This window comes from Sphingomonas sp., assembly GCF_039594485.1.
Taxonomy (GTDB): Bacteria; Pseudomonadota; Alphaproteobacteria; order Sphingomonadales; family Sphingomonadaceae; genus Sphingomonas.
Map to the genome: position 1 here is coordinate 1 of NZ_JBCNNI010000027.1, position 54585 is coordinate 54585.

Consider the following 54585-nt stretch of genomic DNA (forward strand, 5'->3'; position numbering starts at 1 on the left):
ACCACCGCCGCGGCGAACAGCATCATCAGCATCATCAGCCGCATATGCGTCGTCGCGACCAGCGCATGGCGCTGGCCGGCGGTGCGCTGCGTTCCGGCGGGGCGCGCGACGAGAACGCTCAACGCGCCCGCCGCGATTCGGTCTTGGCCCCCTTGAGGATGTCGCCCAGCGTCGTGTCGGACAGCAACTGGCGGTCGAGCATCGCCACTGCCTGCGGCCGCACCTTGGCGACGGCGGCGGCGGTGCGGACGGTCGCGATGGGGGCGGGCCTGGCCGCCTTAGGCGTGACGACACGCTCGGCCACCGCCTTGACCAGCTGCGGCTTGGGCAGGGCGACCTTGGCGAGCTGGACGACGGGAGCGGGGGCGATGGGCTGGGCGGGCTGGGCGGGCTTGACGGGCTGGGCGGCGGCAACGGCGACCGCGTCCGGCTGGGCGGGCGGAACCGGGGCGGGCGAAGGCTGCGAGGGGACGAGCAGCGCGGCGGTCTGAACGGGCGGGGTCGCGCCGTTCGCGACGTCGAGCGAGGCGAGCTGCGCCTCGTCGCCGACGAACTGGCCCGCGACCGGCGCGGTCAGCGCCAGCGTGTCGCCGTTCCATTTTTCGAGTTGGACCAGGTTGGCACGGGTGTCGAACTCGGTCTCCAGCGCGCGGATTTCCCGCTGGGCATTGGCGATGCGCGCGTTCACGTCGTCGAGCTTCTTGCGCTCCGACGCGACCTGCAGCGAGACGAGATAAAAGCCCAGGACGACCGCGACGCAGCTCCCGAACCAACCTATCCCCTTCAACCGATACGCCGCCGTCATACGCCCAACTCCTGACTCAACTCGCCCCCCGACGCCCTTCCCCGTCCCGCCGACCAGGCGGGTGACTCCGTTCGCGTGGCAAAGCGCAGCGTCGCCGAACGCGCGCGCGGATTGCGGGCCAGTTCCGCCTCGCCCGCGCGCACCGCCTTGCCCACCTTCGTAAAACTCGGCGCCCGCGCAGCGGCCTGTTCGGGCAGGTGGCGCGATCCCCCCGGCATCTGCCCCGCCCGCTCGCGAAAGAAACGCTTGACCATCCGGTCTTCCAGGCTGTGGAACGTCACCACCACCAGCCGCCCGCCGGGCTTCAACGCGCGCTCGGCCGCCGCCAGCCCCTCGGCCAGTTCGTCGAGTTCGCGGTTCACATGGATGCGGATCGCCTGGAAGGTCCGGGTCGCCGGATCCTTCTTGTCGTGCGGACGATAGCCGAGCGCCTTGCGCACCACCGTCGCGAGTTCGCCGGTGCGGGTCAGCGGGCGCGCGGCGACGATCGCCTGCGCGACCCGGCGCGAACGGGGCTCCTCGCCATAATGATAGAGGACATCGGCGATCGCCGCCTCATCGGCGCTATTGAGGAAATCGGCCGCCGACTCGCCCTCCTGCGCCATCCGCATGTCGAGCGGACCGTCGCCCTGGAAGGAGAATCCCCGCCCCGCCTGGTCGAGCTGCATCGACGACACCCCGATATCGAGCACCACGCCGTCGACCAGCGCGTCGAGGTCCTGATCCAGCCCGGAAAATTCGCGGTGGATCAGGGTCAGTCCCGGCTCGGTGGCGACCAGCGCCTGACCACCCGCAATCGCATCTGGATCGCGGTCGAAGGCAATGACCTTCGCGCCCTTCCCCAGCATCGCGCGGGTATAGCCCCCCGCGCCGAAGGTGCCATCGACATGCGTCTCGCCGGGCAGGATGGCGAGCGCGTCGAGCACTTCGTCGAGAAGGACGGGGATATGGGGGGCTTCGGGACGCACGGTCACAGCGCGATCCCCTTTTCGTGGCAGTGGAACCGTGCCGCCGATATCATCTTGGGTGGCAGGCCCGGCGTCTCGACCAGCGTCTTGGGATCCCAGATTTCGATATAGTCGAAGGTGCCCCAGAAAAAGGCATGGCCCGCGATCCCGGCGTGAAAACGGGGAAAGCCCGGCATGATGAAGCGGCCCGACCCGTCAAAGGGCACCGCCTCGCCATTCGCCAGGTCGCGCTTGATATTATAGTCGATCCGGCCGTCCGGCCCGCGCGACATCTCGGTCCGCGCGTCCAGTTCCTTCTTCAACACGGCGACATAACCCGGATCATAGGCGATCAGACAACGTTCGGTTTCGTGGACCGCGATGATGATGGTCCCGCCGTCCTTTCCGTCGGGGCGCGGAGCGTTTTGCGCCAGGGTGGAGCGGAGTGCATTCGGGATGGCAACGCGACCCTTGTCGTCGACAAGGCCAATGCCACTTCCCTGATACAAACCCCTTTCTGACACGCCAACCTCACACATGGCGCGCACGGCCTCACCGACCCGAATCCCGGCCATCGCCGCGATCCGACCATCTCTCGACAACAGTGAGCCTGCCCCTCTGTTAGCGCTTGGTTTACCTATAGCAGGACTGGGAGGCAACGGGATTTTTGGGGATAGCCGGGGAAATCACGGCAGAACCCCGATTTTTGAGACGAGCGACCGGGCGATGATCCTGTGGGACGTCACCACGGCATGCCCGAAAACGGCCGGGAATCCGGGCATATGGGCCCCTTTCCCCGGATTTCCCCGACCGGGCGCGATCGATCGAAGCGCGAAATCAACTTCGACGCTGAAAAAGGCCTGGACCCGGACGTGAGGGCACAGCCGCAGGACGGCAGGATGCGCCGCCGCGATTCGCGCCAGGCGCAGGCCACCGACTCAGTGGCCGGCGGGTGCCTGTGTGTTGACGGGGGCGGGAGCGACGCCGAGTTCGGCCAGCGGCTCGCTGGTCGCGGGGGCGGTCGTGTTGGCCACCGCCATGTCGGCGACCATGTTGGACTGGGCCGCTCCGGCGGCGACCACCGGAGGCTCGTCCCGATTTAGCGACCCCAGGATCGTACTGGCGATCGCGATCAGCAGGACAACGGCGGCAAGGCCGATCATGCCGACCTTCACACGCTGCATGATATGATGTTGATCGGGTGACTTCATGGAATTCGCTATGACTATCCTGCGCGCTTGTCGGTGTCGACCATCCGCGCGGACAAATCCGCGCGCCTAAAGTCCCTTTTCCGCCCGCCACGCCGGGTTGTGCAGCGTGGAGAGGTAGCGAAACCCCGTATCGCACAAAATGGTTGCGATACGCTTATCCGGGCCCAGCGACCGCGCCAGTGCCACCGCGCCCGCCACGTTGATACCAGAAGACAGGCCCAGGCACAGCCCCTCTTCGGCAAGCAGGCGCTGAACCCAATACCAGCCATCGGCGTCCGAAATCCTGAACTGGGTATCGACCGGCGCACCGTCCAGATTGGCGGTGATCCGCCCCTGCCCGATGCCCTCGGCGACCGACGTCCCCTCGGACTTCAACTCGCCATGCGCATAATAGTCGTACAGGGCCGCGCCATGCGGATCGCTGAGCGCGATGACGACATTCTCGTCATGCGCCTTCAGGCCCATGCCGACCCCCGCAAAGGTACCGCCCGTACCGGCGGCGCAGGTGAAGCCGTCGACCAGCCCGCCCATCTGGTTCCATATCTCCTCGGCGGTGCCGACGATATGCGCGCGCCGGTTGGCGATATTGTCGAACTGGTTGGCCCAGATCGCATTCTCCGTCTCCTCGGCGATCCGGCGCGAGGTGTGGACGAAATGACAGGGGCTGGAATAGGGCGCGGCGGGCACGAGGACCAGTTCGGCGCCCAGCGCGCGCAGCGTGTCCATCTTCTCGCGACTCTGTGTCTCGGGCATCACGATGATCGTGCGATAGCCCTTGGCATTGGCGACCAGCGCCAGCCCGATGCCGGTATTGCCCGCCGTCCCCTCGACGATCGTGCCGCCGGGGCGCAGCAGCCCCCGCGCCTCGGCATCCTCGACGATGAACAGCGCGGCGCGGTCCTTCACGCTGGCGCCGGGATTGGCGAATTCGCATTTGCCGAAAATGTCGCATCCTGTCGCCTCGCTCGGCCCCTTCAGGCGGACGAGCGGGGTGTTGCCGATCAGGGCGAGCGTGTCTGGGATCGCATCCATGTGCGCTAGATGGCCCCTGCCCCGCCGCGCGGCAAGCAAAGCCTTGCTTGGGTCAGGCCAAGCAGGACCACATGGATCATGCGAATCGCGACCGATCGAGGCGTTTTCTGACGCCCGGCGACATCTCCGGCTTGACGTGCGGTTGCTGCATTTGCGAACACCATGTCGCTATGAAGAGCATCCTCCCCCTCATCGTCGCCGCACCGCTGCTCGTCCTGGCCGCGTGCAATTCCAAGCCCAGCCAGCCCGAGGTGGTCGACACCAACCCCGATCCGATGGCCAATGTGCTCGCCAATCGCGCGCCGGTCGAGCTGCCCCCCTCGATCAAGTCCGAGAAGACGTTCCGCTGCAAGGACCAGAGCCTGGCCTTCGTCACCTTCTTCCAGGGTGACAAGCAGGTCAATGTCCGCCTGAAGGAAGGCGAGACCCCGGTCGTGCTGAAGGCCCCGGCCGCCGGTGAGCCGCTGACCGCCGAGGGCGGCTGGCGCCTGACGGGTGACGAGAAGACCATCACCCTGACCACCCCCAAGAAGGCCGCCCAGAGCTGCCACGTCTAAGCCCCTTCCCGTCCGGCAGACGGACGATTGGGACTTGATCGGAAACCGGCCGGCGGGGATATCTCCGTCGGCCTTTTTTTGGCGCATGTCGGGAGGTCGAACGAACCGATGGCCGCGATCGCGATCTACAGCCTGAAGGGGGGCGTCGGAAAGACCAGCATGGCGGTCAATCTGGCATGGTGCGCCGCCAGCCAGTGCGCGCGCCGCACCCTGCTATGGGATCTCGATCCGCAGGCCGCCTCGACCTGGCTGCTGGGCGGGGCCATGCCGGGCGACCGGGCCGAGGCGATGTTCTCGCGCGAGATCGCGGTCGAACGGCTGATCCGGCAAACGGCGATCGACCGCCTGTCGCTGATCGGGGCCGACGATTCGCTGCGCGGGCTCGACCTGCTGTTCCACAGGATCGACAAGAAGAAGCGGCTGGACAAGCTGATCGAGGGGCTGGACGGCTATGACCGGGTGTTGCTCGACTGTCCGCCGGGGCTGACCGAGACGACCGAGCAGGTCCTGCGCGCCGTCGATCTGATCGTGGTGCCGGTCGTCCCCTCCGCCCTGTCGGCCCGCGCGCTGGAGATGATCGACGGGCATGTCCGCGGCCGCGTTCCGCTGATGCCCGTCCACGTCATGGTCGACCGCCGCCGTCGCCTTCATGCCGATGCCGTCGCAGCCCATCCCGAATGGCCGGTGATCCCCATGGCCAGCCTGGTCGAGGCGATGGGGGAACACCGCGCACCCCTGGGGGTGTTCGCGCCGCGCAGCGTGGCGGCACAGGCCTATGCCACCCTGTGGCGGGCGATCGAACAGCGGCTGAGCGCCGCATGAGCCGCCGCGACGAACCCGGCACCGCCGAACGGCTGACCCCGCATCTCGTGCTCGGGGCCTATGCCGTCGGCGTCTTTCCCATGGCCGACACGCGGGAAACCGACCATGTCTATTGGGTCGAACCCCGCAAGCGCGCCATCCTGCCGCTGGACGGGTTCCACCTGTCACGCTCGCTGCGCAAGACGGTCGCCGCGGACCGGTTCCGCGTGACCGCCGACACCGCCTTCGAATCGATCATCCGCCTGTGTGCCGAAAGCGTGCCCGATCGCCCGGAGACCTGGATCAACTATGCGATCGAACGGGTCTTCATCGACTTGTTCGACATGGGGTTCGCCCATTCGATCGAGGTCTGGGACGGGGAGGAACTGGTCGGCGGCCTCTATGGCCTCGCGCTCGGGCGTGCCTTTTTCGGCGAATCGATGGTCAGCCGCCGGACCGACGCGTCCAAGGTCGCGCTGGTCTGGCTGGTCGCGCGGCTTCGCGCGGGCGGCTACAGCCTGCTCGACTGCCAGTTCCAGACCCCGCACCTCGCCAGCATGGGCGCGATCGAGATCAGGCGCGACGATTATGTCGTGCTGCTCTCCGACGCATTGGCGGGCGTGGTCGCGCCGGGCGCATCCGCCTCGGGCGTGTCGGCCGCAGGCGACTTCGGCGCGCTCGACCGCTTGGCCCCCGGCGTTGCCGCAGGCACGGTATCCGGGCCGGTTTCCGGCCAGGACATCGTGCAGCTCTTGGCCCAGACGTCATAGACGGGGTGCGGCACGACGTTCAGCGCCGGGCGTTCCTTGAACAACCAGCCTGAAAAGACACGCTGCCACCGCTGGTTCGCGCCACGCACGTCCAGTTGCACGAAGGCGCCCGTCAGTTGTTCGGGTTCCCAGGATGCGGTCTTCTCACAGGCACGCAGGCGGACCACCACATCATCGACGCGGATCGCCTGGCCGGGTTTCAGCGTCAGTTCGCGCGAGACGCCGTTGCGCTTGTTGAGCAGGCCGATCACGGCCACCCGCTCGGCCATCGGGGTACCGCCGCTGGGCAGCGCCGCCTGTCCGGTGTCGACCGATTCGATTCCCGATCCGGCTCCGGGGCGATCGGGCAGGATCTGGCTGACCGCCGATTCGTCCGCCGACGGCGCGCCCTGACGGGTCAGCGCATGATAGCCGAACCAGCCCCCGACCCCCAGCGCGGCGGCCAGCGTCGCGCCGGCCAGCCAGCGAGTCGCCTTCACCCCTCGGGCGTCCAGGCTTCATAGTCGCCGGTCGCGGCCTGACGATGGCCGCCCTTCTCCAGCGCGCCCGCCGGACGATAGGCCATGGCGGTGCCCGTCAGATTGGGCAGGGCGGGCTTCTGCCACGCGCGACGCGGCGGCAGCGAGCGGTCGGGCACGTCCTCGACCTGATGATGCAGCCAGCTGAACCATTCCGCCGGAACGCGGCTGGCATCGTTCGAGCCGTTGTAGATCACCCAGCGGCGGGGGCGACCGGCGGTATCGCTGCCGCCCTCGTAATAGAGGTTGCCATGCGCATCCTCGCCAACCTGCGTCTTGCCGCGCAGACCGAACCAGGTGCCGATGGTGGCGCCGTTCCACCAGGTGAAGGGATTGAGGTTGATGCCCATGATGCGCCGTGTAGCCCGGCTGTCGCCGCCCTTCAACAGGGTTCGGTGGAGAAGCCGTCCCCCGCGCGCCGATCAGTGTGGCCAGGAAACCTTGTCGCCCTCCGAAATGCCCAATTCCGCCGAGCGCCCGCCGACCAGTTCGAGGACGGCCGCCACCGGCTCGCCGGATGCGACAGGCGCCTCGGAAAAGGGCACGGTGTTCTCCGCGATCCGGGCGATCGTGCCGTCGGCGCGGATGAACAGGATGTCGAGCGAGGTGGGCGTGTTCTTCATCCAGAAGCTCGCCTCGCGCGGGCCGGTCCCATCCGGGGGATAGGGTGCGAACAACATGCCGCCATCGGGCTTCAGGTCGGTGCGGTACATCAGCCCCTGCTGCTGCTCGGCGGCGGTGCGCGCGGATTCGACGGCGAATCTGTGCGATCCGTCCGCGGTGGCGATCGTCACCGGGATGGTCGCAGAGCGGCGCCCCCCTTCCCCCTGCCCGTCACCCTTGGCGGTCGGGGCGGTGCCCGAGCATCCGGCGACCGGCAAGGCGACCAGCGCCAGCATCAGCGCCCAGCCCCAGGTCCGGCCCCAGGCCCGGCCGCGCCCCGCGCGCATCGGGCCGGTCATTCCGCCTGTGTCCGGGGCGTCACCACCACCGCCAGCGGCCCCTTCGGCCCGTCGACGATCCGCGCGTCGAGCGGCTGTCCGGGTTCGACCTCCAATATGCCGCCGCGACGCAGCGTCTCCATATGGACGAAGATATCCACCCCGTCGCGTTCGCGCAGCAAGAAGCCATAGCCCTTCAAGCGGTTGAACCATTTGACCGAAACCTGCTCTGGATCGCCCGCCTCGTCGACCAGCGCGATGGGGTCGATCCGGTCGGGCGCGCGCGCCCGCTTGGGCAGTTCGGCCACCGCATGGGTCAGATCGACGGCCAGAACCTCGCGCGCCTGATAACCGCGTGCGCCGCGCACCGCCCATAGCTCGATCCGTGCGCCCTCAGGCAGGCTGCGACGCCCATGCGGCTGCAGCACGGTGAAGTGCACCAGCACGTCACCATAAGTGGGATCATCCGCCACGACGAAGCCGAAACCCCGCGTCACGTCGAACCATTTGACGACCCCCGCCAGCCGCACGGCCATATCCGCCGCTTCGCCGTCGATGCCACCACCCGTATTTGGCGTTTCATCCAGCATCATCGCACCCTTGGGGTGTATTGCTAGCAGCATTGTTCGCGCTCGCAATGCAATGCATGGCAATTTTCCTGGATCGAAGCGGGACGAAGCCGCGGAAACGGCCGCAAGGCACGCCAAACGATTGAATCTGGATCAAGGATCGCCACCACCATCATCATCCCCATCGAGCATGTCGCCCGGCTCGGCCGATAGGATGCGGCGCGACAGGGCGCTGTCATGACCGGCGCGCATCATCGCCGCGAACTGTTTTTCGCGCATGGCCCGGTCCGCCTGCCCGTCCCCGAACGGACCGATTCGCCGCCGCCGGGCAAAGGCCAGCGCGGCATCGCGCGCCGCCTCCGCCACCTGCGGCGCGATCGCGGCGTGATCGTCCTCGCCGACCCGCGCCGCCTGAAGCGCCTGTCGGACGCGCCGCGCGCCCATCCCCCGCCGCGCGAGCGACGCCGCCTTGGCCTCGGCATAGGCGCGATCGTCGATATAGCCCAGCGCGACTATCCGCGCCGCCAGCCCGGCGACATCCGGGGGGCCCTCGCCCGCCCAGCCACGTTCGCGCCGCTTTCGCATCAGATAATCGACCAGCTTGCCTTCGGTGGTGGCGAAACGCTCGACATAGCGCAGGGCGAGTTGCTCCATCGATCGGGGGTCAAGCGGTTTGGGCGGGCGACGATCGGCGGGCACGCCTTGTTTGTGCCACACTGACACCGGATTTAGAACGCGGGAAGCCGCCATTTCTGGCGGAAAAGAATCACTCGCCCCGTCCGGTTGGGATGCGAGGGCGCAAGAGCATAAGGAACGAAGGCAAGGCCATGACGATCGAGCACCATCAGGACGACGCGCGCGCCATCATCGCGACGCCGACCGAAGATGCGCTGCCGCGCCGCTTCGCCGACTTCGACACGCTGGGCGAAGCCTTGGACTATGCCGCCTCGGGGGCGCGGGGGCTGAACTTCCATGATGCGCGTGGGATGTTGAGCCGTCCTTATCCCTTCGCGGAACTGCGCGAGGATGCGCTGGCCTGTGCCCGCCGCCTGATCGCCAGCGGGGTGAAGCCCGAGGACCGGATCGCGCTGGTGGCCGAAACGGGACCGGAATTCGCCGCGCTGTTCTTCGGCGTGATCTATGCGGGTGCCTGGCCGGTGCCGCTGCCGCTGCCGACCTCGTTCGGCGGGCGTGACAGCTATATCGAACAGCTTCGCGTCCAGCTCGCCAGCTGCGATCCCAAGATGCTGATCTTCCCGCCGGAACTGTCCCAGATGGCGGGCGCGGCGGCGGAAGCGGCAGGCGTCGAGGGGATCGACTGGGCCAGCTTCGCCACCCGCGAGGCACCCGAGGCGCCCCTGCCCGAGGCGAAGTCCGATGCGATCGCCTATCTGCAATATTCCAGCGGTTCGACCCGCTTCCCGCATGGCGTGGCGATCACCCACCATGCCCTACTCAACAATCTGGCGGCGCACAGCCATGGCATGGAAATCCAGGCCAGCGACCGCTGCGTCTCCTGGCTGCCCTGGTATCACGACATGGGCCTGGTCGGCTGCTTCCTGTCGCCGATCGCCAATCAGGTTTCGACCGATTATCTGAAGACCGAGGATTTCGCGCGCCGTCCGCTCGCCTGGCTCGACATGATCAGCCGCAATCCGGGCACCTCGGTCAGCTATTCGCCGACCTTCGGCTATGACATTTGCGCGCGCCGCATTTCGTCGCAGACCAAGGCGTCGGACCGGTTCGACCTGTCGCGCTGGCGACTGGCGGGCAATGGCGCGGACATGATCCGTCCCGACGTGATGCAGTCCTTCGTCGATGCCTTCGCCGATGCGGGGTTCCAGGCGACCGCCTTCCTGCCCTCCTATGGCCTGGCCGAGGCGACGCTGGCCGTGTCGATCATGCCGCCGGGCGAAGGCATCCGCGTCGAACTGGTCGAGGAAACCCAGCTCTCGGGCGGCGCGCGGGGTGCCGACCGGCCGCAGCGTTTCCGTGCGATCGTCAATTGCGGCAAGCCCGCGCGCGACATGACGATCGAAATCCGCGAGGAGGATGGTACGCCCCTGCCCGACGGTGCGATCGGCAAGGTGTGGTGCAAGGGCCCCTCGATCATGGTCGGCTATTTCCGCGATCAGGCGGCGACCGACGCCTGTCTGGTCGATGGCTGGCTCGACACCGGCGACATGGGCTATATGTCGAAGGGCTATATCTACATCGTCGGCCGCGCCAAGGACATGATCATCGTCAACGGCCGCAACCACTGGCCACAGGACATCGAATGGGCGGTCGAGCAGTTGCCCGGCTTCAAGGCGGGCGACATCGCCGCCTTCGCGATCACGACGCCGGGCGGCGAGGAAACCCCCGCCGTACTGGTCCAGTGCCGCAGCTCGGATGACGAGGAGCGCCTGCGCCTGCGCGACGAGATCCGCGAGCGGGTGCGCGCGGTGACGGGCATGAACTGTGTGATCGAACTGATCCCGCCGCGCACCTTGCCCCGCACCAGCTCGGGCAAGCTGAGCCGCGCCAAGGCCCGCAACCTGTATCTGGCGGGCGAGATCAAGCCGTACGACGTCGCGGCCTGATCGTTCGGATCAGCCGTTGAAAAAGGGGCTCGGCCGGTTGGCCGGGCCCTTTCTCATGAAAAGGATCGGGGGCGTGGGGGCCGTTCCGCCCGATCAATCCTTCAACGGATCATGCCCCCAGTTCATCAGCGAATAGCGCCAGGGCGAATGCTCGACATCCTTGTCCGGCCCGCCTTGCTTGAGATGACGGTGCACATAGCCGACGACCTTGTTCATATGCGCATAGTCGTCGTCGGTCAGATCGGCCTTTTTCTTGCGCCTGATCGCGATGATCCTGCGGCCGGAGGCGTGGCCGACGCTTTCGCCCGACCCGCCCGTCTTCTGCCCGACCGCCTTCGACTTGTCGCTATCCAGGAATGTTTCCAGCTCGGCGGGGGCCATGTTCACGACCTCCCTGAAATCGGCGTAGATGCGGTCGTGATCCTTGGCCATGCGCGGCTCCTTTCGGCGGGGTCAACGCGGTCGGCCGGATTTCGGGTTCACATCGATTCCGCGCTTACAACATCCCCTCATAGCTTTGCGGCGGCACCGGCATGGTCGCCCGCGCGACACAGCCCGCGACCAGCAGGATCGCCAGGACCGCCATCGTCGCGCGAACGATCCGCGGGTCACCGCGCCACGGCTTGGCCAGGATCAGGCCCAGCGCACAGGCGATCACAGCCCAGAGGTGATAGCGGAAGTCCGACGCCACGCTGATCAGGAGGAAGCTCGCCTCCAGCCCCAGTGCCGATCCGAACAGCGCCCCCGCCAACCCATTGCCCCGCATCACCGCCAGTCCGCCCGCCGCCAGGACCATCCAGATGACCGGCCACATGATCGGCAGGTCGACAAAGGGATGCGCCATATGCTGCCATGCCAGGGCCACCCTGCCCGGCTGCCCCAGGTGATAACCGTTGGGCTCGCTCCCCTCGGGAGGCGCGCCATTGGGCCAGCGGGGCGCGACCCAGAGCCGCCAGGTCGAATTGACATGCGCCAGCCGCTGTTCCGCATAGGCGAGCGGATGATGCAGGATCGCGGGGGCCAGCCGCGCATAGAGTTGGCCCGGCGGCACGGTGTCGAATCGATTCAGCCGATCGCCGCAGCGCGACGGCTCGCCCAGCGAATCCCAGAAAAAGGCGCGCACGCACTGTTTGGCGCGCATTTCCGCGACCTCCTCGGGCGAGAAGCCCAGCCGGGGGTCATAGGCCACCCGCACCGCGATCCCGGCCAGGTCATAAAGCGCCTGCGATCGTGCGACGCCGCTGGGCTCGGCACCGAGCAGCCGGTGGTTGACGAACGGGGACAGACCCAGGGTCGCCAGCGTCAGCCCGATGACGATCGCGATCCGGCCGCGGCACCGACCCGCCGTCAGCAGCGCGACGAGCGGCGCCACCGCGAAAATCGCATTGGCCCGCACCAGCGCGGCATAGACAAGCAGCAGACCGGCCGCCGCCCATCCCCAATACGGCACGGCCCGGTCCCGCAATCGCCACCAGCCGATGAGGCCCACCGCGCCCAGCAAGGCGCCGGTCATCTGCGCATCCTTCAGGATCGCGACCTGCCAGCCCAGCCAGGGGGGCACCAGCCCCACCGCCAGCACGGCGAGCGCCGCGCGCGGCCGCCGGTCGACGATCGCCGCCGCGATGCCCCCCAGCCCCAGCCACCATCCTGCCAGTTGCAGCACCAGCATCGGCGTCGCCCCCCAGCCCAGGAACAATGACCAGAGCCGCGCCATGATCGGGGGATGCCAATCATCATACTCGCCGGTCAGCGCCTGCGTATATTGGCCGACGCTGTCATATTCGACATAGCCCGGAGCGAAGACCAGCACCGACAGCCCGAACAGGATCAGGGCCGCGATGACGATGCGCAGGCGGTGGGAATGGGCTCGGGTCATGGCTCGCGGTCAGGCAGTTTCGATCCCAGCGATGCGACCAAATGCCATCGTTCCGCAAGCGGATTGCGCAGCCGCGCTTGGCCCACGCCCGCCCCTAACGTAATGGGCGCCTCTGGTGGGGGGCGAAGGGATGGGCATGCAGGACGCGCTGGTGATCATCGACATGCAGATGGAGATGCAGGCGCGGATCGATGCCGGGCGGCCCCACGTCAATCCGGGCGCGCCGGATGCGGTCGCGGCGCTCGCCGCCTCGTTCCGCACCGCCGGACACCCGGTGATCCATGTCCGCCATGCCGCAGGTGATCCGACGTCGCCGCTGCATCCCGACGCACCAGGCTATCCGCCGATGCCCTGCGCGCAGGCGATCGAGGGGGAGGCCGTCTTCGTGAAGCGCCAGTCGTCGGCCTTCGCCGCCACCACGCTCGAACAGCATCTGCGCGAGCGCGCGCTGACCCATCTTCATGTCGTCGGCGCAGTGGCGGGCTTCTGCGTCGCCTCGACCGTGCGCGCGGCGGCCGATCTGGGGTTCCGGGTCAGCGTGGTGCGGGATGCCGTGATCGGCTTCGACCTGCCCTCCGCCGGACTGGAGGCGAGGACCATCTTCGATGTCACCATGGCGCTGCTGGAAGCGGATTTTGCCGAGGTGGTGGATAGCGGCACGGTGATCGCCCGTCTCTGAGCGGGGGCGAAGGCCGAGCCCCCTCCACCCGCAACGAAAAAGGGGCCCGCCACCGCGAGCCCCTTCCCGATTCGGAAACCGGAAAAACCGGATCAGATGTGCAGTGCGCGCCCATAAGCGGCCAGCACCGATTCGTGCATCGATTCCGAGATGGTCGGGTGCGCGAACACCGTTTCCATCAGTTCGGCCTCGGTCGTCTCCAACTGGCGGGCGACGACATAGCCCTGGATCATCTCGGTCACTTCCGCGCCGACCATGTGCGCGCCCAGCAGCTCGCCGGTCTTGGCGTCGAACACGGTCTTAACGAAGCCCTCGGCCTCGCCCAGCGCGATCGCCTTGCCGTTGCCGATGAAGGGGAACTTGCCGACCTTCACGCTGTAACCGGCTTCCTTGGCCTTCGCCTCGGTCAGGCCGACGCTGGCCACCTGCGGGCGCGAATAGGTGCAGCCCGGGATGTTGCCCTTGTCCATCGCATGGGGGTGGACATCCTTGTTGCCCAGCGCCTGTGCAATGGCTTCGGCGGCGATCACGCCCTCATGGCTCGCCTTGTGCGCCAGCCACGGAGCCCCCGTCACGTCGCCGATCGCCCAGATGCCGTCGACATTGGTGCGGCCATAGCCGTCGGTCTTGATGTGACCACGGTCGGTCGTGATGCCCAGCTTCTCCAGACCGATATTCTCGGTATTCGGCACGATGCCGATGGCGACGATGGCATGGCTGAACTCGGCGGTCTCGACCTTGCCGTCGGGGCCCTTGATCGTCGCCTTGACGCCCGATGCGGTCGCTTCCAGCTTCTCAAGGCCGGTCCTGGTCTTGATGGTCATGCCGAACTTGGTCAGCTGCTTGGTCATAAAGTCGCTGACTTCGGCGTCCTCGACCGGCATGATCCGGTCGAGCATCTCGACGATGGTCACTTCCGCGCCCATGTCGTTGTAGAAGCTGGCGAACTCGACGCCGATCGCGCCCGAGCCGATGACCAGCAGCTTGGTCGGCATGGCGGGCGGCACCATCGCATGGCGATAGGTCCAGATACGCTCGCCGTCGGCCTTGGCGAAGGGCAGGTCGCGGGCGCGCGCGCCGGTGGCGACGATGATGTGCTTGGCGGTCAGCTCGGTGGTCTTGTCGCCCTGGACGACCGACAGCTTGCCCTTTCCGGTAATCGTGCCGACGCCTTCATGGACGGCGACCTTGTTCTTCTTCATCAGGCCCTTGACGCCCGCATTGAGCTGGCCCGCGACCTTGCGGCTGCGGTCGACCACCTTTTCCAGGCTGAACGAGGGCTTCTCGACCGACAGGCCGTACTGCGCGGCATGGGTCATGTAATGATAGACCTCGGCCGAGCGCAGCAGCGCCTTGGTCGGGATACAGCCCCAGTTGAGGCAGATGCCGCCCAGCCGCTCGCGCTCGACGATCGCGACCTTCAGGCCAAGCTGGCTTGCGCGGATCGCCGCGACATAGCCGCCGGGGCCGGAGCCGAGGACGATAAGGTCGTAAGTGTCAGCCACTTTGCTCTTCCTTTTGAACCCGCGCCTAGGCGGTGCGTGGGGTGCAACCCCGAGTAAATGTCAGTCAGTCTTCTGCGGAAGCCATCGGCGGAACAGGGCGCGGCCTGCGATCCTTGTCGGTCGCGACGAACACGAAGCGCGCCTGGGTCACCTTGGTCGCGTCCTCCACATGGCGGGCGCGACGCCAGGCCTCGACCTCGATCGTCATCGACGTGTTGCCGACCCGGACGAGCGTGGCATAGACCGACACCTCGTCACCGACGAGCACGGGGGCGTGGAACTTCATCCCCTCCGCCGCGATCGTAACCGCGCGGCCGCCCGAATGGCGGGACGCCACCGAACCGGCCGCCAGGTCCATCTGGCCCATCAGCCAGCCGCCGAAGATATCGCCATAAGGATTGGCGTCCGAGGGCATGGCCGTGACGCGGATCGTGGGGTGCAGATCGGGCAGCATGCTCATTGCTCGGAATGTCTCCTCGCCATGCGGTCGGCGATGCGCGCGCGGTGGAGCGGGCCGACGCCCATCGCCACCGTCGCGACCATCGCGCCGATGCCACACCACCAGATTTCGGCCCGCCCCAGCGGATAGGCCCATGCGGCGGCCCAGGTCATGACGAGCGCCGCCGCCAGACCCAGGACGATATAGAATAGTTCGATCAGAACCCGCATGAAGCCCGCCCCCGTGTCGATATGACCGTCCGTCAGGCCAGCATCGCCAGCGGACGCTCGACCAGTTCCTTGAACACCTTCATCAACTCCGCGCCGTCAGCGCCGTCGATGGCACGGTGGTCGAAGCTGCCGGTCGCCGACATGACGGTCGCCACGCCAAGCTGGTCGTCGACGATGTACGGACGCTTCTCGCCCGCGCCGATCGCCAGGATCATACCCTGCGGCGGGTTGATGACCGCCTCGAACTGCTTGATGCCGAACATGCCCATGTTCGAGATCGAGGCCGTGCCGCCCTGGAATTCATGCGGTGCGAGCTTATTGTCGCGCGCACGGGCCGCCAGATCCTTCATCGTGGTCGAGATGGACGACAGCGAGCGGGTATCGGCCTCCGACACGATCGGGGTGATCAGGCCCGCAGGCGTCGACACCGCGACCGATATATCGGCGCGCTTGAAACTGATAAGCTGGTCCGGCGTGAACATGACGTTGCACTTCGGCACCGCCATCAGGGCGACGCCCAGCGCCTTGATCAGCATGTCGTTGACCGACAGCTTCACGCCACGCGATTCGAGACCGGCGTTCAGTTCGCCACGCAGCTTGAGCAGCGCGTCGAGGCGCACGTCCACCGTCAGATAGATGTGCGGCACCTGCTGCTTCGATTCGGTCAGGCGACGCGCGATCGTCTTGCGCATGTTGGACAGCTTCGACGCCTCGTGCGGGATATCCGGCACCTGCGCGGGCTTGGGCGCCGCGGCCGGGGCAGCAGCGGCTTCGGTCGGAGCCGAGGCCGATGCAGCCGGAGCCGCCTTGGCCTGGCCCGGCTGCGCATTCTCGACGTCCGCCTTGACGATGCGACCGTTCGGCCCCGAGCCGGTCAGCGCCGACAGGTCGAGACCCTTTTGCGAGGCGATGCGGCGCGCCAGCGGGCTGGCGATCGCGCGGCCATTCCCGGCGCGGCCCGAATCGGCGGGCTTGCCGTGGTCTTCGGCTTGGGCGAGCGTCCGCTCGGCGGGCTTGGCCTCGCTGCCGGTCTTGTTGGGATCGGTGGGGTCCGTCGGCATGGGCTTGGCCGGGGCCGGCGTTTCCGACTTGGCGGGGGCCTGGACCGACGAGGCGTCCTCGCCCTCTTCGGCCAGAATCGCGATGACGGTGCCGACCTTCACATTGTCGGCGCCTTCGGCGACGAGGATCTTGGCGATGACGCCTTCATCCACCGCCTCGAATTCCATCGTCGCCTTGTCGGTTTCGATCTCGGCCATGATATCGCCGGACTTTACCGTGTCCCCTTCCTTCACCAGCCATTTGGCCAGCGTGCCTTCCTCCATGGTCGGCGACAGCGCGGGCATCTTTATCTCGATCGACATGGAGGTCCTCTCGGGGCAAACCAATTCCGTAGCGGCCCGTCTCTTGCGCCCGAATGGCGCTCGGTCAAGTCATGGCCTTGCACGAAATGCTATGTAACGGCATCGGTTGGAGACAATAAGGGGGCCGCCATGCGCATCTATCTGGTCGTGATCGACGACAGCCCGGAATCCCGGATCGCCCTGCGCTTCGCCGCCAGGCGCGCAGTGAAGACCGGCGGCGGGGTCGAAATCCTCACCGTCCTGCCGCCGCAGGAGTTCATCGCCTTTGGCGGCGTGCAGGCAACGATGGAGGACGAAGCCCGCCAGCAGGCCGAGGCGTTGCTGGCGAGCGCGGCCGGCACGATCCTGGACGAATCGGGCGTCCGCCCGTCGATCACGGTGCGCGAAGGCGACGGGCCGAAGGTGATCCGCGATATGATCGCCGCGAATCCAGACATCGCCGCGCTGGTGCTGGGCGCGGCGGCGAGCGGCGCACCGGGCAAGCTGGTCAGCCATTTCTCGGGCACCGATGCGGGTGCCCTGCCGGTTCCGATCATGATCGTGCCGGGGTCGCTGACCCCCGAGGCGATCGACCGGCTGAGCTGATCCTGCCGGGCGGTCCGCCCCTGTTCCGAAAGGGGACGATCGGCGTCAGCGGGTCTCCCACCGGGTCGGCGCATTGTCCTGCCACCCGACGCGGTGGAGCAAGGGGGTGTCGTCGTCCCATTCGGCATGGCCGAGACAGAGATAGGCGGTGAACACCCAGTCGGGCGGCACCGCGAACAGCCGCTCCATGGCCTGGGGATCGAGGATCGACACCATGCCCATCCCCAGATTGGCCGCCCGCGCCGCGAGCCATAGCGTATGGATCGCCATCGCGGTCGACTGACGCAGCGTCTCGGGCATGGTGCGGCGGCCAAGGCCGTGCCCCTCCGCCGGGTCGACATGGGTGAAGACAGCAAGCTGCACCGGCGCGGCGTCCAGTCCGGCCAGTTTCAACGCGCGATAAGCGGCGGCTTGTTCGTCGGCATAGTCGTCCGCCGCTTCCGCGTCGCATCTTCGGAAGTCAGCGCGAACCGCGGCGCGAAGTGCGGGGTCCTCGACCCGGATCACCCGCCAGGGCCGCGCATTCCCGACCGACGGGGCAAGCGCCATCGCATCGGCCAGTCGCGCCAGGATCGCCTCATCGACCGGATCGCTGCGGAAGTGCCGGACGTCGCGCCGCCAGCGCAGGATCGTCTCCAGTGTCGCGGCCTGGGTCTCGTCAAAGCGCATGCTCGTCCTCTTTCCGGCCCGGAACATCCCGCTTCGCTTGTGCGTCATGGCCCCGCGCTGCAATCGATTTTTCTTTCATGCAAGGAGACCAAGCGACCGTGAGCGAACGGAAATTGATGCTTCTCGGCTGGATCGCCACTGCGACGGCGGTGGCCATGTACCTGTCCTATATCGACCAGATACAGCTTAATCTCGCCGGACAGAAGGGTTCGACCATCCAGCCGCTGGCGACCATGGTGAATTGTTCGCTGTGGGTCGCCTATGGCTTCATGCGCAAGAAGCGGGACTGGCCGATCGTGTTCGCCAATGCGCCGGGGGTTATCCTGGGCGGGATTTCGCTGTTCACCGCGCTATGATGTCGCGCCCCGCGCCACCCGTTCGGGATGGCGCGGGGCACGCGGCCGATCAGGCCGCCTTGTCCTTCCACACCAGCACGGGCTTGCGCGCGGCGAGCGTCTCATCGAGGCGCGCGCGCGGCGCGAAATGCGGCGCGGTCTTGAGCGACGCATCGCCCGCCTTGGCCCGCTCCGCCACCGACGCCAGCGCGCCGATGAACTGGTCAAGCGCGGCCTTCGATTCGGTCTCGGTCGGCTCGACCAGCATCGCGCCGTGGACGACCAGCGGGAAATACATGGTCATCGGGTGGAAGCCTTCATCGATCAGCGCCTTGGCGACGTCGATCGTCGAGAAGCCCTCAGCCAGATTCTCGTCCGAGAAAATGGCTTCGTGCATGCACGGGCCGCTCTTGGCGAAGGGAGCGTCCAGCGTGCTTTCCAGCGAACGCAGGACGTAATTGGCGTTGAGCACCGCATCCTCGGCGACCTGGCGCAGGCCGTCCGCACCATGGCTGAGGATATAGGTCAGCGCGCGGGTGAACATGCCCATCTGGCCGTGGAAGGCGACCATGCGGCCGAAGCTGTCGGCGTGATGGTCCTCGGCATTCTCCTCCTCGACCAGCCGGAAGCCCTCGCCCGTCTTTTCGACGAAGGGCAGCGGGGCGAAGGGCGTCAGCGCTTCGGAGAAGACCACCGGCCCCGAACCCGGCCCGCCGCCGCCATGCGGGGTCGAGAAGGTCTTGTGCAGGTTGATGTGCATCGCATCGACGCCCAGGTCGCCCGGACGCACGCGCCCGACGATGGCGTTGAAGTTCGCGCCGTCGCAATAGACATAGCCGCCCGCCGCATGGACCGCGTCGGAAATGTCCTTCAGGTCACGTTCGAACAGGCCGCAGGTGTTGGGGTTGGTGATCATCACGCCCGCCACGTCCGGCCCCAGCCGCGCCTTCAGCGCCGCCGTGTCGACACGCCCGTCCGCGGTCGCAGGGATATCCTCGACCGAGAAGCCCGCGAACGCCGCCGTTGCCGGGTTGGTGCCGTGCGCCGATTCGGGGACCAGGATCACCTTGCGATGGCCCTCGCCGCGCTTTTCCAGCGCCGCCTTGATCGCCAGGATACCGCACAGCTCGCCATGCGCGCCCGCCTTGGGGCTCATCGCGACCGAGGTCATGCCGGTCAGCGTGACCAGCCAGTGTGCGAGTTGATGGATCACCTCCAGCGCGCCCTGCACCGTGTCGACGGGCTGGAGCGGGTGGACGTCGCTGAACCCGGGCAGACGGGCCATCTTCTCGTTCAGGCGCGGATTGTGCTTCATCGTGCACGAACCCAGCGGGAAAAGGCCCAGGTCGATGGCGTAATTCTGACGCGACAGACGGGTATAGTGACGCACCGTCTCCGGCTCCGACAGGCCGGGCAGGCCGATCGCGCTCTTGCGCGACAGCGCGCCCAGCCGCGAACCGGCGACATCGCCCTCGGCGAAATCGACGCCGGTGGTCTCGCTGTCGCCGATCTCGAAGATCAGCGCCTCTTCCAGCATCAGCGCGCGGTTGCCGGTGAAGGTCGCTGCGACCTCGCCGTCCTTGGCCTCGGGGCTCGTGGGCTTCCAGCCGCTCTGGTTGATCGTCATGCCAGCACCTCCTCAAGCGCTTGGGCAAGCGTCTCGATATCCTCCGCCGTCACCGTTTCGGTGACCGCCACCACCAATCCGTTCGCAAGCGCGTCCTCCCCCGGATAGAGCCGCCCGAGCGACACGCCCGCCAGCACGCCGCGCTCGGCGAGCGTCCGCACGATCGGACGCGCTTCGCGGCCCAGGTCGAGCGTGAACTCGTTGAAGAACACGTCGTTGACCAGCTTCACGCCCGGCACCTTGGCGAGGCGATCCGCCGCGCGGCAGGCATTGGCATGGTTGATCCCCGCCATCCGGCGCAGACCCGCCTCGCCCAGCAGCGTCATGTGGATCGAGAAGGCGAGCGCGCACAGCCCCGAATTGGTGCAGATGTTCGACGTCGCCTTTTCGCGGCGGATATGCTGCTCGCGGGTCGAGAGCGTCAGCACGAAGCCGCGCTTGCCGTCCGCGTCCACCGTCTCGCCACAGAAGCGGCCCGGCATCTGGCGGATATACTTATCCTTGCAGCCCATCAGGCCGACATAGGGCCCACCGAACTGAAGCCCGACGCCCAGCGACTGGCCTTCGCCGACGACGATGTCGGCGTCCATCTCGCCGGGCGAACGGATCGCGCCCAGCGCGACCGGCTCGGTCACGACCGCGATCAGCAGCGCCTTCTTGGCGTGGCACGCCTCGGCCAGCGGGGTCAGGTCGGCGATGCGGCCGAGAATGTCGGGATACTGGACGACGACGCAGGACGTGTCGCCGTCGATCGCCGCGATCATCTGGTCGATATCGGTCTCGGCGGTCAGGACCGGCGCGGCCGTTTCCAGCGTGTCGCCGGTATATTTCGCCATCGTCTTGGCGACCGAGACATAATGCGGGTGCAGTCCCGAGGACAGGATCGCCTTGGACTTCTTGGTGATGCGCCGCGCCATGCCGATCGCTTCCCAGCACGCGGTCGAGCCGTCATACATGGAGGCATTGGCGACATCGGTGCCGAGCAGACGCGCGACCTGCGTCTGGAACTCGAACAGCATCTGCAACGTGCCCTGCGCGATTTCCGGCTGATAGGGCGTATAGGCGGTCAGGAACTCTCCGCGCTGGATGATGTGATCGACGCTGGCGGGCACATGGTGCCGATACGCGCCGCACCCCAGGAAGAATGGCACGTCGCCCGCCACGGTATTCTTGCGGGCGAGCGCGGTCATGTGTCGTTCGACCGCCAGTTCGGAGGCGTGGTCGGGCAGCCCCGCGATGGGGCCGGACAGGCGGGCGGATTCGGGCACATCGACGAACAGGTCGTCGACCGATCCGGCACCGATGACCGAGAGCATCTCGGCCCGATCGGAAGAGGTAAGGGGCAGGTAGCGCATCAGCGATCCTTGACGGTGGCGCGCGGTGCGCCGAAAATGCGAACAATCCGGGTCGGCATCAATTCCGGCCCATGGTCGGTACAAACTTCACGGCGGCACTCTGCGGTGACGCGCCCTTCGATCACGACTTCGTGACCGACGGCATCGGCGAGCGAAGGCGTCAGGTCCGCATTATCGCCGATGCTAATTGAGGCAGACGAACCGCCGCCTTGCATCGGCCTGGAGCGCAAATCGCAACCCCAGGTGCCGCATTCCAACCAACCCCGAATCCGAACCACCCGGCCATCCCAGTCTTCCAGCCCCCGCGACAATTGCGCAGGGGAAAGATCGACCGGTTCGGCGGCAGCCTGTGCCGTCAGCAGGAGGAATGCGGCAAAGCCGTTCACAGCTTGGCGACGAACGCGGCGTAGGCGGTTTCGTCCATCAGGCCTTCCAGCTCCGAGGCGTCGGACAGGGTGATCTTGAAGAACCAGCCCTCGCCTTCCGGGTCGGTGTTGACCAGGCCCGGCTCGTCGGAAAGCTGGGCATTGCCCTCGATCACGGTGCCCGAGACGGGCGCATAGACGTCCGACGCGGCCTTGACCGACTCGACCACGGCGGCCTCGTCGCCCTTGCTCAGTTCGCGGCCGTCCTCGGGCACATCGACGAACACGATGTCGCCCAGCGCACCCTGCGCGTAATCGGAGATGCCGACCGTGCCGACATCACCGTCGACGTCGATCCACTCATGATCTTCGGTGAAATAGCGGCTCATGATCACTTGGCTCCTGAACGAACGTAACGATGGGGGACGAAGGGCATCGCCGTGACGGTGGCGTCATGGGTCTTGCCGCGTTGAAGCAGTTTGACGCTGGTGCCGGGGGCGGCCAGCTCGATCGGCACATAGGCCATGGCGATCGGCGCGCCCATCGAGGGGGCGAAGCCGCCGCTGGTGACGCGGCCGATGACCGAACCGTCCTCGGCGACCACCGACGCGCCCTCGCGCACCGGCTGGCGGCCCGCGACGGTCAGGCCGACGCGCTTGACGGCGGGACCATTCTCCCGCTCGGCGAGGATCCGCTCGGCACCGAGGAAATCGGCCGCCTCGCGACGCTTCTTGGCGAGCGCGAAGCCGAGATCGGCCATCACCGGCGTCGTTTCGGGGTCGAGGTCATGGCCGTAGAGCGGCAGGCCCGCCTCCAGGCGCAGCGAGTCGCGCGCGCCCAGACCGATCGGCTTCACTTCCGCCTGCTCGCAGAGCAGGTCGGCAAAGGCGGCGGCATGTTCGGCGGGGATCGAGATTTCGTAACCGTCCTCGCCGGTATAGCCCGAGCGGCTGATCCACAGCGGCACGTCGTTCCAGGTGAAGTCGGCGGCGGTCATGAACACCAGGTTCTCGACGCCCGGCACGATCCGCGCCAGCGCATCGACCGCCTTCGGCCCCTGGAGCGCCAGCAGCGCCTGCTCGTCGAGCAGGTTCAGCGTCGCATCGTCGGGGATGAAATCGAGCAGATAGGCGATGTCGTCATATTTGGTCGCGCCGTTGACGACCATGTAGAGTTCTTCCGCGCCGTCCAGGGTGCGCTTCGTCACCATCAGGTCGTCGAGGATGCCGCCCTCTTCGTTCAGCAGCAGCGAATAGCGGTTTTTGCGATCACCCAGCCCGATAATGTCACCCGGCAGGACCTTTTCCAGCGCGGAGATGACCGGGGCGAGGCCATTGTCGCCGGTGAAGACCACCTGGCCCATATGGCTGACGTCGAACAGCCCGGCCGCCTCGCGGGTCCAGAGATGCTCGGCCATGATGCCTTCATACTGGACGGGCATGTGATAGCCCGCGAAGGGCACCATCCGGCCACCGCGCGCGCGGTGCCAGGCGTCCAGCGGCAATGTCTGGATAATCTCCTGACCCTCGGGGGCGTCTTCTACATTCAGGTCGGTTGCGTCACTCACGGGGCCGGTCTCCGTCAAAGGGTGTCGGCTAGGGACGTGGCTGTCCTTACCCGATCCGATCCCCCTCTGTCACGGAACCTGAGAGCTTTCGCCGGAATGTCCGGCTTACCCCTTCGGTGGCGCCGCGCGGTGTGTCTCCGCCGGTGCGCTTTCCAGAGTGTCGATGGCGATCGCGCGGTCCCATTTGCCTGAGAGATTCCGGGGTGGTTGCTCCTTCGGCGGCCGGGCTTTGAAGGCCTGAAAGACCCACCCGACGCTCTCCCGCGCGCGCCCATGCTGGATACTGCCAGCACCGACGCCGCGCCCTCTGCCGGGCGGCCGGGCGCAAGTCAATCGGCATCGGTGGCGGATGCGATCAATATTGTGGAAAGCGCGCTGACTGTCGCGTCACAGGCGACTGGCCGACAGGTTCCAAGTCGGAAAGCAGCGCCGAATTTCCCAGGGTTGGGACACACCCTCCATTGCGATTGACTCGCATAATCACCCGCATTAGCGGGCCATTCCAGAGGGGGAATGAAATGATGGTTATTCGATCGACCTTGGCTGTCCTGTTATGTTCGGCGGCGGCGCCACTGGCTGCGCAGGTCGCGCCGCCGGCGGCCGGCACCGACGCAAAGGACACCGGCAACAAGGACACTGGCAACAAGGACACTGGCAACGACATCGTGGTGCTGGGGGAAAAGGCCAACCGCACGCTTCAGGAAACCCCGGCCAGCGTCGCAGTCACCACCGGCCAAACCATCGACGACCAGAATCTGCTGAGCGTCTATGACGTCCTCCAGCGCACGCCCAACGTCTCGATCGGGGCCAACCGGAACACCTTCACCATTCGCGGCATCGACGCCTTCAACGTTTCCGGCGCGGGCGACGGGGCACTGGCCAGCGTCTATGTCGATGGTGCCGTGCTGCCCCGTGCTGCGCTGCAGACCGGACCGCTCGACCTGTTCGACATCGCGCAGGTCGAGGTGTTTCGCGGGCCGCAATCGACCGTGCAGGGCCGCAACGCGCTCGCGGGGGCCGTGATCGTGCGGACCACCGATCCCGACTATGACTGGAGCGGCAAGGCGCGCGTCATGCTGACCGGACCGGACGGACAGCGGCGCGCCGCACTCGCGGTCGGCGGCCCCATCCTGGGCGACCAGATCGCCTTTCGCGTCAGCGGCGAGGTCACGCAGTCGGACGGCCTGATCTACAACACCACGCTCCACCGCGACGCCGATATGCGCCGGTCGGAGACGGTGCGCGGCAAGCTGCTCGTCACGCCCGATGCGCTGCCGGGGCTGCGGGTCATCGCGACCTATGTCCATGACCGCCATGTTCGCGGCGCCACCTCGGTCGAGTTCGACGCCCCCTATTCGCCCACCGATCGCATCGTGACCGAGGATGTCGCGACCGACACCCGCGTCGTCAGCGACATCGCGACGCTGGAGGCGCATTACGCACTGGGCGGCGGGTTCGACCTGACCTCCGTCACCAATTATTCGAATGTCCGTGCGCGCTACATCGCCGATCCCGATCGAAACCCCACGCCGGGCCAGAGCAGCCTGACCCGCGATCCGGCCAAGACCATCCAGCAGGAGGTGCGGCTAGGCATCGATCTGGGCTGGGTCCAGGGCCTGGTCGGCGCCTATTATCTGCGCGAGGACAATCGCGACTATCTGTTCGAGGCGACGCAGAATCTGAACCTGACCCGACTGGGCGTCGACCTTCAGTTGCTGGCGCTCGGCCTGTCGCAGCCGGTGGTGAACACGGTGCTGGGGTTTTATGGCGGCGTGGTTCCGATCAAGAACAGCCTGACCCAGCCGCGCCTGACCCGCAATCTGGCGGGCTTCACCGACCTGACCTTCCCGCTGACCCAGCAGCTCAAGCTGCGCGCGGGCCTGCGTTACGACAATGAGCGCCAGCAGCGCGGGGCCAGCCAATCGGTCACGCTCAACGGCACGCTACCCGATCCGACCCGACTGCCGGTCCCGGCGCTGGCACCGATCGTCACCCGGCTGAACGCGCTGCTGCTCGCGACCGCCGCCGGCGCCACCAGTAACCAGCCGACCCGCACCATCACCTATGGCGCCTGGCTGCCCAAGCTGGGCCTGACCTGGGACGCCGCCACCAATATCGGACTCAGCGCGACCGTGCAGCGCGGCTATCGCGCGGGCGGGGCCGGGATCAACCAGCAGCGGGGACAGGCCTTCACCTACTCGCCCGAATATACCTGGAACTACGAACTGGCGCTGCGCTCGGACTGGTTCGACCGCAAGCTGAGCTTCAACGCCAACGCCTATTATATCGACTGGCGCGACCAGCAGGTCTCGGTGCAGCTGACGCCGGGCATGGTGTTCGATACCCAGGTGGTCAACGCGGGCAAGTCGCGGCTCTATGGGCTCGAGGCGGAGTTGCGTGGACGACCGACGCGGACCCTGGACCTGTACGCCGGGGTGGGCCATTCCCGGTCGAAATTCCTCGACTTCACCTTGCCGGCCGGCGCGGCGCTGGGCGCGGGAACCGGCAACGAGTTCGCCAACGCGCCGCACTGGACCGCCTCCGCCGGGGGAACATGGCACAGCGCGGGCGGACTGTTCGTCAACCTCAATGCGACCTATCGCGACGCCTATTTCCAGGACACGATCGACCAGACGGTGCGCGACATCCGCCCGCTGACGCTGGTCAACGCCAAGCTGGGCTGGCAGGGGCGGCATTTCGGGGCCTATCTGCTCGCCAGCAACATCTTCGACCGGCAACAGCCGAGCGCCTTCTACACCGATTTCGACGGACGCGTGCGCGGCACGATCACCGAGCCGCGTGTCCTGGGCCTGAGTTTCGAGGGGCGGTTCTAGGGTCTGCCTTCCTGACGTGGGGGCGGCATCGAATCCCGCCCCCCGATATCCGGCGTGTCAGCGACGCTCCCACACTTTCTGGCCGCCGATCCAGGTTTCCTCGACCTTCGTCGCGCGCAGTTCGCTGGGGTTGGCATCCAGCGGATTGCGATCGACGATGATGAAGTCCGCCTGCTGACCCGTTCCCAGCCGTCCGAACAGATCCTCGGCGAAGCCCGCATAGGCCCCGTCCATGGTGAAGGCGCGCCAGGCGGTGTCGCGATCGACGATCTCCTGCGGTTGCCACCCGCCATAGGGCTGGCCGTCCGGGCCCTGCCGGGTGATGGCGGCGGCCCAGCCCGCAAAGGGATCGGGGCTTTCGACCGGATAATCCGAGCCGAAGGCGATCCGCGCGCCCGCCTTCAGCATCGAGTTCCACGCATAGGCCCCCGCCAGCCGCGCCGGGCCGAGCCGCGCCTCCGCCATGGTCCGGTCGCTCGTCTCGTGCACCGGCTGCATCGAGGCGATGATGCCATGCTTGCCGAAGCGCGGCAGGTCGGACGGATCGACGATCTGGGCATGTTCGATCCGCCAGCGGCGATCGCCCTTATAGGTGTCCGACAATTCCTCGATCGCGCCCAGCACCTGCGCATTGGCCCGGTCGCCGATCGCATGGACCGCGACCTGATACTTGTCCATCGCCGCGCGGCTCATCAGGTTGCGGATCACGTCGTCGGTCATGAAGCCCAGCCCGGACTGGCCCGGCGCATCGGCATAGGGTTGCTTCAACCACGCCCCGCGCGACCCCAGCGCCCCATCGCCATACAGCTTCACGCCGACCAGCCGCAGCTTGCTGTTATAGAGCCACGGGGTCGGCCCGGTGCCGCCGATCCGCACCGCATCCTCGACCCCGCCGCCATAGCTCATGATGCGAACGCGCAGATTGCCCGCATCGCCCATCCGGCGATAGGTCATCCATTCGTCCAGCGTCGTGCCCATGTCCGCGGTCGCGGTGATGCCGTGCGACAGAAGCTCGTTCTGCGCCTTCAGGAAGGCGCTGTTGCGATCCTTGGCCAGCGGCTGCGGCACGACCTTCTGGATCAGCGCCATCGCGGCATCGACGAACACGCCCGAAGGCTGGCCACCGACCTTTTCGATCCGGCCACCGGGGGGCGAGACGGTCTTGGCAGTGATCCCGGCCGCCTTCATCGCCGCGCTGTTGGCCCAGAGCGCATGGCCATCGGCGCGCTCCATGATCACCGGCCGGTCGGCGACCACCGCGTCGAGATCGGCGGCGGTCGGGAAGCGTCCCAGCGCCCAGACCTCCTGGTTCCAGCCGCCGCCGATCAGCCATCTGCGATCGGGGTTGGCGGCGGCATAAGCGGCGATCCGCGACTTGGCCTCATCCAGTGACCTGGTGGTGGCGAGGTCCAGTTCCAGCAGCCGAAAGCCCAGCCCCATCACATGCCCATGCGAATCGACGAAGCCGGGCAGCAGCACCCGGCCCTTCATATCCGCACGCCAGTCGAGCTTTTCGGGACGCTTCTCCTTGGCCGACAACAGCCTGGCGACCTTGCCGTCCGGGGTCAGCAGCAGGCCGGTGAAACGGACGACCTTGCCGTCCTTGTCCAGCGTCAGGCCGGTCACATTGTCGACCAGCCCATCGGCGAACGCGGCGGCGGGGGTCAGCGCGATCGCCAGTGCGGCGGTGGCGGCAGTGACGGCGGTGCGGAACACGCGGGAGGAGAAAACCTGCTTTACCATGGCCATTCCCTATCGGGTGAACCGCCCGGTTGGAAGCGGGGATGCCCGACACACGTCCTCCTCCTGCGGGGAGAAGTCGCGACAGCACCGCGCCCGCATCATGACCGCATCATGACCGCCGCACCACCTCGCGGATCACGAAGTGCGAGGCCAGGCGGGTCACTCCCGGCAGGCGCGCCAGCGTCTCGCGGTGGATGCGCTCGTAGCTGTCGTCGCGGCGCACCTCGACCTGGATCATGTAATCCGCCTCCCCGCTCATCAGGAAGCATTCGACGATCTCGGGGCAGCGCAGGATCTCGCGCTCGAACGCGGCCATGGTGTCCTGCCGCTGGTCCTTCAGCGTGACATTGACCATCACGGTCGACGGCCGCCCCCGCGCTTCATGGCTCAGGATCGCGCGATAGCCGGTGATGACCCCGGCCTCGCGCAGTTGCGCCACCCGGCGATGCGCCGCGCTGGCGGACAGCCCGACCTTCTCGCCCAGCGCCGCGCTGGTCAGGTCGGAATCTCGGGCCAGTTGCGCCAATATGCGGCGATCGATCGCGTCGGACATTCCATCCCGTTACAACGGCCCATGACGCAAGGAAATCCCGATCGTCAGCAATAGGTGGGACAGCTTTGCACACCTCTCCCGCCCGATCGGCGCTAGTATCGGCGCAACCCGTTTCAGGAGTGTCGATCATGCGCGTCGGTGTACCCAAGGAAATCAAGAACCACGAATATCGCGTCGGCCTGACCCCGCCGTCGGTGGCCGAACTGGTCGCCGCCGGTCATGAGGTGATCGTCGAGACCAAGGCCGGCAGCGGCATCGATTTCGAGGATCAGGACTATGTCGACGCGGGCGCGCGGATCGTCGCCACCGCCCCCGAGGTCTTCGACCAGGCCGAGATGATCGTGAAGGTGAAGGAACCGCAGCCGGTCGAGGTCGCAATGCTGCGCCCGCACCATGTGCTGTTCACCTATCTCCACCTCGCCGCCGACAAGCCGCAGGCCGAGGGCCTGATGAAGTCGGGCGCGACCTGCATCGCCTATGAAACTGTCACGTCCCCGCGCGGCGGCGTGCCGCTGCTCAAGCCGATGTCCGAAGTCGCGGGCCGCATGGCGGTGCAGGTCGGCGCGCATTATCTGGAAAAGCAGCAGGGCGGCCGTGGCATCCTGCTCGGCGGCGTGCCCGGCGTGGCGCCCGCCAAGGTCGCGATCCTGGGCGGCGGCGTCTCGGGCGTGAACGCGGCGCAGATGGCGGTCGGCCTGCGCGCCGACGTGACCATCTATGACATCAACAACGACCGTCTGGCGGAGCTGGACATGTTCTTCTCCAGCCAGATCAAGACCGCCTATGCGTCGAAGGCGGCGATCGCGGCGGCGGTGAAGAACGCCCATCTCGTCATCGGCGCGGTGCTGGTTCCCGGTGCGGCGGCGCCCAAGCTCGTCACCCGCGACATGCTGAAGACGATGAAGCGCGGATCGGTGATGGTCGACATCGCGATCGACCAGGGCGGTTGCTTCGAGACCAGCCATGCCACCACCCATCAGGATCCGGTGTTCGAGGTCGACGGCGTGATCCACTACTGCGTCGCCAACATGCCGGGCGCGGTCGCCCGCACCTCGACCTTCGCGCTGAACAACGCGACCCTGCCCTTCGCGGTCAAGCTGGCCAATATGGGCGCCGAGGCCGCGATGAAGGCCGATCCGCATCTGGCGGGCGGGCTGAACGTCTCGGGCGGCAAGATCCGCCACGCCGCGGTCGCCGAAGCGCTGGACCTGCCGTTCGAGGCCTGGGCAGGCTAAGCGCCCCGGCCGCCTGGAGCGAAGTCGAAGCACATGGCCGGACCTCCGCCGCAAAGGCTGGTCCGTCGCCTTCGACTTCGCTCGGGCTGAACCGTGACAAAGGCAATACCGAACGGAACACAAAGAGAACACAACAGTTGGTCCCGCGAAAGGAATCCGCGATGACCGACAATCCGAAGACCGAGCCCTTCTCCAATGCCGAGAAGGACCCCGACGACTGGACGACCGGCGAGGAGCCGATGACCGGGGCGCAGGCGAGTTACCTGAAAACCCTGTCCGAGGAAGCGGGCGAGGCGTTCGACGATAGGCTGACCAAGGCCGATGCCTCCAAGCGGATCGATGCGCTTCAGGCCAAGACCGGCCGGGGCCAATAGGCCCTATTCCCCCATCATCCGAATCGCCTGGTCGAGGAGCAGCACCCGCTGCTCGATCGCCGGGCGATAGGGAGCGTTCGCGGGGGAGAGTTGCAAGGCCCGGTTCCAGAACAGCCGGGCCTTGCGGAAATCGCCCGTCCGCATCCATGCCAGGCCCTCGAAGAAGAAGGGTGCCGGATCATTGGGCCCCAGGACCCGCGCGCGGCGAAAGGCGAACTGCGCGGCGGGCGACATCTGATAGCCGTCATGCGCGAACAGGACATTGCCCAGCTCGGTCCAATAGGGGACGCTGCGCGGATTGCCGCCGACCGCGCCGAGCATGATCTGAACCGCTGTCCGGCTGTTCCCCGATTGCGCGAGCGCATCGGCGGCCATGAACATCGCCCCCTCGCCCCCATAGCGGCCGAGCAACTGTCCGCGCAGTTCGATCAACTCGTCATTGTCCGCCCGCGGCTCGGGACGCGGCGCAGCGGCTCCGGCGGACAGCATCGGTCGGCCCTGCCAGGCATAGCCGACCCCGCCCAGCGCCAGCGCAGCCCCCAGCATCGTCCAGAGCGGTCGCGGAAGGCCCAGTTTCACTGCCAGCCCCAACGCACCCGCCGCCAGCCCCAGAAGCACCAGCCACCCCATCAGCGGCCCCTTCGGAAACTGCCGCGCGCGATCCACGCGCCGATCGCCAGCAACAGCAGCGGCGTCGCCCACAACAGCAACGTCGCGCGCGACAAGGGCGGATCATAGCTGACATAATCGCCATAACGCTCGATCAGCCAGTCGCGGATCGCCGCCGGTCTTTCGCCGCGCGCGATACGCTGGCGGACCAGCGCGCGCATGTCGGCGGCCATGTCGGCATCGCTGTCGGAGATCGACTGGCCCTGACAGACGACGCAGCGCAACTCCATCATCAACGCCCGCGCCTGCGCCTCGGCACGCGGATCGGGCAGTTGCGTGTTGCCATAATCCGGCGCGGCGGCTCCGGCGGCCAGGGCGAGCGCGAGCAGCAGCGTCATCGTGCCGCCTCGAGGTCGCGGACGATCTGGTCGACCTGATCGGCGCGGATGTCGCCGATATATTGCCGCACGATCCGCCCGCGGCCATCGATCAGGAAGGTTTCCGGCACGCCCGACGAGCCCAGTGCCATCTGTACCCGGCTGCGGGCATCGTCGCCGATCGCGGCATAGGGGTCGCCGTTGCGACGCAGGAAGCCCGCGATCGCCGGTCCCTGGTCGTGGATCGCGATCGCATCGATCGGCACGCCCTTCGCCTTCAACGCCATCAGTTGCGGCGCCTCTGCGATGCAGGGGATGCACCAGCTTGCGAAGACGTTGAGCAGCCTGGGGTGCCCCCCACCGAAATCGTGACTGGCCAGCCCCGGCTTGCCCGGCACCATCGGATCGAGCCGGAATTCGGGCAAGGGCTTGTCCACCAGCGTCGAGCGGACTGTGGTGTCGGCGGGGCGCATCAACCCGGCCGCGACCACCAGAAACAGCAGCGCGAACAATGCCAGCGGCACCCAGATCAGCCAGCGCTTCATCCCTCCAGGCCTCATCCCCAGAGCGCCTCCCGCCGCCGCTGTTGCCAGCCCTTGAACCAGCGTCCGACCAGCGCCAGCGCGCCGCCCAGCGCGATCAGCGCGCCGCCCAGCCAGATCAGCGTCACGAACGGCTTCCACCATAGCCGCAACTGCCACCGGCCGGTCGCGGCATCACGCTGGCCCAGCACCGTATAGAGTTGCCCGTCCCAGCGGGTGGCGATGGCGCTCTCGCTGGTGGTGGTCGGGGGATCGGTGAAGAAGCGCTGCTGCGGACGCAAGGTCGCCCCGTCGCCGTCCCGGGTGGCGGTCAGCCTGGCCTCCAGCGCCGACCAGTTGGGACCGATATTCGGATAGATGCGGTCCAGTTGCACCCGCCACGGCCCCACGATCGTCGCCTGCCCAGGATAAAGGGCAATCAACCGCTCGGCGGTGAAGGCGCTGTCGCAGGCCATGCCGATCATGCTGACCCCCAGCCCGACATGCGCCACGACCATGCCCCAGATAGGGAGCGGCGTGCGCCGCCAGTTGCGCCGGGCAATCGGGAGCACGCTTGCGACGATCAGCCCGACGCCGAAGGACAGGCCTAGCAGCGACAACACGCCCATGCCCCCGGTCAGGGTCAGGAGCAGCGCGAACGTCCCCGCCGCCGCGACCAGCGGCCATAGCATGCGGATCAGCACCGCCTCCGCCTGATCCTGTCGCCAGCGCAAGGAGGGGCCGACCGCCATGACCGCAACCAGGGCGAGCGCGATCGGGCCGGCGGCGGCGTGGAAGAAGGGCGGCCCCACCGACAGCCGCACCCCGAACCCCGCCGCGACCAGCGGATAGAGCGTGCCGATCAGCACGATGCCCAGGATCACCGACAATAGCAGGTTGTTGACGATCAGCCCGCCCTCGCGGCTGACGAAAGCGAAATTCCGGCCCGCGCGCACCTGCCCGATCCGCGCCCCGAACAGCGCAAGCGCGCCTCCGATATAGAGGCCCAGCAGTGCGAGGATGAACGCCCCGCGCCGGGGATCGACGGCAAAGGCATGGACGCTGGTCAAGATACCCGACCGGACCAGGAAGGTGCCGATCATCGACATGGAGAAGGCCACGACCGCCAGCATCACCGTCCAGGCCCGAAGACCATCGCGCGCCGCCAGCACATTGACCGAGTGAAGAAGCGCGGTCGCCGCCAGCCACGGCATCAGCGAGGCATTCTCCACCGGATCCCAGAACCACCAGCCGCCCCAGCCCAGCTCGTAATAGGCCCAGTAGGAGCCCGCCGTGATGCCGATGGTCAGCAACACCCAGGCCCCCAGCACCCAGGGCCGCATCGCGCGGGCAAAGGCCGGGCCGACCTGTCCCGTCACCAATGCGCCGACCGCAAAGGAAAAGGCGACCGACAGCCCGACATAGCCCGCATAGAGCGTCGGTGGGTGGAAGGCCAAGCCGGGGTCCTGCAACAGCGGGTTGAGCCCCTGTCCCTCGACGGGGGCAGGGTTCAGCCGCGCGAACGGGTTGGAGGCGAACAGCAGGAACGCATAGAAGCCCAGCGCGATCGCCCCCTGCGCCGCCAGCGTCGCGACATGGGTCGCCCGGTCGAGCGCGCGCTCCTTCCACGCGACCAGCGCACCGCCCGCCCCCAGGATCGTCACCCAGAGCAGCATCGAGCCTTCGTGATTGCCCCAGGCTCCGGCGAATTTGTAGATCCAGGGCTTGGCCGAATGGCTGTTCTCGGCGACCAGCCGGACCGACAGATCGGTGTTCACGAAAACCGCCAGCAACGCCGCCATGGCGATGGCGACCAGCGCACCCTGCACGATCGCGACCGGGCCGATTGCGGCCATCGCCTGCGCCCCCGCCGCGTCCCTGCGCCGCAAGCCCAGCACGCCGAGCAGCAGTTGCAACCCCGCCACCATCGCGGCGAACCAGAGCGCGGCGAGACCGGCCTCCGCGATCACGGCTTCAGGCTCCGGCTCTCGTGCATATTGCCCGCCATTTCGGGGGGCATGTATTTCTCGTCATGCTTGGCGAGCAGATTGGTCGCGACGAAGCCGCCATCGGGCTGGAACTGCCCCTCCGCCACCACGCCCGATTTCTCGCGGAACAGGTCGGGCGTGATCCCGGCGAAGGTCACGGGCGTCGCCGCCTTGCCGTCGGTCACGACGAAGCGCACCGTCACGCCATCACGCGCGCGCTGGACCGAACCCGCCTCGACCATCCCGCCAAGCCGCACCGCGCGGCCCAGCGGCAGCCCCTGCCTCTGCGCGTCGGATGGGGTGTAGAAGAACGCCGCCTGGTCCTTCATCGCCGACATGGCGAGCAGCACCGCCGCGACGATCGCGGCGAGCGCCAGCAGCGCCAGCGTGAGACGTTGGGACTTGGGCGTCATTTCTCGGCGCGCTTCATCGCCAGATAGCTGATGAGGGTCAGCGCGCCTGCGCCCCCCAGCATCACCGCATAGGCCGCCGCCACGAATGCCATCTGGTTCATGCGCGCGCCATCCGCCGCATCCGCGCCTCGGCCCTGGCCAGGGCGAGCAGGGTGCGCATCCGCATCAGCACGATCGCCGCGAACAGGAAGGTGAAACCGCCGAGCGAAATCGGCAGCGGCCATAGCAGCGAGCCATCGATGCTGGAGCCGGTCAGCCCGATCGACTGGCCTTGATGCAGTGTGTTCCACCACACCACCGAATAGCGGATGACCGGCAGCAACGCCGTCCCCGCCAGGCCGTAAAGCGCCGGAATCCGCCCATCCCCGCCGCGCTCCGCATCGGCGCGGGCCAGCGCGATATAACCCAGATAGACGAACAGCAGCAGCAGCATCGACGTCAACCGGCCGTCCCATTGCCACCATGTCCCCCAGGTCGGCCGTCCCCAGATCGACCCCGTCGCCAGACACAGCCCGGTGAACACCGCCCCCGGCCAGGCAATGGCGCGCGCGGCGACCTGTGCCAGCGGATGACGCCAGACGATCAGCGACAGGCTGGACAGCGCGATCCCGCTCCACCCCGCCATGCCCAGCCATGCGGCGGGCACATGGATATAGAGGATACGGACCGTCTCCCCCTGCAGATAGTCGGGCGGCGTCTGGGTCAACCCGGCCCATATCGCGACCGCGATCAGCACAATGCCGGCGCCCAGGAAAATCCCGGTCAACGGACGGGCGATCTTCAGGAAACGCGCAGGGTTCGCAAGGGCATGGATACTGGGCACGATAGGCGGACTGTAAGAGGCTTTTGGCGGCCCGTCATCCGTCTGGGCGCAAGAATTTTCCGCCCGCGCAACCCGGCGCGCGGCGGCTGGTTTACTCCATCGACAACAGCCGCCAAGGCCGCTCCGTCATCCCGGAAAGCCCGGATTTCTCGGGACATATCGACAATGCCGAGAAGGCCCCCGGCTCCGCGCAGGGGACGATGGATGACAATCAGGGGGATTTCCGACAATGACGACCGCCATGTTTCGCTTTACGTGTCTTTCCCTGTGTACGGCGCTGGCGGCCGTTCCATCCGGCCTGATGGCCCAGACGGTTTCGGAAACGGGGCCCACCGTGGTCGTCACCGGCCGCGGCCTGAACGACCAGCCGGGCGACCGGGCGCTGGACGTGGTGACGATCGACCGCGACCGGATCACGCAGAACGCCGCACAACGGCTGGAGAATGTGCTCGCCGATGTCGCGGGGCTGCAACAGTTCCGCCGTTCCGACAGTCGATCGGCGCATCCGACATCGCAGGGCATCACCCTGCGCGGCCTGGGCGGTAATGCGTCCAGTCGCGCGCTGCTGGTGCTGGACGGCGTGCCACAGGCCGATCCGTTCGGCGGATGGGTGGTGTTTCCCGCCTATGCCACCGGGCGGCTGGGACGCATCCGGGTGACGCGCGGGGGCGGATCGGGCTTCTGGGGGCCGGGCGCGCTGGCGGGCACGATCGAGATGGACAGCGCGACACCCGATCAGCTTGCCCCGCTCGATCTGGCGATGTCCTATGGCAGCCGGAATTCGGTCGATGCGCAGGCGGCCGCGTCAGTGGTGCGCGAGGGCGGTTTCCTGACCCTCTCCGGGGCTTATGCGCGCGGCGACGGCTTCACCCCGATCATCGCGGGCCAGCGTGGCCTCGCCGATCGTCCCGCCCCCTATGAGCAATATTCGGGCGCGGCGCGCGGTGTCGTCGGCATCGCGCCGTCGACCGAGTTGCAGATGACGCTGGCCGGTTTTCACGACGCCCGCGACCGGGGGACCGCCTTCACCGACAATCGCTCGGACGGCGCGGATGCGAGCATCCGGCTGGTCGGACGCGGGGCATGGGGCTGGTCGGCGCTGGCCTATGTCCAGACGCGCCAGTTCGCCTCGCGCTATGCCAGCGTGAACGCCGCGCGGACGGCGGCGACGCTGACGCTTGACCAGTATAACGTCCCCGCGACCGGGCTGGGCGCCCGGATCGAGGTGTCGCCGCCGCTGGGGGACGCGATCGCGCTGCGACTGGGCGGGGACATTCGCGACACCAGCGGGCGGACGCAGGAACGCTACAGCTATGCCGCCGGTGCCCCCACCCGGCGGCGCGAGGCGGGCGGTGCGACGCGGACGATGGGGCTGTTCGCCGACGGCAGCGTGGAGGCGGGCATCCTGACCCTCGCCGCCGCCGCACGGGTCGACGATTGGCGCATCCGCAACGGACGGCTGGATGAGTCCTTGCTGGCAACCGGCGCGGCCCTGACCGACAGCGATTTCCTCGATCGCTCGGGACAGGAGTTCACCGGGCGGCTGGGCGTGTCGGTCCACGCCGTCCAACCGCTTGCCCTTCGCGCCGCCGCCTATCGCGGCTGGCGATTGCCGACGCTCAACGAACTCTACCGGCCGTTTCGCGCGGGGGCCGATGCGACCGCCGCCAATGCCGCGCTGAACCCCGAGCATGTCGAGGGCGTCGAGGGTGGTTTCGACCTGACCCCGGTGGCCAGCGTCCGGCTGTCGGGCACCTATTTCCTCAACCGGCTGACCGATGCGATCGCAAATGTGACGATCGCCAACGGACCGGGGACCTTTCCGGGGGTCGGCTTCGTCGCGGCGAACGGCGTCTATCGGATGCGCCGGAATCTCGACGCCATCCGGTCGCAGGGATTCGAGCTGGAGGCGAACTGGACCGCCGGGCCGGTGAGCGCGCGCGGCTCCTGGTCGCACACCATCGCGCGGGTGGAAGCGTCCGGCGCCGCCGCCTCGCTCGACGGCCTGCGCCCCGCACAGACGCCGCGCGACCAGCTATCGGGGACGCTGGCGGTCGCGCATCGCGGCTATACGCTGAGCGGGACGGTGCGCCATATCGGCCGGCAGTTCGAGGACGACCAGAATCTCCGGTCACTCGCGCCCGCCACAACGCTGGACGCCTATGCCGCGCTTCCGATCCTGCGCGGCTGGCTGATCGAAGCGCGGGCCGAGAATCTGGCCGACGCACGGGTCGAGGCGGCCTATAGCGGCGCGGGGGTGATCGAGCGCGCGACGCCCCGGACGCTGTGGATCGGCGTGCGAACCCGGTTATAGTCCCGTCAGGCGTCCCGCTTCTTGAGCAACGCCGTGCGCAGACACCGGCACACCACCTCATCGCGCTGGTTCAGCGCCTCGTGCCGGAAGGTCACCAGCCCGGCGCCCGGCCGCGACTTGCTTTCCCGCAACGCCGTCACCTCGCTCGTCGCGCGCAGCGTATCGCCCAGGAACACCGGCGCGGGCATGACCAGTTCGTCATAGCCCAGATTGGCGACGAGCGTGCCCAGCGTCGTCTCCCCGACCGACAGCCCGACCATCAGCGAGAAGGTGAAGGTGCCGTTGACGAGGATCCGCCCGAACTCGCTCGCCTTCGCCGCCTCGGCATCGATGTGCAGCGGCTGGGGATTATGGGTCATGGTCGAGAACAGGAGATTGTCCGTCTCCGTCACCGTGCGGCGGATCGGATGCTCGATCCGGTCGCCGATGGCCCACTCGTCGAAATAGCGCCCGCTCATGCCGCATCCTCCGCGACGATGCGGACCAGCGCAATGCCCTCGGCCACCTGGCCGCCGGTCCGGGCCTTCAGGTCGGTGACGATGCCGTCGAAGGGCGCGGTCAGGACATGCTCCATCTTCATCGCCTCCAGCGTGACGAGCGGCTGGCCCGCCGACACCGCCTGCCCTTCGGCCACGGCGACCGCGATGATCCGGCCGGGCATGGGCGACAGGATCGCGCCGTCGCCCGCACCGCCCGCGGCCAAGCCATCGGCGCGCCAGCGGGTGAAGGACCAGCTCTGACCACCCTCCGAAATCAGCACTTCGTCCGTTGGCGCCGGAGGCAAGTCGCCCGCCTCGCTGAAATCGACGGTGATCGCGCGCCCGTCGAGCAGGAAGCGTGCACTTCGCCTTGGCGCGGCGTTGAGGCGGAAGCCGGAAAGATCATCCGCGCCGACCAGCGCCGCCGCTGCTTCGGCCAGAGCCTCTTCGGACGGCTCGGTCGGCGGCATCAGCGCCTCGCCCTCGCGCGCGATCAGGCCGGTATCGACATGCCCGCTCGCGAAATCGGGATGGTCGAGCGCCTCCACCAGAAAGCCCGCATTGGTGCGCACCGGCCAGATCACCGCCTCGTCCAGCGCATCGGCCAGCGTCTCCCGCGCGTCCTCGCGGGTCTCGCCATGGGCGATGACCTTGGCGATCATCGGGTCGTACCAGGGGGTGATCTCCGCACCTTCCTCGACGCCGGTGTCGATGCGGATCGCGGGGTCGTCGCCGAGGTCGAACACCTCCAGCGTGCCGATCGCGGGGAGGAAGCCCCTGGCCGGGTCCTCGGCATAAAGCCGTGCCTCGATCGCGTGGCCGTGGATGGCGAGGTCGTCTTGCGCCAGCGGCAGGGGCTCGCCCGCCGCGACGCGGAGCTGCCATTCGACCAGATCGACGCCGGTGATCGCTTCGGTGACGGGATGCTCGACCTGGAGGCGGGTGTTCATCTCCATGAACCACACCCGGTCGGCGCGCAGCCCTTCGGAGGCATCGGCAATGAACTCGATCGTCCCCGCCCCGACATAGTCCACCGCCTGCGCGGCACGGACGGCGGCTCCGCAGACGGCTTGCCGTGTCGCGTCGTCAATGCCGGGCGCGGGGGCTTCCTCGATCACCTTCTGGTGACGGCGTTGCAGCGAGCAGTCGCGCTCGAACAGGTGGACCACCCGGCCATGGCGGTCGCCGAAGACCTGCACCTCGATATGGCGGGGCGAGAGGATATATTTCTCGATCAGCACCCGATCGTCGCCGAACGAGGAGGCAGCCTCGCGACGGCAGGAGGCCAGCGCCTCGGCGAAGGCGGCGGGATCGTCGACGCGGCGCATCCCCTTGCCGCCGCCGCCCGCCACCGCCTTGATGAGCACCGGGTAGCCGACCGCGTCCGCCTCGGCGGCAAGGCGGTCGGGGGATTGATCCTCACCCAGATAACCGGGGGTGACGGGGACGCCCGCCGCGATCATGCGGGCCTTGGCGGCGTCCTTCAAGCCCATGGCGCGGATGCTGTCGGGGTTCGGGCCGACCCAGATCAGGCCCGCCGCGATCACCTGCTCGGCGAACTCCGCATTCTCGGACAGGAAGCCATAGCCGGGATGGATTGCCTCCGCGCCGCTTTCCCTCGCTGCGGCGAGGATGCGCGCGGCGTCGAGATAGCTTTCGCGCGCCGGGGCCGGGCCGATGGCGATGGCCTGGTCGGCGAGCCGGACGTGCAGCGCCCGCGCATCGGCGTCGGAATAGACCGCGATGGTGCGCAGGCCCATGTCGCGCGCGGTGCGGATGATACGGCAGGCGATCTCGCCGCGATTGGCGATGAGGAGGCTGTTCATCATAGGATCAGGACTCCAGCGTCAGCGTGATGGCATCGCCCGGCCGTTCGGCGATGGCGTCCAGGATCACGGTCAGGATACGGTCGAAGCGCTCTCCCACCGCTCGTCGTGCAGCGGAGGCGTTGGTCAGGCGTAGCGCGATCGGCGGCTCGACCACCGCGACCAACAGGTCGAACAACGCATCCAGACTGCCGCCATACCATTCGACGCCGGAGGCTTCCCGAATGCGGGCATGGAAATCGGCTTCGTCCACCACGGTCGCGCCATCGATGGTCAGGTCCATCGGCATTACATGCGGAACACCCCGAAGCGGGGCGCCTCCGCGATCGGTGCGTTGAGGCATGCATCCAGCGCCAGACCCAGCACATCGCGCGTCTGTGCCGGATCGACGATGCCGTCATCCCATAGCCGCGCGGTCGCGTACCAGGGATTGCCCTCATCCTCGTAACGCTGGCGGATCGGGGTCTTGAACGCCTCGGCTTCCTCCGGCGTCCAGCTTTCCGCGTCGCGGTGGACGGTGGCCAGCACGCTCGCCGCCTGTTCGCCGCCCATCACGCTGATGCGCGCATTGGGCCAGGTGAACAGGAAGCGCGGGGAATAGGCCCGCCCGCACATGCCGTAATTGCCAGCACCAAAGCTGCCACCGATCAGCACGGTGATCTTGGGCACCTGCGCCGTCGCCACCGCCGTCACCAGCTTGGCGCCATGCTTGGCGATGCCTTCGGCTTCGTAGCGGCCGCCGACCATGAAGCCGGAGATGTTCTGGAGGAACAGCAAGGGGATACGCCGCTGGCACGCGAGTTCGATGAAATGCGCGCCCTTCTGTGCGCTCTCGGAAAACAGCACGCCGTTATTGGCGAGGATGGCGACCGGCTTGCCATGGATATGCGCGAAGCCGCAGACGAGGCTGGCACCGTACAGCGCCTTGAATTCATGAAGGCGCGATCCGTCGACCAGCCGGGCGATGACCTCATGCACATCGTACGGCGCGCGCACGTCCTGCGGGATCAGGCCGTATAATTCTTCCGCCGGATAGAGCGGTTCGTCCGGCTCGGCGAGGTTGACCTCGGGCAGCGTCTGTAGCGGCAGTGTCTCCACGATATCGCGAACGATCGACAGCGCATGATCGTCATTCTCCGCGACGTGATCGACCACCCCCGACTTGCGGCCATGGGTGTCCGCGCCGCCCAGTTCCTCGGCCGAGATGACCTCACCCGTCGCCGCCTTCACCAGCGGGGGACCGGCGAGGAAGATCGTCCCCTGCCCGCGTACGATCACCGTCTCGTCCGACATGGCGGGCACGTAAGCGCCGCCCGCCGTGCAGCTTCCCATGACGCAGGCGATCTGCGGAATGCCTGCCGCCGACATCTGCGCCTGGTTGAAGAAGATGCGGCCGAAATGGTCGCGGTCGGGAAAGACCTCGGCCTGATGCGGCAGGTTCGCGCCGCCGCTATCGACCAGATAGATGCAGGGCAGCCGGTTCTCCAGCGCGATCTCCTGAGCGCGGAGATGCTTCTTGACGGTCAGGGGGTAGTAGGTGCCGCCCTTCACCGTCGCGTCGTTGGCGACGATCATCACCTGTCGGCCATGCACCCGGCCGATCCCGGCGATCAGCCCAGCGCCGGGGACCGCATCGTCGTACAGGCCGTTCGCCGCCAACTGGCCGATCTCGAGGAAAGGTGAACCCGCGTCGAGCAACTGCTCCACCCGGTCGCGAGGGAGCAGCTTGCCGCGCGCGACATGGCGGTCTCGCGAGGATTCGCTGCCGCCAAGCCCGACCTTCGCCACATCGGCCCGGAGACGCTCGGCCAGCGCGCGGTTATGGTCGGCATTGGCGCGAAACGCCACATCGTCACGCGACAGCCGCGAGGACATCACCACACCCATGACGCGAAACCCAGGCTCATTGTGCGACCTTTTCAAGCTTGCCGATCAGTTCACGGCCGATCAGCATCCGGCGGATTTCGTTGGTCCCCGCCCCGATGTCGAGCAGCTTGGCATCGCGCGCGAAGCGTTCGACCGGCCAGTCCTTGGTATAGCCCGCTCCGCCCAGCGCCTGGATCGCCTCCATCGCCACCTTCACCGCATTCTCGCTGGCGAGCAGGATCGCGCCTGCCGCGTCGAACCGCGTGGTTCGCCCGGCATCGCAACTCCGCGCCACCGCATAGACATAGGCCCGCGCCGAATTGAGCGCGACATACATGTCGGCGATCTTGGCCTGGATTAGCTGGAACTCGCCGATCGCCTGCCCGAACTGCCGCCGCTCGCGGACATAGGGCACCACAACGTCGAGACACGCCTGCATGATGCCTAGCTGAATGCCCGCCAGCACCGCGCGCTCATAGTCCAGCCCGCTCATCAGCACGCCGACACCGCCATTCACCGGCCCCATGACCTGCGCGTCACCCACGAAACAGTCGTTGAAGACCAGTTCGGCGGTCGGGCTGCCGCGCATGCCCATCTTGTCGATCTTCTGACCGATCGAGAAACCGGCCATGTCCTTCTCGATCAGGAAGGCTGTGATGCCCCGGCTGCCCTCGCCCGTCTTGGCATAGACGACCAGCGTGTCGGCATAGGGGGCGTTGGTGATCCAGAACTTCGTGCCGGTCAACCGCCAGCCACCCTCTACCTGTGTGGCGCGCAATTTCATCGAGACCACGTCCGAGCCCGCCGACACTTCCGACATGGCCAGGCTGCCGACATGCTCACCGGAGATCAGGCCGGGCAGATATTTCGCCTTCTGCTCGGGCGAGCCCCAGCGGCGGATCTGGTTGACGCACAGATTGGAATGCGCGCCATAGGACAGGCCGAGCGAGGCCGAGGCCCGCGACACCTCCTCGATCGCGACGACATGCTCCAGGTAGCCGAGGCCCAGCCCGCCATCGGCCTCGTCCACGGTGATGCCATGCAGGCCCAGCGCGCCCATTTCCGGCCAGATGGCGCGGGGGAACCAGTCTTCCGCGTCCATGCGCGCGGCCAGCGGCGCGATCCGGTCGGTCGCAAAACGGCGTGTCGCCTCACGGATCATGTCCGCGCTCTCACCAAGCGCGAAGTCAAAATCGTCGATCATGTCCTCTCCAGCGGATCTGATGTCCGTTGCGTCGTCTTAACCGGATATTACCCGAACGCGCAATGATAGTTCCCATGCAAGCTGGCTCGACCGGCTGGCTCGAAAGGGCTCGTACAGGCGCTGGGGATCGATTCCCGCCGTCAATCATTTGCTACACAAGGCGAAACCCGGCATGTGTCAGGGAAGAGAGGAAAGCCCGACCCTGATGGCCACGCGCACCATCGTGACCGATCCTGCACAAGACATCACGGCCTGCGATCGGGAACCCATCCATATGCCCGGCGCGATACAGCCGCACGGGCTGTTGCTGGTGGTCGATCCCGCCACGCTGACCGTCGTGGCCGGCGCGGGCGCGATCGAGGAACGCCTGGCGCCCGAATGGCTGGGGTTGCCCATAGCCGAGCTGGCAGGCGACGAGGTCGCCACGCTCGCCAAGCAGTTCCCGATCGGTTCGAACTCCGTCACGGCGGTCCGGCCGATTCCCGGCATCTCCGAGTCCTTCGCGGTCACGGCACATCGCACAGCGGGCTGCATCCTGATCGAGATGGAGCCAAGCATCGCCGACACCCCCTGGGGTGCGGGCAGCCCCCTCAACTGGCTGGACGCCGCGGCGACCAGCTTCGAGCGGACCGCCGATCTGTCGGGATTGTGCGAGCGCGCGGCGACGGTCTTCCGCACGCTGACCGGCTTCGACCGGGTGATGATCTACCGTTTCCTCGACGAGGATGCCGGACAGGTCGTTGCCGAGTCGCGCGCGCCGGGCTTCAAATCCTTCCTCCATCACCATTTCCCCGCCTCCGACATTCCGAAACAGGCGCGCGCCCTCTACATACGCAACCGGACGCGCAGCATTCCCGACGCCGCCTATACCCCGGCGCCGCTGCGCCCGGCGGGCTTCGAGACGCTGGACCTCAGCGATGTCGGTCTACGCAGCGTATCGCCCATCCATGTCCGCTATCTGCGGAACATGAACGTCGGGGCCTCCGCCTCGATCTCGATCGTCAAGGACGGGGTCTTGTGGGGCATGATCGCCTGCCATCATGACAGCCCGCGTTGCCTGTCCCCCGAACTGCGCGCCACCGCCGCGGCGCTGGCCGGCGGTCTCGCGCGCCAGATCCGGGCGAAGCAGGAGGCGGAGGCCTATCGCGAGCGCCTGCGCCTGCGCGCGGCAGAGGATGGCATCCTGCCGCGCATCGCGGGGCCGGGCGACAGTACCCTGGCCATCGGCCGGTTGATGCCCGAACTGATGGCGATGATGGGTGCGACGGGCTTTGCCATGGTCGAAAACGGCAAGGTCCACACGCACGGCCGATGCCCGCCCGCGCTGGCCGTGCTCGAACTGGCCCAGGCGGCATCGCTTCGCAGCGGTGGCGAGCTTTACGCGACGCACGAACTGGGCGGCGTCATGCCCGAGGCCGCATCGCTGGCCTCCACCGCCAGCGGGTTGATGGCGCTGCCGCTGGTGGATGGCGGCGTGACCCTGTTGTGGTTCCGCCCCGAGCAGGTCGAGGAGATCGAATGGGCGGGCGATCCGCACAAGTCGGTCGCGATGACACCCGACGAGACGCTGACCCCGCGCGCCTCCTTCGACAGCTGGCGGGAGACGGTGCGCGGTCGCGCGCGCCGCTGGACACTGGAGGAAGTGGAGAGCGCGCATCGGCTGCGCCGTGCCCTGCACGATGCGTTCCAGACCCACCGGCTGCGCGGATTGAACGCCACGCTGCAACGGACGCTGGACGACAAGCTGGCGCTGCTCCAGCAGAAGGACATACTGATGAAGGAGGTGGACCACCGGGTCCAGAACAGCCTCCAGCTTGTTTCCTCCTTCCTGGCGCTCCAGGCCAAGGCGGCTGGCGACGGTCCGGTGCGCGAGCAGTTGGCCGAAGCCCAGGCCCGGCTTTCGGCGGTGGCGCTGGTCCACCGACGTCTTTACCGCGACGACCAGATCCAGACGGTCGATCTGGCCCGCTATCTGGAGGAACTGGTCGGCGACATGAAACAGTCGCTGGGCGCGGAATGGGGGGCGGTGATGCGGCTGGACCTCGCCCCCGTGCTGATGCCCACTGACCGGGCGGTCAATCTGGGTCTTGTGACGACCGAGCTGATCATCAACGCGACCAAATATGCCTATGACGGCGCGGCGGGGCCGGTCATCATCACGCTGGAGCAATATGGCAACCGGCTGCGCCTGATCGTCGCCGACGAGGGACGCGGGCGCAGCGGCGAGGGTGGCGACGGGCACGGCTTCGGCAGCCGGATGATGGCCGCGATGATGCAGCGTCTGTCGGGCTCGATCGACTATGCCGACAACCAGCCCGGCCTGCGGGCGATCGTGGTCGCGCCGATCGCGGATTGAGCGATCGGGGCCCCCGTAGCGCCCCTATGGCGCGGCTTCCTCCGCTGCGCCCGGCCCGAGCGGAGGCGGTAACCTATGCCGCGTGTCCGTAGAGCGCGAACACCTGCTCCGCCGCCGTGACCGCACGCGCAATCCACGCCTGATCGACCGCCGCCGCATCGAGCGCCTGGCGGAATTGGCGCCATTCGCCCGGACCGAAACCCGATTCCAGATAGCGGCGGGGCAGCCCCTCCTCCACCTGCCTGGCAAGCATCACCCCGCCCAGCCGCGAGCCTTCGATGACGTAAAGCGCGCCCCAGCCTGCCGCATCGTCATCGGGCAATGCGAACGGCAGAGGATCGGGCATGGGCCGCCCCAAGACCGCCAGATCCGCCGCCAGCGCCTCGCGACGTGATCGCCAGGGGAAGGCGATCGCCCGATCGGCCAGCCAAGCCTCGACCGCAGGCAGCGCCCGCGCATGGGCGATCAGGAACGCCGCATAGCTTTCCCGATCGTCCAGCCGATACCGACCATAAGCGGCATCCACGGCCTCATGCGCGGGGCCGGTGCGGTCGCGCAGGACCGCCGAGGCGCTGTCCCTCATTTCAGGCAGGCGACGATCCCCGCAATGACCGCCAGCGTCTCTTCCGGGTCGCGCACGCGCACCGTGTCGAGGCCCAGTTCCTTGGCGGGATAGTCGTTGCCGCCCGGGAAGATCGCGTCGCCGATGAACATCATCGCGTCGAGTTCGATCCCGCTGGCATCGCGCAGCTTCTTGAGGCCATAGGCCTTGTCGACACCCTCGCGCGTGATGTCGATCGAGGTCGCGCCGCCCATGTTGATCGACAGGCCCGGCAGGCGCTGCTTGAGGTCGGCCTGGATGACCTTGCGCTTCTCGAACTTGGGGTCCCAATGTTCCTTGGCGTCGATCGGCGCCTGCTGGCCCAGCGCGGAGAAGGTGATCTGGCTGCCGCGATCCTCGATCCGCTCGCCCCAGGTCTGCTCGGGGACGAAGCCGGTCGCCTCCAGCGAGGCATCGAACGCCTCCAGGATCTTGGCCTTGGTCGCATCGTCGAACAGTTCGGCATAGACCGGGGCCCAGCTACCGTCCTTGAACGTATAGAGCTTGGTGCCGGTGGTCGGCATTAGCCACAGCTTGCTGCGGTCGGCACGCGCGGGCAGGCGGCTCGCCACCTGCTTGTCGAACTGCGGCCAGTCGCCGCCCGAAATCACCGCGACATGCGCGACGTCGAGAAGGTCGGCCAACGCCTCCCCCATCGGTTCGCCCAGCGGCTGTTTGCTTTCGGCCAGCGTACCGTCGAGGTCGAACGCAACCAGTTGCTTCATGAAGGCACTCCGATTCTGGGCATGATGAGGTTGTCGATGGCATAGGCCACGCCGTCGTCCGCGTTGGAACGGGTGTGTACCGATATCTGTTCCCTAACAGCGTCCGGCGCATTCGCCATCACGATCGGCAGCCCCGCGCGTGTCAACATGGGAAGGTCGTTGGCCTGGTCGCCCAGGACCGCCACTTGCTCTAACGGCACGCCGAACGCCTTGGCCAAAGTCGCCACGCCATCGCCCTTGTTCGCATGAAGCGCGGTCACGTCGAGATAATAGGTCTGCGACTGCGCGATGGTCGCCACCGCCCCATGCGCCGCATCGGCCTTTTCCAACAGGCCACGCAGAAGGTCGGCATCGTCGCTGACCAGGGTGATCTTGTCGACCTTGTCGACCAGCGCGGCAAAGTCCTGGGTGATGACCGGCTCCTGCGACGAAGCCTTGCGCTCATGCTCGACATGCGTGCCCTCGCCGCTGTTGGCATACCAGCGATCATCCGCGAAGACCCAGATGGCGACCGGGTTTTCCGCCGCCATCGCCAATACGTCCTTCACGACCTCGACCGGCACACGGAACTGCGCGTCGATGCTGCCGTCGCGGCGGAACACCGTCCCACCGTTGAACGCCCCGATCGGCGCGTCGATCGCCAGTTCATCGGCGAGCCATCCCAGCCCCGACCGGGGCCGGGCGCTGATGATGGTGAAGCCGACGCCGGCCGCCTCCAGCCGCCGGACGGCGGCGATGGTGGCGGCCCGCAGCTTCTTGTCGGGGTCGACCAGCGTGCCATCGACGTCCGACACGACGAGCCGGATCGGCTTCATCATTGCGGGATTTCGGTGTGACCGCCAAAGCCGAAGCGCATCGCCGACAGCACCTTGTCACCATAGGTATGCTCGATGCGGCTGCGATAGCGCGCGAAGAGCGAGGCGGTCAGGACGTTGGCCGGAACCTTCTCCTCCATTGCCGCGTCGATCGTCCACTGGCCCTCACCCGAATCGGCGACATGGCCCGAGAACTGCTCCAGCATCTCGTCCTTGGCCAGCGCGATCGCGGTCAGGTCGAGCAGCCAGGACGAGATCACGCTGCCGCGCCGCCACACTTCGGCAATGTCGGTCAGGTTCAGGTCGAAGCGCTCATCCTCGGGCAGTTTGTCGCTGTTCTTCGACTTGAGGATGTCGAAGCCCTCGGCATAGGCCTGCATCAGGCCATATTCGATGCCGTTGTGGATCATCTTGACGAAGTGCCCCGCACCGGCGGGGCCAGCATGGATGTAGCCCTTCTCGGCGCGCTCATCGACCTTGTCGGCCACGCGGCCGGGCGTGCGGACGATGGTGCCCAGCCCCGGCGCCAGCGCGTCGAAGATCGGGTCGAGGTGATCGACCGTTTCCTTGTCGCCGCCGATCATCATGCAATAGCCGCGCTCCAGGCCCCAGACGCCGCCCGAAGTGCCGACATCGACATAATGGATGCCCTGTTCCGCGAGCGACTTGGCGCGGCGGATATCGTCCTTGTAGAAGCTGTTGCCACCATCGATGATGACATCACCGTCCTTGGCGAGCTTGGCGATTTCCGCGATCGTGTCCTCGGTCGGCGCGCCTGCGGGCAGCATCACCCACCAGATGGCCTTATCGGCGAGCTTGGCCGCCATGTCCTCCAGACCCGTGGCTGCCTCCGCGCCGTCCTTGGCGAGCGTCTGCACCGCCTCGTCGCTGCGATCCCAGGCCACCACCTGATGCCCAGCCTGCATCAGGCGGCGAGCGATATTGCCACCCATGCGGCCAAGGCCGACCAGACCGATCTTCATGCGGAACTCCATTATGTTTTTGAGATATCGTAGAAAGTGAAAGGCCCCCTTCCCGCTCTGGGAAGGGGGCCTGTCGGATCAGGCGGTGGCGGGCTGCTTCTGCCCGATCGCGCCGAGCAGATCATCGAATGCCTTGACGAAGGAGGCCACCCCCTCCGCGACCAGCGTGTCGGTCACGCCGTCCAGGTCCAGCCCCAGCCGCTCGGCCTCGGACAGAACATGCTTGGCCTCGTCGATATCGGCGGTCAGCGTCTCGGCCACCGTGCCATGGTCGCGGAAGGCGTCCATCGTCTTGGGCGGCATGGTGTTGACAGTGTCCGGCCCGATCAGCGTGTCGACATAGAGCGTGTCGGGGAAGGACGGATCCTTGGTGCCGGTCGACGCCCAGAGCAGCCGCTGCGGCCGCGCGCCCTTGGCGGCCAGCGCCTGCCAGCGGTCGGACTTCAGGAACTCCAGATACCATTGATACGCCATCTTGGCGTTGGCGATCGCGACCTTGCCGCGCACCGCCTTTAGCGCATCCGCCTCGGCATCACCCGCGGCGACACGCTCGTCGATCTTCTTGTCGATCGCCGAGTCGATGCGGCTGACGAAGAAGCTGGCGACGCTGGCGATCCGGTCGATCGGCTGCCCGGCCTTCACCCGCTCTTCCAGCCCGGCCGCATAGGCCTCGGCCACCTTGATATAGGCAGCCTTCGAGAAGAGCAGCGTCACGTTGACGTTGATCCCCTTGGCGATCGTCGCGGAAATCGCCGGAGCGCCCGCATCGGTGCCGGGGATCTTGATCATCAGGTTCGGGCGATCGACCGCGTGCCACAGCTTTTCCGCCTCGGCGATGGTCGCGTCGGTGTCGTCGGCGATATAGGGCGACACCTCCAGGCTGACATAGCCGTCCTTGGCGTCGAGACGGTCATAGACGGGCTTCAGCGTTTCCGCCGCCGCCTTGATGTCCTGGATCGCCAGATGCTCGTAACGGTCGATGGTCGCCGCGCCGGGATTTTCCTTGTCGAACGCGGCCAGCGTGCCGTCATAGGCATCGCCATGCCCCATCGCCTTTTCGAAGATCGACGGGTTGGAGGTGACGCCGGTCAGCCCGTCCTCGGCGACGAGCTTTTCCAGCCCCTTCGCCTCAAGGAACTTGCGATCGACGAAATCGAGCCAGGGAGCGCAGCCCTTGGCGCCCAGTTCCTGCAACTTGCTCATCACTTGGTCTCCAGCATTTCGCGGGCCACCTTCACGACATTGTCATGGGTGAAGCCGAACTTGTCCTGCAACTTGGCGAGCGGGGCCGAGGCGCCGAAGGTCGACATGGTGATCGTGCGGCCATCGAACCCGACATAACGGTCCCATCCGATCGACCCGGCCTGCTCGACAGCGAGACGCCTGGTGACGCCCTTGGGCAGGACGCTTTCCTTGTACGCCGCATCCTGCAACTCGAAGCGATACCAGCTCGGCAGCGAGACGACGCGCGCCTTGATGCCATCAGCCTTCAACGTCTCATAGGCATCCGTCACCAGCGACAGTTCCGACCCCGTTGCGATGAGGATGATGTCGGGTGTGCCGTCGCAATCCGCAAGGACGTAGCCGCCCTTCTTCACGCCCGACGCGGGCGCATATTTGCCGCGATCGAGCGTCGGCAGCGCCTGACGCGAGAAGATCAGCGCGGTCGGATGGCTGGCCGACTCGACGGCGCAGCGCCACGCCTCAGCGACCTCGTTGGCATCGCCGGGGCGGATCGTGTCGAGCCCGGGGATCGCGCGGAGCGTCGCCAGATGCTCGATCGGCTGGTGGGTCGGGCCATCCTCGCCCACGCCGATCGAGTCGTGCGTGAACACGAAGGTCGCGCCCAGCTCCATGATCGCGGCGAGGCGGATCGGCGCGCGCATATAGTCGGAGAACACAAGGAAGGTCGCGCCATAGGAGCGCAGATGCGACAGCGCCATGCCGTCGACGATCGCCCCCATCGAATGCTCGCGCACGCCGAAGTGCAGGTTGCGCCCCTCATAGCTGCCCGGCTGGAACGAACCGCCGTCCTTGATCAGCGTCTTGGTCGAGGGCGCAAGGTCGGCCGAGCCGCCGATCAGCCACGGCACCTTGGCGGCGATGGCGTTCTGCACCTTGCCGCCCGAGTCGCGGCTGGCGATGCCCTTGGCATCCGTCTCGAACACCGGAATCTCGCTGTCCCAGCCCTCGGGCAGCTTGTCGGCGAGCATCGCGTCGAGTTCGGCGGCGAGTTCGGGATATGCCGCACGATAACGATCGGTCATCGCGACCCATTCGTCGCGCAGCGGCTTGCCGCGTGCCTCGATCGCGCCCTGGAAGGCCTCTCGCACGCCGTCGGGGACCAGGAACTTGGCGTCCTCGGGCCAGCCATAGGCCTTCTTGGTCGCGCGGATCGCATCCTCGCCCAGCGGCTCGCCATGCGCCTTTTCGCTGCCCGCCTTGGGGCTGCCATAGCCGATGACGGACTTGACGACGATGAAGGTCGGCTTGTCGGTCGTCGCCTTGAACGTATCGAGCGCGGCGGTCAGCGCGGCGACGTCGTTGGCGTCATCGACGTGCAGCACGTTCCAGCCATAGGCCTCGAACCGCTTGCCCACATCCTCGTTGAACGCGATGTCGGTGCCACCCTCGATCGAAATCTGGTTCGAGTCGTAGATCCAGCACAGGTTGGACAGCTTCAGATGGCCGGCGGTCGAGGCGGCCTCGGACGCGACGCCCTCCATCATGTCGCCGTCCCCGCACACGACGTACACGTCATGGTCGAAGATCGGGAAACCCTCGCGGTTGAAATGCGCCGCCAGCCAGCGCTCGGCGATCGCCATGCCGACCGAGTTGCCGCACCCTGCGCCCAGCGGACCGGTCGTCGTCTCGACCCCCGTGGTGTGGCGATATTCGGGGTGGCCGGGGGTCTTGGAATTGAGCTGGCGGAAACCCTTGAGGTCCTCAAGGCTCAGCGCGGGCTTGCCCGACTTTTTGCCTTCGGCGTCAATCTCTTCGATCCCCGCCAGGTGGATCAGCGAATAGAGCAGCATCGAAGCATGGCCGACCGACAGCACGAAGCGGTCACGATTGGGCCAGTCGGCATGCGCGGGGTCGTATCGCAGGAATTTCGACCAGATGGTGTGACCGACCGGCGCGAGCGCCATGGGAGTGCCCGGGTGGCCCGAATTGGCCTGCTGCACCGCATCCATCGACAGGGTGCGGATGGTGTCGATGGTCAGTCGCTCGATCGACCCGTCTTCGTGCAGATGGGTATCGGCCACGGCGTGGGTGGTGGCATCGGTCATGGATTCTGGCCTCATCCTTATTATGTGCGATCGAACGCGTCGGCGCTCGCTCCGGTTACCATGCGCCAGGGGCCTTAGCGCGGCTTCGCCCCCCGTTCCAGCCGGGTAACGACCCCATTGTCGGCAATATAGGCTGTGTCGATCTCGTGCAGGAACAGCCCATGTCCCACCACGCCGGGAAGCGTCGACAATCCGGCGACCAGCGCCTCCAGCCCGCCATCGTCCCAGCCATGGCCGTCGACCACGATATTGCCGTTGTCGGTGCGATAGCCGGGGCGCTCGACCACGCGCTCGAACAGGTGCGCCAGCCGTGCGATAACAGCGCTCCGTGCGAAGGGTAGGATTTCCACGGGCAGCGCGACGCCGCCGAGCCGTTCGGCGCGCTTCGAGCCGTCCGCGATCACGATCATGCGATCGGCGGCATCCGCCACCACCTTCTCGCGCAGCATCGCACCCCCCGCCCCCTTTACGGCGCGCAGACGCGCATCGATCGCATCGACACCATCGATCCCGATATCGACCCTGGAGACGCCCGCGAAATCCAAGACCTTGAGCCCCAGCGACTCGGCCAGGGCTGCGCTCGCCTGCGAGGTCGCCACGGTCTCGATCCTCAGCCTGCGCGCGGCCAGAGCGGCGATGGCATGGGCGGCGGTCGAACCCGTACCGAGCCCCACCAGCATATCGTCACGAATTTCCTGCACCGCCGCGATGGCGGCTAGGCGCTTGTCGGCGTCCCGATCGGTCATGTCGATTTGATAATGCGTAAGAGGCGCAAAAGCTCCCCCCCGGTCCAATTAATCGTCCAATTCACGTCGCCCACCCTTCCCGCCGGACCGCGGCGCGACATTTTGCGACAATAAAGGCGGCGGAAATAGGCCATCATCGCTTGCCTTTATGAAGGGCCATCGTGCAGTTTGTTATCAAACGGCAACGTATCGTGCAGTTCGCGCATTATCGCGCGGGCCGCACGCACGGCTGGCATCTCAGGCAGGTGAACGAATTGAACTTTGCAGGCTTTCGCGGGCGTGGAGTGCTCGCCGGTACGGCCATGACCCTGGCCCTCGCGACTCTTTCGGCGTGCGGCGGCAATGGGGGCGACGCGGCCAAGGGACGTGGCGGCGCCCAGCAGACGCCGACGGTCGGCTTCGTGACCGTGCAGCCGGGCAATGCGCCGATCGTCACCGAACTGGCCGCGCGGACCAGCGCCTTTGAAAGCTCCGATGTCCGGCCGCAGGTGACCGGCGTCATCCGCCGCCGCCTGTTCACCGAAGGCAGCCTCGTCAAGCGCGGCCAGCCACTCTACGAGATCGATCCGCGCCTCTATCGCGCCGCCGCCAACCAGGCCGCCGCCAACCTGCAGAGCGCACAGGCCAATGCCGAGGCGACACGGATCCAGGCCGAACGCTATCGCCCGCTGGCGCAGATCGAGGCGATTTCGAAGCAGGATTACACCAACGCCCAGGCCTCCGCCCGACAGGCCGCCGCGCAGGTCGCGCAGACCCGCGCCGCGCTGGAGACCGCACGGGTCAACCTGCAGTTCACGACCGTCCCCGCCCCGATCACCGGGCGGATCGGGCGGTCGCTCTTCACCGTCGGCGCGCTGGTCAGTTCGGGCCAGACCGATCCGCTGGCGCAGATCCAGCGGCTCGATCCGATCTTCGTCGATATCCAGCAATCGGCCAGCGACCTTTTGTCGCTGCGGCGCAGCCTGTCGGCGCGCGACGGACTGATCCCCGCCAGCGCGCGGGTCAGCCTGAGGCTGGAGGACGGGACCGATTACGGCCAGACCGGCACGGTCGAGTTCGCCGAAGCCGTGGTCGATCCGCAGACCGGCACCGTGACGCTGCGCGCCCGCTTCCCGAACCCGCAGGGGCTGCTGCTGCCCGGCATGTTCGTCCGCGCGCGGTTCGCGCAGGCGATCGACACCAGCGCCTATCTGGTCCCGCAACAGGCGATCTCGCGTGATCCGAAGGGCAATGCGACGCTCTTCGTCGTCGGCGCGGATGACAAGGTCCGGCAGAAGACGGTCAAGGCCGAGCGTACCCAGGGTGCCTTCTGGGTCGTCACCGACGGCCTGAAGCCCGGCGACCGGATCGTGACCCAGGGCCTGGCCAATCTGCGCCCGGGCCAAAGCGTGCGCGCGGTGCCCGCCGACAGCCCGCAAAAGGTCCAGCCACCCTCACCCGAACAGATGAAGAAGATGCAGGCCGCCAAGGGCAAGGCGGGCTGACCGGACCATGCTCAGCCGCGTCTTCATCGATCGTCCCATCTTCGCCTGGGTCCTTGCCATCATCGTCATGCTGGCGGGCGTGGGCGCGATCATGGGCCTGCCCATCGCGCAATATCCCGACGTCGCACCGCCCCAGGTCTCGATCCGCGCCACCTTCCCCGGTGCCTCGGCGCAGACGCTGCAGAACTCGGTCACCCAGGTCATCGAGCAGCAGCTGACGGGCATCGACGGGCTGCTCTATTTCCAGTCGTCCTCGTCCAGCCGGGGATCGGTGACGATCACCGCGACCTTCGCCAAGGGCACCGACCCCGATATCGCGCAGGTGCAGGTCCAGAACCAGGTCCAGCAATCGGTCGCCCGCCTGCCCCAACAGGTGCAGCAACAAGGGCTGGTCGTCCGCAAGTCGAACCCCGACTTCCTGCTGATCGCGGGCGTCTATGACGAGACGAACCGGATGACGAACCAGGACGTCGCCGACTATCTCGTCTCCAACCTCCAGGACCCGCTGGGGCGTATCCAGGGCGTCGGCGACACCAACGTCTTCGGCTCGCAATATGCGATGCGCATCTGGCTCAACCCCGAACGGCTGGCATCCTACCAACTGATGCCGTCGGACGTGACCACCGCGATCCAGAACCAGAATACCGAAGTCGCGGCGGGCGAGGTCGGCGGCACCCCGTCGGCCACCACCCAGATGCTGAACGCGACCGTGACCTCCATGTCCCGGCTCCAGACGCCCGAGCAGTTCCGCCAGATCATCGTCAAGACCCTGAACAACGGCGCGACCGTCAAGCTGTCCGACGTGGCGCGGATCGAGCTGGGCGCGGAAAGCTATGCCGCGGTCAGCCGGATCAACCAGCATCCGGGCGCGGGTATCGCCGTGCTGATGGCGCCGGGCGCCGACGCGCTGAAGACCGCCGAACTGGTGAAGGCCGAGATCGCCCGCGTCGCCAAGACCTTCCCGCAAGGGCTGAAGGTCGCCTATGCCAACGACACCACCGCCTTCATCAAGCTGTCGATCGACGAGGTGGTCAAGACGCTGATCGAGGCGATCATCCTCGTCGTCATCGTCATGTTCGTCTTCCTGCAAAGCTGGC

Annotated in this window: 55 protein-coding genes, 1 pseudogene and 1 riboswitch; of the genes and pseudogenes, 14 read left to right on the forward strand and 42 right to left on the reverse strand. The window is 67.2% G+C overall.

The window, feature by feature from the left end; all coding sequences use genetic code 11:
- Positions 1-118: 118 nt before the first annotated feature.
- The 5 genes from ABDV78_RS13470 to ABDV78_RS13490 all read right to left on the reverse strand — a co-directional run bounded on the left by ABDV78_RS13470 (position 119) and on the right by ABDV78_RS13490 (position 3995).
- On the reverse strand, positions 119-805 hold the full coding sequence (locus ABDV78_RS13470; RefSeq protein ID WP_343527901.1) for a hypothetical protein: 687 nt from the start codon (positions 803-805) through the stop codon (positions 119-121).
- The gene (gene rsmH / locus ABDV78_RS13475; protein ID WP_343527902.1) at positions 802-1779 is read right to left on the reverse strand and encodes a 16S rRNA (cytosine(1402)-N(4))-methyltransferase RsmH; all 978 of its coding nucleotides are present in this window, start codon (positions 1777-1779) and stop codon (positions 802-804) included. Before rsmH ends, ABDV78_RS13470 begins: the two co-directional genes overlap by 4 nt.
- Positions 1776-2261, reverse strand: coding sequence for a division/cell wall cluster transcriptional repressor MraZ (locus ABDV78_RS13480; protein ID WP_343527903.1), 486 nt, complete (start codon positions 2259-2261; stop codon positions 1776-1778). The genes rsmH and ABDV78_RS13480 overlap by 4 nt, the downstream gene beginning before the upstream one ends.
- 429 nt (positions 2262-2690) lie before the next feature.
- A complete protein-coding gene (locus ABDV78_RS13485) occupies positions 2691-2936 on the reverse strand; it encodes a hypothetical protein (RefSeq protein WP_343527904.1) in 246 nt (81 codons plus the stop codon).
- 93 nt (positions 2937-3029) lie between these two features.
- The gene (locus ABDV78_RS13490) at positions 3030-3995 is read right to left on the reverse strand and encodes a cysteine synthase A (protein WP_343527905.1); all 966 of its coding nucleotides are present in this window, start codon (positions 3993-3995) and stop codon (positions 3030-3032) included.
- A gap of 170 nt (positions 3996-4165) precedes the next feature.
- Here ABDV78_RS13490 and ABDV78_RS13495 point away from each other — a divergent pair, with 170 nt between their 5' ends.
- The 3 genes from ABDV78_RS13495 (at position 4166) to aat (ending at position 6123) form a co-directional block, all read left to right on the forward strand.
- Positions 4166-4552, forward strand: coding sequence for a hypothetical protein (locus ABDV78_RS13495; RefSeq protein ID WP_343527906.1), 387 nt, complete (start codon positions 4166-4168; stop codon positions 4550-4552).
- 108 nt (positions 4553-4660) lie between these two features.
- Entirely contained in the window at positions 4661-5374 is a 714-nt protein-coding gene (locus tag ABDV78_RS13500; RefSeq protein WP_343527907.1) for a ParA family protein, read from the forward strand.
- Positions 5371-6123: a leucyl/phenylalanyl-tRNA--protein transferase gene (gene aat / locus ABDV78_RS13505; RefSeq protein ID WP_343527909.1), complete on the forward strand. Its 753-nt coding sequence runs from the start codon at positions 5371-5373 to the stop codon at positions 6121-6123. The genes ABDV78_RS13500 and aat overlap by 4 nt, the downstream gene beginning before the upstream one ends.
- Positions 6124-6158: 35 nt before the next feature.
- On the opposite strand, the pseudogene ABDV78_RS13510 reads toward aat, so the two are convergent.
- From ABDV78_RS13510 to ABDV78_RS13530, 5 genes and pseudogenes are all read right to left on the reverse strand, one after another.
- A pseudogene (locus ABDV78_RS13510) lies at positions 6159-6392 on the reverse strand (DUF2155 domain-containing protein); the annotation flags it as partial.
- Between the two features lie 206 nt (positions 6393-6598).
- Positions 6599-6991 (reverse strand): NADH:ubiquinone oxidoreductase subunit NDUFA12, encoded by a 393-nt coding sequence (locus ABDV78_RS13515; RefSeq protein WP_343527910.1) that lies wholly within the window; start codon positions 6989-6991, stop codon positions 6599-6601.
- Positions 6992-7063: 72 nt separating this feature from the next.
- The gene (locus tag ABDV78_RS13520; RefSeq protein WP_343527911.1) at positions 7064-7603 is read right to left on the reverse strand and encodes a DUF192 domain-containing protein; all 540 of its coding nucleotides are present in this window, start codon (positions 7601-7603) and stop codon (positions 7064-7066) included.
- Complete coding sequence (locus tag ABDV78_RS13525) at positions 7600-8118, reverse strand: cold shock domain-containing protein (RefSeq protein ID WP_343527957.1); 519 nt, start codon at positions 8116-8118, stop codon at positions 7600-7602. The genes ABDV78_RS13520 and ABDV78_RS13525 overlap by 4 nt, the downstream gene beginning before the upstream one ends.
- Before the next feature lie 186 nt (positions 8119-8304).
- Positions 8305-8805, reverse strand: coding sequence for a RecX family transcriptional regulator (locus ABDV78_RS13530; RefSeq protein ID WP_343527912.1), 501 nt, complete (start codon positions 8803-8805; stop codon positions 8305-8307).
- Positions 8806-8978: 173 nt separating this feature from the next.
- Here ABDV78_RS13530 and ABDV78_RS13535 point away from each other — a divergent pair, with 173 nt between their 5' ends.
- Positions 8979-10733: a fatty acyl-AMP ligase gene (locus ABDV78_RS13535; RefSeq protein WP_343527913.1), complete on the forward strand. Its 1755-nt coding sequence runs from the start codon at positions 8979-8981 to the stop codon at positions 10731-10733.
- Between the two features lie 93 nt (positions 10734-10826).
- Here ABDV78_RS13535 and ABDV78_RS13540 read toward each other — a convergent pair whose 3' ends face one another.
- Complete coding sequence (locus tag ABDV78_RS13540) at positions 10827-11165, reverse strand: DUF3140 domain-containing protein (RefSeq protein ID WP_343527914.1); 339 nt, start codon at positions 11163-11165, stop codon at positions 10827-10829.
- A 64-nt stretch (positions 11166-11229) separates the two neighbouring features.
- Positions 11230-12609: a hypothetical protein gene (locus ABDV78_RS13545; protein ID WP_343527915.1), complete on the reverse strand. Its 1380-nt coding sequence runs from the start codon at positions 12607-12609 to the stop codon at positions 11230-11232.
- A gap of 136 nt (positions 12610-12745) precedes the next feature.
- On the opposite strand from ABDV78_RS13545, the gene ABDV78_RS13550 reads away from it, so the two are divergent.
- Entirely contained in the window at positions 12746-13288 is a 543-nt protein-coding gene (locus tag ABDV78_RS13550) for an isochorismatase family protein (RefSeq protein WP_343527916.1), read from the forward strand.
- A gap of 92 nt (positions 13289-13380) precedes the next feature.
- Here ABDV78_RS13550 and lpdA read toward each other — a convergent pair whose 3' ends face one another.
- The 4 genes from lpdA to ABDV78_RS13570 all read right to left on the reverse strand — a co-directional run bounded on the left by lpdA (position 13381) and on the right by ABDV78_RS13570 (position 16826).
- Complete coding sequence (gene lpdA, locus ABDV78_RS13555) at positions 13381-14793, reverse strand: dihydrolipoyl dehydrogenase (RefSeq protein WP_343527917.1); 1413 nt, start codon at positions 14791-14793, stop codon at positions 13381-13383.
- Positions 14794-14857: 64 nt separating this feature from the next.
- Positions 14858-15253: an acyl-CoA thioesterase gene (locus ABDV78_RS13560; protein ID WP_343527918.1), complete on the reverse strand. Its 396-nt coding sequence runs from the start codon at positions 15251-15253 to the stop codon at positions 14858-14860.
- The gene (locus tag ABDV78_RS13565) at positions 15250-15462 is read right to left on the reverse strand and encodes a hypothetical protein (RefSeq protein WP_343527919.1); all 213 of its coding nucleotides are present in this window, start codon (positions 15460-15462) and stop codon (positions 15250-15252) included. The genes ABDV78_RS13560 and ABDV78_RS13565 overlap by 4 nt, the downstream gene beginning before the upstream one ends.
- A 32-nt stretch (positions 15463-15494) precedes the next feature.
- Positions 15495-16826: a pyruvate dehydrogenase complex dihydrolipoamide acetyltransferase gene (locus ABDV78_RS13570; protein ID WP_343527920.1), complete on the reverse strand. Its 1332-nt coding sequence runs from the start codon at positions 16824-16826 to the stop codon at positions 15495-15497.
- A gap of 129 nt (positions 16827-16955) precedes the next feature.
- On the opposite strand from ABDV78_RS13570, the gene ABDV78_RS13575 reads away from it, so the two are divergent.
- Positions 16956-17411, forward strand: a complete 456-nt coding sequence (locus ABDV78_RS13575; RefSeq protein ID WP_343527921.1) for a universal stress protein — start codon at positions 16956-16958, stop codon at positions 17409-17411.
- A gap of 45 nt (positions 17412-17456) precedes the next feature.
- Here the strand turns inward: ABDV78_RS13575 and bluB are convergent, their stop codons facing one another.
- Entirely contained in the window at positions 17457-18080 is a 624-nt protein-coding gene (gene bluB / locus ABDV78_RS13580; protein ID WP_343527923.1) for a 5,6-dimethylbenzimidazole synthase, read from the reverse strand.
- A 98-nt stretch (positions 18081-18178) separates the two neighbouring features.
- Here bluB and ABDV78_RS13585 point away from each other — a divergent pair, with 98 nt between their 5' ends.
- A complete protein-coding gene (locus ABDV78_RS13585) occupies positions 18179-18436 on the forward strand; it encodes a SemiSWEET family transporter (protein ID WP_343527924.1) in 258 nt (85 codons plus the stop codon).
- A 49-nt stretch (positions 18437-18485) separates the two neighbouring features.
- Here the strand turns inward: ABDV78_RS13585 and gcvPB are convergent, their stop codons facing one another.
- The 5 genes from gcvPB to gcvT are packed head-to-tail and all read right to left on the reverse strand — an operon-like array spanning position 18486 to position 23329.
- On the reverse strand, positions 18486-20042 hold the full coding sequence (gcvPB, locus tag ABDV78_RS13590; protein ID WP_343527925.1) for an aminomethyl-transferring glycine dehydrogenase subunit GcvPB: 1557 nt from the start codon (positions 20040-20042) through the stop codon (positions 18486-18488).
- Positions 20039-21397, reverse strand: coding sequence for an aminomethyl-transferring glycine dehydrogenase subunit GcvPA (gcvPA, locus tag ABDV78_RS13595; RefSeq protein ID WP_343527926.1), 1359 nt, complete (start codon positions 21395-21397; stop codon positions 20039-20041). Before gcvPA ends, gcvPB begins: the two co-directional genes overlap by 4 nt.
- Positions 21397-21783: a hypothetical protein gene (locus ABDV78_RS13600; protein WP_343527927.1), complete on the reverse strand. Its 387-nt coding sequence runs from the start codon at positions 21781-21783 to the stop codon at positions 21397-21399. The genes gcvPA and ABDV78_RS13600 overlap by 1 nt, the downstream gene beginning before the upstream one ends.
- Positions 21780-22151 carry a glycine cleavage system protein GcvH gene (gene gcvH, locus ABDV78_RS13605; RefSeq protein ID WP_343527928.1) on the reverse strand — a complete coding sequence of 124 codons (372 nt, stop codon included), beginning with the start codon at positions 22149-22151 and terminating at the stop codon, positions 21780-21782. The genes ABDV78_RS13600 and gcvH overlap by 4 nt, the downstream gene beginning before the upstream one ends.
- Positions 22152-22153: 2 nt before the next feature.
- Positions 22154-23329 carry a glycine cleavage system aminomethyltransferase GcvT gene (gene gcvT / locus ABDV78_RS13610; protein ID WP_343527929.1) on the reverse strand — a complete coding sequence of 392 codons (1176 nt, stop codon included), beginning with the start codon at positions 23327-23329 and terminating at the stop codon, positions 22154-22156.
- A 165-nt stretch (positions 23330-23494) separates the two neighbouring features.
- A riboswitch (glycine riboswitch) is annotated at positions 23495-23603 on the reverse strand.
- A gap of 244 nt (positions 23604-23847) precedes the next feature.
- On the opposite strand from gcvT, the gene ABDV78_RS13615 reads away from it, so the two are divergent.
- A complete protein-coding gene (locus tag ABDV78_RS13615) occupies positions 23848-26163 on the forward strand; it encodes a TonB-dependent receptor (RefSeq protein WP_343527930.1) in 2316 nt (771 codons plus the stop codon).
- Positions 26164-26220: 57 nt separating this feature from the next.
- Here ABDV78_RS13615 and ABDV78_RS13620 read toward each other — a convergent pair whose 3' ends face one another.
- Positions 26221-27906, reverse strand: a complete 1686-nt coding sequence (locus ABDV78_RS13620) for an amidohydrolase family protein (RefSeq protein WP_343527931.1) — start codon at positions 27904-27906, stop codon at positions 26221-26223.
- 109 nt (positions 27907-28015) lie between these two features.
- Entirely contained in the window at positions 28016-28459 is a 444-nt protein-coding gene (locus ABDV78_RS13625; RefSeq protein WP_343527932.1) for an Lrp/AsnC family transcriptional regulator, read from the reverse strand.
- Positions 28460-28587: 128 nt separating this feature from the next.
- Between ABDV78_RS13625 and ald the strand changes: the two genes are divergently transcribed.
- Both ald and ABDV78_RS13635 read left to right on the forward strand, forming a co-directional pair.
- Positions 28588-29694: an alanine dehydrogenase gene (gene ald, locus ABDV78_RS13630; protein WP_343527933.1), complete on the forward strand. Its 1107-nt coding sequence runs from the start codon at positions 28588-28590 to the stop codon at positions 29692-29694.
- Between the two features lie 161 nt (positions 29695-29855).
- The gene (locus ABDV78_RS13635) at positions 29856-30068 is read left to right on the forward strand and encodes a DUF3072 domain-containing protein (RefSeq protein ID WP_343527934.1); all 213 of its coding nucleotides are present in this window, start codon (positions 29856-29858) and stop codon (positions 30066-30068) included.
- A gap of 3 nt (positions 30069-30071) precedes the next feature.
- On the opposite strand, the gene ABDV78_RS13640 is transcribed toward ABDV78_RS13635, so the two are convergent.
- From ABDV78_RS13640 to ccmC, 6 genes are all read right to left on the reverse strand, one after another.
- Complete coding sequence (locus ABDV78_RS13640) at positions 30072-30698, reverse strand: tetratricopeptide repeat protein (RefSeq protein ID WP_343527935.1); 627 nt, start codon at positions 30696-30698, stop codon at positions 30072-30074.
- Complete coding sequence (locus tag ABDV78_RS13645; protein WP_343527936.1) at positions 30698-31075, reverse strand: cytochrome c-type biogenesis protein; 378 nt, start codon at positions 31073-31075, stop codon at positions 30698-30700. Before ABDV78_RS13645 ends, ABDV78_RS13640 begins: the two co-directional genes overlap by 1 nt.
- Positions 31072-31599, reverse strand: coding sequence for a redoxin family protein (locus ABDV78_RS13650; protein ID WP_343527937.1), 528 nt, complete (start codon positions 31597-31599; stop codon positions 31072-31074). Before ABDV78_RS13650 ends, ABDV78_RS13645 begins: the two co-directional genes overlap by 4 nt.
- Before the next feature lie 11 nt (positions 31600-31610).
- Positions 31611-33545, reverse strand: a complete 1935-nt coding sequence (locus ABDV78_RS13655) for a heme lyase CcmF/NrfE family subunit (protein ID WP_343527938.1) — start codon at positions 33543-33545, stop codon at positions 31611-31613.
- Positions 33542-33976 (reverse strand): cytochrome c maturation protein CcmE, encoded by a 435-nt coding sequence (gene ccmE, locus ABDV78_RS13660; RefSeq protein WP_343527939.1) that lies wholly within the window; start codon positions 33974-33976, stop codon positions 33542-33544. Before ccmE ends, ABDV78_RS13655 begins: the two co-directional genes overlap by 4 nt.
- A 97-nt stretch (positions 33977-34073) precedes the next feature.
- Positions 34074-34799: a heme ABC transporter permease CcmC gene (gene ccmC, locus ABDV78_RS13665; RefSeq protein WP_343527941.1), complete on the reverse strand. Its 726-nt coding sequence runs from the start codon at positions 34797-34799 to the stop codon at positions 34074-34076.
- 241 nt (positions 34800-35040) lie between these two features.
- Between ccmC and ABDV78_RS13670 the strand changes: the two genes are divergently transcribed.
- Positions 35041-37113 (forward strand): TonB-dependent receptor, encoded by a 2073-nt coding sequence (locus ABDV78_RS13670; RefSeq protein WP_343527942.1) that lies wholly within the window; start codon positions 35041-35043, stop codon positions 37111-37113.
- Between the two features lie 5 nt (positions 37114-37118).
- Here the strand turns inward: ABDV78_RS13670 and ABDV78_RS13675 are convergent, their stop codons facing one another.
- Genes ABDV78_RS13675 through ABDV78_RS13695 form a run of 5 tightly spaced genes read right to left on the reverse strand, consistent with a single transcriptional unit; the run spans position 37119 to position 42488 of the window.
- A complete protein-coding gene (locus ABDV78_RS13675; RefSeq protein WP_343527943.1) occupies positions 37119-37571 on the reverse strand; it encodes a MaoC family dehydratase in 453 nt (150 codons plus the stop codon).
- The gene (locus ABDV78_RS13680) at positions 37568-39421 is read right to left on the reverse strand and encodes an acetyl/propionyl/methylcrotonyl-CoA carboxylase subunit alpha (RefSeq protein ID WP_343527944.1); all 1854 of its coding nucleotides are present in this window, start codon (positions 39419-39421) and stop codon (positions 37568-37570) included. Before ABDV78_RS13680 ends, ABDV78_RS13675 begins: the two co-directional genes overlap by 4 nt.
- Positions 39422-39425: 4 nt before the next feature.
- The gene (locus ABDV78_RS13685) at positions 39426-39701 is read right to left on the reverse strand and encodes a barstar family protein (RefSeq protein WP_343527945.1); all 276 of its coding nucleotides are present in this window, start codon (positions 39699-39701) and stop codon (positions 39426-39428) included.
- 5 nt (positions 39702-39706) lie between these two features.
- Entirely contained in the window at positions 39707-41305 is a 1599-nt protein-coding gene (locus tag ABDV78_RS13690; protein ID WP_343527946.1) for a carboxyl transferase domain-containing protein, read from the reverse strand.
- Positions 41306-41321: 16 nt separating this feature from the next.
- Entirely contained in the window at positions 41322-42488 is a 1167-nt protein-coding gene (locus ABDV78_RS13695; protein ID WP_343527947.1) for an acyl-CoA dehydrogenase family protein, read from the reverse strand.
- 205 nt (positions 42489-42693) lie between these two features.
- On the opposite strand from ABDV78_RS13695, the gene ABDV78_RS13700 reads away from it, so the two are divergent.
- A complete protein-coding gene (locus ABDV78_RS13700; RefSeq protein ID WP_343527948.1) occupies positions 42694-44844 on the forward strand; it encodes a histidine kinase dimerization/phosphoacceptor domain -containing protein in 2151 nt (716 codons plus the stop codon).
- 73 nt (positions 44845-44917) lie between these two features.
- On the opposite strand, the gene ABDV78_RS13705 is transcribed toward ABDV78_RS13700, so the two are convergent.
- The 7 genes from ABDV78_RS13705 to rpiA all read right to left on the reverse strand — a co-directional run bounded on the left by ABDV78_RS13705 (position 44918) and on the right by rpiA (position 52004).
- Positions 44918-45427 carry a biliverdin-producing heme oxygenase gene (locus ABDV78_RS13705; RefSeq protein ID WP_343527949.1) on the reverse strand — a complete coding sequence of 170 codons (510 nt, stop codon included), beginning with the start codon at positions 45425-45427 and terminating at the stop codon, positions 44918-44920.
- Positions 45424-46170 (reverse strand): HAD-IIB family hydrolase, encoded by a 747-nt coding sequence (locus ABDV78_RS13710; protein WP_343527950.1) that lies wholly within the window; start codon positions 46168-46170, stop codon positions 45424-45426. Before ABDV78_RS13710 ends, ABDV78_RS13705 begins: the two co-directional genes overlap by 4 nt.
- A complete protein-coding gene (locus ABDV78_RS13715) occupies positions 46167-46988 on the reverse strand; it encodes a Cof-type HAD-IIB family hydrolase (protein WP_343527951.1) in 822 nt (273 codons plus the stop codon). Before ABDV78_RS13715 ends, ABDV78_RS13710 begins: the two co-directional genes overlap by 4 nt.
- Positions 46985-47968 carry a phosphogluconate dehydrogenase (NAD(+)-dependent, decarboxylating) gene (gnd, locus tag ABDV78_RS13720; protein WP_343527952.1) on the reverse strand — a complete coding sequence of 328 codons (984 nt, stop codon included), beginning with the start codon at positions 47966-47968 and terminating at the stop codon, positions 46985-46987. The genes ABDV78_RS13715 and gnd overlap by 4 nt, the downstream gene beginning before the upstream one ends.
- A gap of 78 nt (positions 47969-48046) precedes the next feature.
- Positions 48047-49171 carry a transaldolase gene (gene tal / locus ABDV78_RS13725; RefSeq protein ID WP_343527953.1) on the reverse strand — a complete coding sequence of 375 codons (1125 nt, stop codon included), beginning with the start codon at positions 49169-49171 and terminating at the stop codon, positions 48047-48049.
- Positions 49171-51258: a transketolase gene (tkt, locus tag ABDV78_RS13730; RefSeq protein WP_343527954.1), complete on the reverse strand. Its 2088-nt coding sequence runs from the start codon at positions 51256-51258 to the stop codon at positions 49171-49173. The genes tal and tkt overlap by 1 nt, the downstream gene beginning before the upstream one ends.
- A 74-nt stretch (positions 51259-51332) precedes the next feature.
- Positions 51333-52004: a ribose-5-phosphate isomerase RpiA gene (rpiA, locus tag ABDV78_RS13735; protein WP_343527955.1), complete on the reverse strand. Its 672-nt coding sequence runs from the start codon at positions 52002-52004 to the stop codon at positions 51333-51335.
- A 302-nt stretch (positions 52005-52306) separates the two neighbouring features.
- On the opposite strand from rpiA, the gene ABDV78_RS13740 reads away from it, so the two are divergent.
- The gene (locus ABDV78_RS13740; RefSeq protein ID WP_343527958.1) at positions 52307-53488 is read left to right on the forward strand and encodes an efflux RND transporter periplasmic adaptor subunit; all 1182 of its coding nucleotides are present in this window, start codon (positions 52307-52309) and stop codon (positions 53486-53488) included.
- A gap of 7 nt (positions 53489-53495) precedes the next feature.
- On the forward strand, positions 53496-54585 hold a 1090-nt coding region (locus ABDV78_RS13745), incomplete at its 3' end, for an efflux RND transporter permease subunit (RefSeq protein WP_343527956.1).

Excerpts from the sequence above, each read along its gene's own strand:
- ABDV78_RS13470 (WP_343527901.1), bottom strand. The coding sequence starts at position 805 with ATGACGGCGGCGTATCGGTTGAAGGGGATAGGTTGGTTCGGGAGCTGC.
- ABDV78_RS13485 (WP_343527904.1), bottom strand. The coding sequence starts at position 2,936 with ATGCAGCGTGTGAAGGTCGGCATGATCGGCCTTGCCGCCGTTGTCCTG.
- ABDV78_RS13490 (WP_343527905.1), bottom strand. The coding sequence starts at position 3,995 with ATGGATGCGATCCCAGACACGCTCGCCCTGATCGGCAACACCCCGCTC.
- ABDV78_RS13495 (WP_343527906.1), top strand. The coding sequence starts at position 4,166 with ATGAAGAGCATCCTCCCCCTCATCGTCGCCGCACCGCTGCTCGTCCTG.
- ABDV78_RS13500 (WP_343527907.1), top strand. The coding sequence starts at position 4,661 with ATGGCCGCGATCGCGATCTACAGCCTGAAGGGGGGCGTCGGAAAGACC.
- aat (WP_343527909.1), top strand. The coding sequence starts at position 5,371 with ATGAGCCGCCGCGACGAACCCGGCACCGCCGAACGGCTGACCCCGCAT.
- ABDV78_RS13515 (WP_343527910.1), bottom strand. The coding sequence starts at position 6,991 with ATGGGCATCAACCTCAATCCCTTCACCTGGTGGAACGGCGCCACCATC.
- ABDV78_RS13520 (WP_343527911.1), bottom strand. The coding sequence starts at position 7,603 with ATGACCGGCCCGATGCGCGCGGGGCGCGGCCGGGCCTGGGGCCGGACC.
- ABDV78_RS13525 (WP_343527957.1), bottom strand. The coding sequence starts at position 8,118 with ATGGCCGTGCGGCTGGCGGGGGTCGTCAAATGGTTCGACGTGACGCGG.
- ABDV78_RS13530 (WP_343527912.1), bottom strand. The coding sequence starts at position 8,805 with ATGGAGCAACTCGCCCTGCGCTATGTCGAGCGTTTCGCCACCACCGAA.
- ABDV78_RS13535 (WP_343527913.1), top strand. The coding sequence starts at position 8,979 with ATGACGATCGAGCACCATCAGGACGACGCGCGCGCCATCATCGCGACG.
- ABDV78_RS13540 (WP_343527914.1), bottom strand. The coding sequence starts at position 11,165 with ATGGCCAAGGATCACGACCGCATCTACGCCGATTTCAGGGAGGTCGTG.
- ABDV78_RS13545 (WP_343527915.1), bottom strand. The coding sequence starts at position 12,609 with ATGACCCGAGCCCATTCCCACCGCCTGCGCATCGTCATCGCGGCCCTG.
- ABDV78_RS13550 (WP_343527916.1), top strand. The coding sequence starts at position 12,746 with ATGCAGGACGCGCTGGTGATCATCGACATGCAGATGGAGATGCAGGCG.
- ABDV78_RS13560 (WP_343527918.1), bottom strand. The coding sequence starts at position 15,253 with ATGAGCATGCTGCCCGATCTGCACCCCACGATCCGCGTCACGGCCATG.
- ABDV78_RS13565 (WP_343527919.1), bottom strand. The coding sequence starts at position 15,462 with ATGCGGGTTCTGATCGAACTATTCTATATCGTCCTGGGTCTGGCGGCG.
- ABDV78_RS13570 (WP_343527920.1), bottom strand. The coding sequence starts at position 16,826 with ATGTCGATCGAGATAAAGATGCCCGCGCTGTCGCCGACCATGGAGGAA.
- ABDV78_RS13575 (WP_343527921.1), top strand. The coding sequence starts at position 16,956 with ATGCGCATCTATCTGGTCGTGATCGACGACAGCCCGGAATCCCGGATC.
- bluB (WP_343527923.1), bottom strand. The coding sequence starts at position 18,080 with ATGCGCTTTGACGAGACCCAGGCCGCGACACTGGAGACGATCCTGCGC.
- gcvPB (WP_343527925.1), bottom strand. The coding sequence starts at position 20,042 with ATGACGATCAACCAGAGCGGCTGGAAGCCCACGAGCCCCGAGGCCAAG.
- gcvPA (WP_343527926.1), bottom strand. The coding sequence starts at position 21,397 with ATGCGCTACCTGCCCCTTACCTCTTCCGATCGGGCCGAGATGCTCTCG.
- gcvH (WP_343527928.1), bottom strand. The coding sequence starts at position 22,151 with ATGAGCCGCTATTTCACCGAAGATCATGAGTGGATCGACGTCGACGGT.
- ABDV78_RS13615 (WP_343527930.1), top strand. The coding sequence starts at position 23,848 with ATGATGGTTATTCGATCGACCTTGGCTGTCCTGTTATGTTCGGCGGCG.
- ABDV78_RS13620 (WP_343527931.1), bottom strand. The coding sequence starts at position 27,906 with ATGGTAAAGCAGGTTTTCTCCTCCCGCGTGTTCCGCACCGCCGTCACT.
- ABDV78_RS13625 (WP_343527932.1), bottom strand. The coding sequence starts at position 28,459 with ATGTCCGACGCGATCGATCGCCGCATATTGGCGCAACTGGCCCGAGAT.
- ald (WP_343527933.1), top strand. The coding sequence starts at position 28,588 with ATGCGCGTCGGTGTACCCAAGGAAATCAAGAACCACGAATATCGCGTC.
- ABDV78_RS13635 (WP_343527934.1), top strand. The coding sequence starts at position 29,856 with ATGACCGACAATCCGAAGACCGAGCCCTTCTCCAATGCCGAGAAGGAC.
- ABDV78_RS13640 (WP_343527935.1), bottom strand. The coding sequence starts at position 30,698 with ATGGGGTGGCTGGTGCTTCTGGGGCTGGCGGCGGGTGCGTTGGGGCTG.
- ABDV78_RS13645 (WP_343527936.1), bottom strand. The coding sequence starts at position 31,075 with ATGACGCTGCTGCTCGCGCTCGCCCTGGCCGCCGGAGCCGCCGCGCCG.
- ABDV78_RS13650 (WP_343527937.1), bottom strand. The coding sequence starts at position 31,599 with ATGAAGCGCTGGCTGATCTGGGTGCCGCTGGCATTGTTCGCGCTGCTG.
- ccmE (WP_343527939.1), bottom strand. The coding sequence starts at position 33,976 with ATGACGCCCAAGTCCCAACGTCTCACGCTGGCGCTGCTGGCGCTCGCC.
- ABDV78_RS13670 (WP_343527942.1), top strand. The coding sequence starts at position 35,041 with ATGTTTCGCTTTACGTGTCTTTCCCTGTGTACGGCGCTGGCGGCCGTT.
- ABDV78_RS13675 (WP_343527943.1), bottom strand. The coding sequence starts at position 37,571 with ATGAGCGGGCGCTATTTCGACGAGTGGGCCATCGGCGACCGGATCGAG.
- ABDV78_RS13680 (WP_343527944.1), bottom strand. The coding sequence starts at position 39,421 with ATGATGAACAGCCTCCTCATCGCCAATCGCGGCGAGATCGCCTGCCGT.
- ABDV78_RS13685 (WP_343527945.1), bottom strand. The coding sequence starts at position 39,701 with ATGGACCTGACCATCGATGGCGCGACCGTGGTGGACGAAGCCGATTTC.
- ABDV78_RS13690 (WP_343527946.1), bottom strand. The coding sequence starts at position 41,305 with ATGGGTGTGGTGATGTCCTCGCGGCTGTCGCGTGACGATGTGGCGTTT.
- ABDV78_RS13695 (WP_343527947.1), bottom strand. The coding sequence starts at position 42,488 with ATGATCGACGATTTTGACTTCGCGCTTGGTGAGAGCGCGGACATGATC.
- ABDV78_RS13700 (WP_343527948.1), top strand. The coding sequence starts at position 42,694 with ATGGCCACGCGCACCATCGTGACCGATCCTGCACAAGACATCACGGCC.
- ABDV78_RS13705 (WP_343527949.1), bottom strand. The coding sequence starts at position 45,427 with ATGAGGGACAGCGCCTCGGCGGTCCTGCGCGACCGCACCGGCCCCGCG.
- ABDV78_RS13710 (WP_343527950.1), bottom strand. The coding sequence starts at position 46,170 with ATGAAGCAACTGGTTGCGTTCGACCTCGACGGTACGCTGGCCGAAAGC.
- ABDV78_RS13715 (WP_343527951.1), bottom strand. The coding sequence starts at position 46,988 with ATGATGAAGCCGATCCGGCTCGTCGTGTCGGACGTCGATGGCACGCTG.
- gnd (WP_343527952.1), bottom strand. The coding sequence starts at position 47,968 with ATGAAGATCGGTCTGGTCGGCCTTGGCCGCATGGGTGGCAATATCGCT.
- tal (WP_343527953.1), bottom strand. The coding sequence starts at position 49,171 with ATGAGCAAGTTGCAGGAACTGGGCGCCAAGGGCTGCGCTCCCTGGCTC.
- tkt (WP_343527954.1), bottom strand. The coding sequence starts at position 51,258 with ATGACCGATGCCACCACCCACGCCGTGGCCGATACCCATCTGCACGAA.
- rpiA (WP_343527955.1), bottom strand. The coding sequence starts at position 52,004 with ATGACCGATCGGGACGCCGACAAGCGCCTAGCCGCCATCGCGGCGGTG.
- ABDV78_RS13740 (WP_343527958.1), top strand. The coding sequence starts at position 52,307 with ATGACCCTGGCCCTCGCGACTCTTTCGGCGTGCGGCGGCAATGGGGGC.